Origin of the sequence: Shewanella sp. c952 (assembly GCF_019654975.1) — a bacterium.
GTDB lineage: Bacteria > Pseudomonadota > Gammaproteobacteria > Enterobacterales > Shewanellaceae > Shewanella.
Genome location: NZ_BPEW01000024.1, coordinates 1 through 57,671, shown reverse-complemented (window position 1 = coordinate 57,671; position 57,671 = coordinate 1). Strand labels below are relative to the sequence as shown.

53 protein-coding genes and 1 pseudogene (1 of these 54 running past the window's edge) are annotated in these 57,671 nt (G+C 43.3%); 27 read left to right on the top strand and 27 right to left on the bottom strand.

What is annotated here, in order from left to right; genetic code table 11:
- The 6 genes from K5R16_RS15525 to K5R16_RS15500 form a co-directional block, all read left to right on the top strand.
- On the top strand, positions 1–959 hold the 3' end of the coding sequence (locus K5R16_RS15525; RefSeq protein ID WP_220738463.1) for a valine--tRNA ligase. 1,957 nt of this gene lie to the left of the window's left edge; the window shows 959 of its 2,916 coding nt (coding positions 1,958–2,916); the start codon falls outside the window, past its left edge; it ends in the stop codon at positions 957–959.
- 222 nt (positions 960–1,181) lie between these two features.
- A complete protein-coding gene (locus tag K5R16_RS15520) occupies positions 1,182–4,148 on the top strand; it encodes an ImpA family metalloprotease (RefSeq protein ID WP_220738462.1) in 2,967 nt (988 codons plus the stop codon).
- Between the two features lie 172 nt (positions 4,149–4,320).
- A complete protein-coding gene (locus K5R16_RS15515; protein ID WP_012144718.1) occupies positions 4,321–4,485 on the top strand; it encodes a YqaE/Pmp3 family membrane protein in 165 nt (54 codons plus the stop codon).
- A gap of 197 nt (positions 4,486–4,682) precedes the next feature.
- On the top strand, positions 4,683–5,162 hold the full coding sequence (locus K5R16_RS15510; RefSeq protein WP_220738461.1) for a CidA/LrgA family protein: 480 nt from the start codon (positions 4,683–4,685) through the stop codon (positions 5,160–5,162).
- Positions 5,159–5,848 carry an LrgB family protein gene (locus K5R16_RS15505; protein ID WP_220738460.1) on the top strand — a complete coding sequence of 230 codons (690 nt, stop codon included), beginning with the start codon at positions 5,159–5,161 and terminating at the stop codon, positions 5,846–5,848. Before K5R16_RS15510 ends, K5R16_RS15505 begins: the two co-directional genes overlap by 4 nt.
- 313 nt (positions 5,849–6,161) lie before the next feature.
- Positions 6,162–7,694: an MFS transporter gene (locus K5R16_RS15500; RefSeq protein WP_220738459.1), complete on the top strand. Its 1,533-nt coding sequence runs from the start codon at positions 6,162–6,164 to the stop codon at positions 7,692–7,694.
- A gap of 97 nt (positions 7,695–7,791) precedes the next feature.
- Here K5R16_RS15500 and K5R16_RS15495 read toward each other — a convergent pair whose 3' ends face one another.
- The 5 genes from K5R16_RS15495 to K5R16_RS15475 form a co-directional block, all read right to left on the bottom strand.
- Complete coding sequence (locus tag K5R16_RS15495) at positions 7,792–8,418, bottom strand: acetate uptake transporter (protein ID WP_220738458.1); 627 nt, start codon at positions 8,416–8,418, stop codon at positions 7,792–7,794.
- A gap of 485 nt (positions 8,419–8,903) precedes the next feature.
- Entirely contained in the window at positions 8,904–11,186 is a 2,283-nt protein-coding gene (locus K5R16_RS15490) for an OmcA/MtrC family decaheme c-type cytochrome (RefSeq protein ID WP_220738457.1), read from the bottom strand.
- A 190-nt stretch (positions 11,187–11,376) separates the two neighbouring features.
- Complete coding sequence (locus K5R16_RS15485) at positions 11,377–12,342, bottom strand: LysR family transcriptional regulator (protein WP_220738456.1); 966 nt, start codon at positions 12,340–12,342, stop codon at positions 11,377–11,379.
- Positions 12,343–12,647: 305 nt separating this feature from the next.
- Positions 12,648–13,349 (bottom strand): pseudouridine synthase, encoded by a 702-nt coding sequence (locus K5R16_RS15480; RefSeq protein WP_220738455.1) that lies wholly within the window; start codon positions 13,347–13,349, stop codon positions 12,648–12,650.
- A 4-nt stretch (positions 13,350–13,353) separates the two neighbouring features.
- Entirely contained in the window at positions 13,354–13,977 is a 624-nt protein-coding gene (locus K5R16_RS15475; protein ID WP_220738454.1) for a metalloregulator ArsR/SmtB family transcription factor, read from the bottom strand.
- Positions 13,978–14,101: 124 nt separating this feature from the next.
- On the opposite strand from K5R16_RS15475, the gene K5R16_RS15470 reads away from it, so the two are divergent.
- Both K5R16_RS15470 and K5R16_RS15465 read left to right on the top strand, forming a co-directional pair.
- Entirely contained in the window at positions 14,102–14,710 is a 609-nt protein-coding gene (locus tag K5R16_RS15470; RefSeq protein WP_220738453.1) for an NAD(P)H-dependent oxidoreductase, read from the top strand.
- Positions 14,711–14,749: 39 nt separating this feature from the next.
- Positions 14,750–15,166, top strand: coding sequence for a VOC family protein (locus K5R16_RS15465; RefSeq protein ID WP_220738452.1), 417 nt, complete (start codon positions 14,750–14,752; stop codon positions 15,164–15,166).
- A gap of 37 nt (positions 15,167–15,203) precedes the next feature.
- Here the strand turns inward: K5R16_RS15465 and K5R16_RS15460 are convergent, their stop codons facing one another.
- From K5R16_RS15460 to K5R16_RS15450, 3 genes are all read right to left on the bottom strand, one after another.
- Positions 15,204–15,956 (bottom strand): SDR family oxidoreductase, encoded by a 753-nt coding sequence (locus tag K5R16_RS15460; protein ID WP_220738451.1) that lies wholly within the window; start codon positions 15,954–15,956, stop codon positions 15,204–15,206.
- A gap of 108 nt (positions 15,957–16,064) precedes the next feature.
- Positions 16,065–16,310: a hypothetical protein gene (locus K5R16_RS15455; RefSeq protein WP_220738450.1), complete on the bottom strand. Its 246-nt coding sequence runs from the start codon at positions 16,308–16,310 to the stop codon at positions 16,065–16,067.
- A gap of 82 nt (positions 16,311–16,392) precedes the next feature.
- Positions 16,393–16,596 carry a hypothetical protein gene (locus K5R16_RS15450; protein WP_220738449.1) on the bottom strand — a complete coding sequence of 68 codons (204 nt, stop codon included), beginning with the start codon at positions 16,594–16,596 and terminating at the stop codon, positions 16,393–16,395.
- Between the two features lie 271 nt (positions 16,597–16,867).
- On the opposite strand from K5R16_RS15450, the gene K5R16_RS15445 reads away from it, so the two are divergent.
- Positions 16,868–17,767 carry a universal stress protein gene (locus tag K5R16_RS15445; RefSeq protein WP_259649901.1) on the top strand — a complete coding sequence of 300 codons (900 nt, stop codon included), beginning with the start codon at positions 16,868–16,870 and terminating at the stop codon, positions 17,765–17,767.
- A gap of 53 nt (positions 17,768–17,820) precedes the next feature.
- On the opposite strand, the gene K5R16_RS15440 is transcribed toward K5R16_RS15445, so the two are convergent.
- A complete protein-coding gene (locus K5R16_RS15440; RefSeq protein ID WP_220738474.1) occupies positions 17,821–18,159 on the bottom strand; it encodes a DUF1971 domain-containing protein in 339 nt (112 codons plus the stop codon).
- A 136-nt stretch (positions 18,160–18,295) separates the two neighbouring features.
- On the opposite strand from K5R16_RS15440, the gene K5R16_RS15435 reads away from it, so the two are divergent.
- The 5 genes from K5R16_RS15435 (at position 18,296) to K5R16_RS15415 (ending at position 22,451) form a co-directional block, all read left to right on the top strand.
- Positions 18,296–18,778 carry a YcxB family protein gene (locus K5R16_RS15435; protein WP_220738448.1) on the top strand — a complete coding sequence of 161 codons (483 nt, stop codon included), beginning with the start codon at positions 18,296–18,298 and terminating at the stop codon, positions 18,776–18,778.
- 378 nt (positions 18,779–19,156) lie between these two features.
- Positions 19,157–20,035, top strand: a complete 879-nt coding sequence (locus K5R16_RS15430; RefSeq protein WP_220738447.1) for a MipA/OmpV family protein — start codon at positions 19,157–19,159, stop codon at positions 20,033–20,035.
- Between the two features lie 56 nt (positions 20,036–20,091).
- Positions 20,092–20,460, top strand: coding sequence for a DUF3019 domain-containing protein (locus tag K5R16_RS15425; protein ID WP_259649900.1), 369 nt, complete (start codon positions 20,092–20,094; stop codon positions 20,458–20,460).
- Positions 20,460–21,173: a response regulator gene (locus K5R16_RS15420; protein ID WP_020911068.1), complete on the top strand. Its 714-nt coding sequence runs from the start codon at positions 20,460–20,462 to the stop codon at positions 21,171–21,173. The genes K5R16_RS15425 and K5R16_RS15420 overlap by 1 nt, the downstream gene beginning before the upstream one ends.
- Before the next feature lie 18 nt (positions 21,174–21,191).
- Complete coding sequence (locus K5R16_RS15415) at positions 21,192–22,451, top strand: ATP-binding protein (protein WP_220738446.1); 1,260 nt, start codon at positions 21,192–21,194, stop codon at positions 22,449–22,451.
- Between the two features lie 28 nt (positions 22,452–22,479).
- On the opposite strand, the gene K5R16_RS15410 is transcribed toward K5R16_RS15415, so the two are convergent.
- Complete coding sequence (locus tag K5R16_RS15410; RefSeq protein ID WP_220738445.1) at positions 22,480–22,785, bottom strand: DUF1289 domain-containing protein; 306 nt, start codon at positions 22,783–22,785, stop codon at positions 22,480–22,482.
- 177 nt (positions 22,786–22,962) lie between these two features.
- On the opposite strand from K5R16_RS15410, the gene K5R16_RS15405 reads away from it, so the two are divergent.
- On the top strand, positions 22,963–23,517 hold the full coding sequence (locus tag K5R16_RS15405) for a DUF4136 domain-containing protein (protein WP_220738444.1): 555 nt from the start codon (positions 22,963–22,965) through the stop codon (positions 23,515–23,517).
- 331 nt (positions 23,518–23,848) lie between these two features.
- Here K5R16_RS15405 and fkpA read toward each other — a convergent pair whose 3' ends face one another.
- Positions 23,849–24,622, bottom strand: a complete 774-nt coding sequence (fkpA, locus tag K5R16_RS15400; RefSeq protein WP_220738443.1) for an FKBP-type peptidyl-prolyl cis-trans isomerase — start codon at positions 24,620–24,622, stop codon at positions 23,849–23,851.
- A gap of 452 nt (positions 24,623–25,074) precedes the next feature.
- Between fkpA and K5R16_RS15395 the strand changes: the two genes are divergently transcribed.
- The 4 genes from K5R16_RS15395 (at position 25,075) to pepN (ending at position 30,303) form a co-directional block, all read left to right on the top strand.
- Positions 25,075–25,287: a SlyX family protein gene (locus K5R16_RS15395; RefSeq protein ID WP_220738442.1), complete on the top strand. Its 213-nt coding sequence runs from the start codon at positions 25,075–25,077 to the stop codon at positions 25,285–25,287.
- Positions 25,288–25,549: 262 nt separating this feature from the next.
- Positions 25,550–26,917: a COG3014 family protein gene (locus K5R16_RS15390; RefSeq protein ID WP_220738441.1), complete on the top strand. Its 1,368-nt coding sequence runs from the start codon at positions 25,550–25,552 to the stop codon at positions 26,915–26,917.
- A gap of 23 nt (positions 26,918–26,940) precedes the next feature.
- Positions 26,941–27,534, top strand: a complete 594-nt coding sequence (gene lpoB / locus K5R16_RS15385) for a penicillin-binding protein activator LpoB (RefSeq protein WP_020911061.1) — start codon at positions 26,941–26,943, stop codon at positions 27,532–27,534.
- A gap of 132 nt (positions 27,535–27,666) precedes the next feature.
- Positions 27,667–30,303 carry an aminopeptidase N gene (gene pepN / locus K5R16_RS15380; RefSeq protein ID WP_374758400.1) on the top strand — a complete coding sequence of 879 codons (2,637 nt, stop codon included), beginning with the start codon at positions 27,667–27,669 and terminating at the stop codon, positions 30,301–30,303.
- Positions 30,304–30,382: 79 nt separating this feature from the next.
- On the opposite strand, the gene K5R16_RS15375 is transcribed toward pepN, so the two are convergent.
- The 4 genes from K5R16_RS15375 to K5R16_RS15360 form a co-directional block, all read right to left on the bottom strand.
- A complete protein-coding gene (locus K5R16_RS15375; RefSeq protein WP_220738440.1) occupies positions 30,383–30,943 on the bottom strand; it encodes a phosphoribosyltransferase in 561 nt (186 codons plus the stop codon).
- 702 nt (positions 30,944–31,645) lie between these two features.
- Positions 31,646–33,412: an alkaline phosphatase gene (locus tag K5R16_RS15370; protein WP_220738439.1), complete on the bottom strand. Its 1,767-nt coding sequence runs from the start codon at positions 33,410–33,412 to the stop codon at positions 31,646–31,648.
- 398 nt (positions 33,413–33,810) lie between these two features.
- Positions 33,811–34,899, bottom strand: coding sequence for an endonuclease/exonuclease/phosphatase family protein (locus K5R16_RS15365; protein ID WP_259649899.1), 1,089 nt, complete (start codon positions 34,897–34,899; stop codon positions 33,811–33,813).
- A 19-nt stretch (positions 34,900–34,918) separates the two neighbouring features.
- Positions 34,919–35,863 (bottom strand): DUF808 domain-containing protein, encoded by a 945-nt coding sequence (locus K5R16_RS15360; protein WP_220738438.1) that lies wholly within the window; start codon positions 35,861–35,863, stop codon positions 34,919–34,921.
- A gap of 252 nt (positions 35,864–36,115) precedes the next feature.
- On the opposite strand from K5R16_RS15360, the gene rpiA reads away from it, so the two are divergent.
- Positions 36,116–36,772, top strand: coding sequence for a ribose-5-phosphate isomerase RpiA (rpiA, locus tag K5R16_RS15355; RefSeq protein ID WP_220738437.1), 657 nt, complete (start codon positions 36,116–36,118; stop codon positions 36,770–36,772).
- 85 nt (positions 36,773–36,857) lie between these two features.
- Here the strand turns inward: rpiA and K5R16_RS15350 are convergent, their stop codons facing one another.
- The 6 genes from K5R16_RS15350 to K5R16_RS15325 all read right to left on the bottom strand — a co-directional run bounded on the left by K5R16_RS15350 (position 36,858) and on the right by K5R16_RS15325 (position 45,204).
- Positions 36,858–37,427: a redoxin domain-containing protein gene (locus K5R16_RS15350; RefSeq protein ID WP_220738436.1), complete on the bottom strand. Its 570-nt coding sequence runs from the start codon at positions 37,425–37,427 to the stop codon at positions 36,858–36,860.
- Positions 37,428–37,532: 105 nt separating this feature from the next.
- The gene (locus tag K5R16_RS15345) at positions 37,533–37,946 is read right to left on the bottom strand and encodes a DUF3010 family protein (protein WP_220738435.1); all 414 of its coding nucleotides are present in this window, start codon (positions 37,944–37,946) and stop codon (positions 37,533–37,535) included.
- An 88-nt stretch (positions 37,947–38,034) separates the two neighbouring features.
- On the bottom strand, positions 38,035–39,756 hold the full coding sequence (locus tag K5R16_RS15340; RefSeq protein ID WP_220738434.1) for a hypothetical protein: 1,722 nt from the start codon (positions 39,754–39,756) through the stop codon (positions 38,035–38,037).
- A 1,123-nt stretch (positions 39,757–40,879) separates the two neighbouring features.
- Positions 40,880–41,644, bottom strand: coding sequence for a phosphoadenylyl-sulfate reductase (locus K5R16_RS15335; protein ID WP_220738433.1), 765 nt, complete (start codon positions 41,642–41,644; stop codon positions 40,880–40,882).
- The gene (cysI, locus tag K5R16_RS15330; protein ID WP_220738432.1) at positions 41,637–43,334 is read right to left on the bottom strand and encodes an assimilatory sulfite reductase (NADPH) hemoprotein subunit; all 1,698 of its coding nucleotides are present in this window, start codon (positions 43,332–43,334) and stop codon (positions 41,637–41,639) included. The genes K5R16_RS15335 and cysI overlap by 8 nt, the downstream gene beginning before the upstream one ends.
- Before the next feature lie 91 nt (positions 43,335–43,425).
- Positions 43,426–45,204, bottom strand: a complete 1,779-nt coding sequence (locus tag K5R16_RS15325) for an assimilatory sulfite reductase (NADPH) flavoprotein subunit (RefSeq protein WP_220738431.1) — start codon at positions 45,202–45,204, stop codon at positions 43,426–43,428.
- Between the two features lie 348 nt (positions 45,205–45,552).
- Between K5R16_RS15325 and K5R16_RS15320 the strand changes: the two genes are divergently transcribed.
- The 4 genes from K5R16_RS15320 to K5R16_RS15305 all read left to right on the top strand — a co-directional run bounded on the left by K5R16_RS15320 (position 45,553) and on the right by K5R16_RS15305 (position 50,105).
- Positions 45,553–46,740: a Re/Si-specific NAD(P)(+) transhydrogenase subunit alpha gene (locus K5R16_RS15320; protein ID WP_259649898.1), complete on the top strand. Its 1,188-nt coding sequence runs from the start codon at positions 45,553–45,555 to the stop codon at positions 46,738–46,740.
- Positions 46,741–47,016, top strand: coding sequence for an NAD(P) transhydrogenase subunit alpha (locus K5R16_RS15315; RefSeq protein WP_020911038.1), 276 nt, complete (start codon positions 46,741–46,743; stop codon positions 47,014–47,016). It abuts the gene before it with no gap.
- Between the two features lie 6 nt (positions 47,017–47,022).
- Positions 47,023–48,405, top strand: a complete 1,383-nt coding sequence (locus tag K5R16_RS15310; RefSeq protein WP_220738429.1) for an NAD(P)(+) transhydrogenase (Re/Si-specific) subunit beta — start codon at positions 47,023–47,025, stop codon at positions 48,403–48,405.
- A gap of 329 nt (positions 48,406–48,734) precedes the next feature.
- Positions 48,735–50,105, top strand: a complete 1,371-nt coding sequence (locus K5R16_RS15305) for a MipA/OmpV family protein (protein ID WP_220738428.1) — start codon at positions 48,735–48,737, stop codon at positions 50,103–50,105.
- Positions 50,106–50,168: 63 nt separating this feature from the next.
- Here K5R16_RS15305 and K5R16_RS15300 read toward each other — a convergent pair whose 3' ends face one another.
- Both K5R16_RS15300 and K5R16_RS15295 read right to left on the bottom strand, forming a co-directional pair.
- On the bottom strand, positions 50,169–51,251 hold the full coding sequence (locus K5R16_RS15300; protein WP_220738427.1) for a rhomboid family intramembrane serine protease: 1,083 nt from the start codon (positions 51,249–51,251) through the stop codon (positions 50,169–50,171).
- A 9-nt stretch (positions 51,252–51,260) separates the two neighbouring features.
- On the bottom strand, positions 51,261–51,848 hold the full coding sequence (locus K5R16_RS15295; RefSeq protein ID WP_220738426.1) for a hypothetical protein: 588 nt from the start codon (positions 51,846–51,848) through the stop codon (positions 51,261–51,263).
- 261 nt (positions 51,849–52,109) lie between these two features.
- Between K5R16_RS15295 and K5R16_RS15290 the strand changes: the two genes are divergently transcribed.
- Complete coding sequence (locus K5R16_RS15290; RefSeq protein WP_259649897.1) at positions 52,110–52,382, top strand: hypothetical protein; 273 nt, start codon at positions 52,110–52,112, stop codon at positions 52,380–52,382.
- Positions 52,383–52,399: 17 nt separating this feature from the next.
- Here the strand turns inward: K5R16_RS15290 and K5R16_RS15285 are convergent, their stop codons facing one another.
- Positions 52,400–52,870, bottom strand: a complete 471-nt coding sequence (locus K5R16_RS15285; RefSeq protein ID WP_220738425.1) for a TetR family transcriptional regulator — start codon at positions 52,868–52,870, stop codon at positions 52,400–52,402.
- Positions 52,871–53,734: 864 nt separating this feature from the next.
- Here K5R16_RS15285 and K5R16_RS15280 point away from each other — a divergent pair.
- Both K5R16_RS15280 and K5R16_RS15275 read left to right on the top strand, forming a co-directional pair.
- On the top strand, positions 53,735–54,091 hold the full coding sequence (locus K5R16_RS15280) for a hypothetical protein (RefSeq protein WP_220738424.1): 357 nt from the start codon (positions 53,735–53,737) through the stop codon (positions 54,089–54,091).
- A 105-nt stretch (positions 54,092–54,196) separates the two neighbouring features.
- Complete coding sequence (locus K5R16_RS15275; protein ID WP_220738423.1) at positions 54,197–54,562, top strand: hypothetical protein; 366 nt, start codon at positions 54,197–54,199, stop codon at positions 54,560–54,562.
- A 699-nt stretch (positions 54,563–55,261) separates the two neighbouring features.
- Here the strand turns inward: K5R16_RS15275 and K5R16_RS15270 are convergent.
- From K5R16_RS15270 to K5R16_RS15260, 3 genes and pseudogenes are all read right to left on the bottom strand, one after another.
- A complete protein-coding gene (locus K5R16_RS15270; protein WP_220738422.1) occupies positions 55,262–56,239 on the bottom strand; it encodes a transposase in 978 nt (325 codons plus the stop codon).
- 202 nt (positions 56,240–56,441) lie between these two features.
- Positions 56,442–57,176, bottom strand: a complete 735-nt coding sequence (locus tag K5R16_RS15265; RefSeq protein WP_220738421.1) for a hypothetical protein — start codon at positions 57,174–57,176, stop codon at positions 56,442–56,444.
- Positions 57,177–57,264: 88 nt separating this feature from the next.
- Positions 57,265–57,525 (bottom strand): annotated as a pseudogene (locus K5R16_RS15260) (IS110 family transposase); the annotation flags it as partial.
- Positions 57,526–57,671 lie beyond the last annotated feature (146 nt).

The window sequence follows — 57,671 nt, the reverse complement described above, 5'->3', positions numbered from 1 at the left end:
TGATGAACACCGAAGTGCAAACAGAAGACGCGGCTGATGATGCTGTTGGCGAAGCATTAGATTGTGGCCAAATTCTTGTTGATGGCAAGCCGGGTGAAATGGAGCTGTCGATTGCTGATCGCTGGATCATCGGTCTATTTAACGAAACCGTTAAAACCTATGACGAGCACATGGCAAACTACCGTTTCGACCTTGCAGCGAATACTATCTATGAGTTCACTTGGAACCAGTTCTGTGACTGGTACCTAGAGTTAACTAAACCAGTAATGCAAAATGGCACTGACGCGCAGCTACGTGGTACACGCCATACATTGGTAAACGTACTTGAGCAAATGCAGCGCCTGATGCACCCAATGATGCCTTACCTGACTGAAACTATCTGGCAGCGCGTTAAACCGCTTGCAGGTGTTGAAGGTGACACTTTAATGCTTGCCGCTTTCCCTGAGTACCAAGCTGATAAAGTTGACACTCAAGCGATGGAAGATCTTGAGTGGGTTAAGCAGGTGATTACTGCGGTACGTAACATTCGCGCCGAGTTGAACATTGCGCCATCTAAGCCACTTAACGCGCTACTTCGCGGTGTGAGTGAGCAAGATAAGGCACGCATTGAAGCTAACCAAACCTTCTTCAAGACCCTAGCTAAACTTGAGTCTATGACAATTCTAGCAGACGGTGAAACAGCGCCAATGTCGACCACACAGTTAGTGGGCAACATGGAGCTACTAATCCCAATGGCAGGTCTTATCGATGTAGCTAAAGAAGTAGCGCGTATCGACAAGCTACTTGAAAAAGCCGCTGGTGAGTTTAAGCGTATTGAAGGTAAGTTATCGAACCAAGGTTTTGTGGCTAAAGCGCCTGCAGCCGTGATTGAAAAAGAGCGTGCTAAGCAAGCCGAATATCAACGTGATATTGAAAAGCTTACCGAGCAAAAAACTGAGCTTGCTAAACTGGAAGGCTAAGCCTTACCCGCTGATTTCAATCGGCTAATGCAATGCAAAAAAGGCAATCTTCGGGTTGCCTTTTTTATTGCCTATTTTCAACCGATTAGAACAAACACTCACCTTCGCCAATTTAATAGCAACAGCCAAAACTTTGACTTACCCTTTGTTTTAATTAAATATTTTGCTATATCACTTTTTATCAAGGACAATGTAATAAAATTGATATGGGTGTTAATAATAATGAAAAACTGGCTACTACCAAGCTGCTTACTTATAGGCTTATCCGCCTGTGGCGGCTCTGACGATTCAAGCTCACCAGACACTGGCGGTGGCACAACACCACCAACCGCGCAAGCTCCTGAGGTTGAGTTAGGTGATACTAAAAGCGCATGGAATGACAAATTAATTGCAGTTGCGGCAGAGGTTAATGTGCATGCCACTGGAGACTCCAGTTTTGAGTGGTCTCAAACAGCGGGTCCTGCAGTTTCACTGGTTAACGCTTCAATAGACGGCGTAGTTGTCGACGCTTCAGCGCTTGAGGTTGATAGTCAAATAACACTTTCTTTAACTGTCACTGACAGCAGCAATCAAAGCAGCAGCGACTCGATTAGCTTACAGCTCAATGACAAAATCAGTGCAGCAATGGCCAGCGGTGATGCAAGCCTAGTCACAGAACTGACACCACAAATGATAAAGCGTGGCCTAAACCATATCAGCCAGTACCGCGCAGATGGACAAGAATTAGTTAAGGCTATCTATCAAAATGATGCGATTGAGTATGATCAAGGTCGCCACTCACAGATGATCCAGCTTGCTGGCAGCGAGCACCTTTATCCTGACAATAAAGCCTTTGCGCTTGTGACTGGCAATAAAGGCCTTACTTTTGCCGCCACTAGCGAGCAATCTGGCCAACGAAATGCCGCATTTGGCATTGATATTATCTCTAGCCTACAACAGGGTAACAATGCCAGTTTTGAACCAAGCTTTAAGCGGTTGTTAGCTTGGATGTTAGACCAAGATCTAAGCCAGCTTAACCAAACAAAACAAGTACGCTTATTCTTAATCAATGGTAACAGTGTAAACCGAATTAAAAGCTGGCTCACAACCAACTATCCTGAGTGGCAAGTCGCCAGTTGTGATAATGAAACCGAACTTAGCGGCTGTTTAAGCGAAGCTCAACTGGTTATCACAGGATCAGCACAGCAGTTCTCAATCGAAACGGTCGCGCCACTGATTAGCCAAATTCAAACTGCAAAGCAGCCACTACTCTATATGCATCTACACAGCTGGAATAGTGTGCCACTGACTCAAACAGTGCTTAATCCAATGGGGTTTGCTATGCAAGGCCCCGGCGGTCCAGGAAACTATTTCTCTCAGGACAAAGCCTATTGGTCTTCCGCCACCAGCATGCTAGCAGCTCACAGCCCTCTTGAAGATGAGCATCTGTGGTTAAGCTTATTCGATAGCGGTAATATCGACTTTAATTTGGCCAACTGTGCAGATACCTGTGACACTAACTTTAGTAGCCAATACCAAGGCGCACTGCAAACAATCCGCAGTAATATACGTAACCTAGACAGTCAGCATATTGATATGTTTAATAAAGAAGGTTTCAACCTTTATAAACTGTTGGTGTTAACTGGCGATAGCTATCGCCATGCTATCCAATACCCGATGGACGTGAGTAGCACCGATAATCTGCAGTTCTTGCAAGCTTACTTTGCAGACCACAGCGTTTACCACTACCGTGATATCAATCTGCTGCCACAAGATCTAGGCAATTTTAGCCGCACAGACTTTAGTCATATCAGTGCAACCGACAAAGCCGTTTCGCTGTCGAGTAAGAAGGGCTTTCGTTCTACTGGTGTATATGCGCTGCCCGGACAAACTGTAACAGTTAGCCGTAGCGACAACAGCGCTGTGCGCACTTGGCTGTTTATTAATACCCAGCGTTCAGGCTCAACCCATGAGTTTGCTGCTAACGGGTATAACCGAGCTAAATATCTGCAATCAACTCAAATAGAGCTAAAAGCGGGCGAGAGTATTAAGTTCACCAGCCCATACGGTGGCCCGTTGCAAGTTAAATTTGATCAAACAGATCTGCCAGTGTCATTGAATTTCCAGCACGTGGGTCAACACCCATACTGGCGTGAAGGAGACGATGGTAACAAATTCATGCAAGATCTCGCCGCCAATCAATATGATTGGGCAGAACTGGCGACTAAGCATTTTGAAGTGCATTCTAGACTCGATAAAATGCAGCAAACAATGAGCCGTGAAGCCTTATGGAGCACACCAGAAAAGATGGCAGGCGCTATCATAACTCAGGTACATAACTACCCTCACCTGCTTGCAGGATTCAAGGGGCCTTTCATTGATGAGGTTAGTGAGATAACTGATTTTGCTAACAGTAAAGGCTGGCAAATCGATACGATTGATACCGTCAAGCACATGAATGCTGACCAGCCGACCTGTGGCTCAGGTTGTTCGGGTAACCCTTACGATGCCAGCTGGTCATTCAGCCCTACTGGACACGGCGATATTCACGAGCTTGGCCATGGACTTGAAAAAGCCCGCCTACGTTTTGATGGTCATGAAGGTCACGCATCGACTAACCCATACTCTTACTACACAAAGTCACGTGCATACACTGAGTTAGGTAAGCTGCCACAGTGCCAAGGATTGAATATTGATGATGAGTTTGCAGTGCTTCAGGCCAGCATGAATCAAGCTGATCCTTTTGCCTATATGCAAGCAGCAAATCTCACTAGCTGGTCAAACGGCATGGCCACCATGCTACAAATGATGGTGGCGGCACAAAAAAATGGTTCTCTTGAAAATGGATGGCATCTGTTAGCACGGCTGCACATTTTACTGCGGGAGTTTGAGCGAGCCAAAAGCTCTGATGAGCTATGGCAGCAGCAAAAAGCGAACTTGGGCTTTAATCAATTTAGTCTCGAAGCAGCTAAAACAATATCGAATAATGATTTTCTGCTGATTGCCATGAGCTACTCAAGCCAACTTGATTACCGTGATCTTTACCAAATGTGGGGGCTAGCCACAACGCCTGCAGCAAAAGAGCAGACCGCATCATTTGGTTTTAATATGATTGAAAAACAGGTGTTCGTTTATGCTCCAGGTGACTACTGCTTAAGCCTTGATCTGCAGTCTGTTGCTGTAGATGGCCAGCAAGCTTGGCCGCTATAACAAGCTTGTATACAGTAGCTTGTTACAAGGCTTAAAAACGTCTTAGCCAGTGACTGAGCCAATGTGCACTGGCATGACGTTTACATAATCAACAATTTGAATTAAGTTTATAGTAGTAATTATGAGAATTGAATATCGTCAAAAATGACCAATAATTTAAGGAAGATACTTTATGGATACCAATAAACTGTTACTGATCATCATCGCAATTCTACTACCGCCTGTGGCAGTATTTCTAAAAAGTGGCGTAGGTAAAGATCTGCTTATCAATATCATTTTGTGTCTACTTTTCTTTATCCCAGGTTTACTGCATGCACTTTGGGTCGTCACCAAGTAGCCCTTGCTTCATGTAGCAATAATTATTAACAGATTGAGCCCCATTAACCTGGGGCTTTTTGATGGTCTGTCAGCAATTTATTTAGCATCATAAATTCCATTTTGGAATGCATTCAATCAATAACATTCATTTTTTTAATTAACCATTCAGGAGTAAGCTTTAGTCAGTTCTAACCAGCATTCAAAATCAGGTTCGTTATGCCCCTTAGCTTCTGCGCTATCCAGTCTAAACTCAGTAAACTCTTCTTGCTGCTAACCCAAGTTAGCTTTTTTTGCTTATTTGCTTATAGCTGTCAGCAGCTTGCTAGCTGGTTACACTCTCCACTCCCTGGCAGCGTGATAGGACTCGCCATACTGCTATTACTACTCTGCGGTAAAGTCATTCCAGAAAAAGCGGTCAACAGCGGCGCAGCATGGTTAATTGGCGATCTACTGTTGTTTTTCATTCCACCGGTAGTCGCCGTACTCAAGTACGAAGATATACTGGAGCAATACGGCGTCACACTCTTAAGCTCAATGCTGGCGGCAAGCTGCTTAGTATTACTTGGCACAGCGTTTACCGTAGATAGACTATTTAATTTTGAACGCAAGCTTAAGCTACAGAAACAACGTAAGCATCAGCAAGCACAGCGCACATCATTACTCGTCAACGAGACACTTTCAGGAACTGCATCATGAACCTGACTCTGATTGCGCTACTTTGTTTGCTATTAACCTTAGTGAGCTACTATGGCAGTAAAGCCCTGTACCGCCGCAAGCAACGGGTATGGTTTGCCCCAATTTTATTAGCTCCGTTGGTTATTTTAGTCACTGTGGTGGTATTAAACATTCCGCTTGCGAGTTACTTTCAATATACCCACTGGCTCGCAGCATTGTTAGCACCTGCAACTATCGCCTTTGCAGTGCCTATTTACCGCGAGCGCCAACTGATAAAGCAATACCCTATTACTTTAAGCGTTGGTGTAATTGTTGGGCTTTTACTTGGGTTGGTCACCTCTTGGTTATTGATGCAGCTAACAAGCATGCCGACAGAGCTTTCAAATAGCTTAATGGTACGTTCAGTTTCTACTCCATTTGCGATAGAAGCTACTACGGCATTTGGCGGTATACCTGAGCTTACTGCCATGCTGGTTTTGCTCACTGGCATTATGGGGATGCTTATTTGCGAGCCCTTATTTAGAATCGCTAACATTCGCAGTGCTGTTGCAAAAGGAGTGGCTCTGGGCGCCTCAGCTCATGGTGCGGGCGCAGCAAAAGCCAGTGAAATCGGCAGACAAGAGGGGGTTATTGCCAGTCTCACAATGATATTTACAGGTATTGCTATGGTGATCATGGCGCCATTGTTCGCCTCAATTATCGGTTAATCGCAAACAGTATAAAGACCACTGAAATCTGCCCGGCCCCGCTGCATTAATGTTCAAGATATACCGCTATTCGCTTTAGCTATCCATCCTCTCTGTACCACTCCCTATTATTCAACAGCATGAGTTCCTCTCAAACTGCGACTAACGCATTGGTGTTTGCCATCAAATTAGGTAAAGTGTCGACTGCAATCACAAGCTTGCAGCGTTTTGGTAAAGATTCTTACGTTCAATCTACCCAAAACCAACATAAATATGCTTCTTAAAAACGAAAGCAATAATAAATATAAATAATTAAAACAATGAAAGGAAAGTTATGAGCGAGTCAAAAGATGCTTACGCAGATAACGACCTACGGGAAGTCAAACAGCTGGGAATGTGGGCCTCGATTGCCAGCTTAAGCTACATATTTTGGATTGTCGGCGGCATGGAGCTGGTCGAGCGTATCGCCTATTATGGTGTTAAAGCCAGTGCGGGCTTGTATGCAAAAGCGCCAGTATCTGAAGGCGGCCTTGGGATCACCTTAAGTGACTACGGTATCATTATCGGCCTTTGGGCGATGATGCAGACCTTTATTCCGGTATTCACTGGCGGTATTTCAGACCGGGTCGGTTATAAAGAAACTATTTTCGCATCAACGCTGATTAAGATCTCTGGCTACTTGGTGATGGCTTTTTTCCCAAGCTTCTATGGTTTTCTTTTCGGCGCAATGCTGCTCGCTGCGGGCACAGGGGTATTTAAGCCAGGTATTCAAGGCACATTGGTGCTTTCTACTGGGCGGCAAAACACCTCGATGGCCTGGGGTATATTTTACCAAGTAGTTAACATTGGTGGTTTCTTAGGACCACTGGTTGCTGTGCATATGCGTCAGCTTTCTTGGGACAACGTCTTCTATGCTTGTGCTGCGATTATCTCATTTAACTTCCTGTTTTTACTGGCCTATAAAGAGCCTGGTAAAGAGGAACGTTTGGAGCGTAACCGCAAAGTAAAATCCGGTGAAATTAAGCAAGTTGCATTATGGCGTGATGCGCTTAATGAACTGAAAAAGCCTGTGGTTATCTATTACATGTTGGTATTCGCCGGTTTCTGGTTTCTATTCAACTCACTGTTTGATGTTCTACCTATTCATATTGCTGAATGGGTCGATACAAGTGTCATTGTGACTTCACTATTTGGCCCTGAAGGCACCTCTAATGGTTTCTTCCAGTTCTGGTTAGGCTTAGATAATAGCGGTACTAAGGTGATGCCAGAAGGCATGCTTAACCTTAACGCCGGTATGATCATGACTACCTGTTTCTTAGTGGCAGCATTAACGGCCAAGTACCGCATTACAACTGCCATGCTAGGTGGTTGCTTGCTGAGTATTTTTGCCTTTGTACTGATTGGTGCAACGAACGCAGCTTGGATGATCGTACTGGCGATTGCGATGTTCTCATTCGGCGAAATGATGATTAGCCCGAAAAAGAACGAGTTTATGGGTAACATCGCCCCTGAGGGTAAAAAGGCCATGTATCTTGGTTTTGTTATGCTTCCTCAAGGTATTGGCTGGACACTTGAAGGCTTCTTTGGCCCTAAACTGTATGAAATGTATGCCTCAAAAGAGATATTCTCTTTAGAAGCATTAGCTGAGCGTGGTATGAGTGCCACTGAAATTAGTGCCATTCCTCAAGGTGAAGCCTTTACCACTTTGGTGGCTTTCACAGGTGAGCCTGCGCAAGAATTAACGACCTTACTGTATAACACCCATAACATTGGTATGGCGTGGTACATCATTGCGGCAATCGGTACGATTTCAGCTGTGGGTATCTATCTGTATGGTAAATGGTTGTACAAACTACAACAGAGTTAAGCTGAGCTCGCTTATGTGAACTTACTTATGTGAGCTCTGTTTAAAACTAAAAAAGCTGACATGAATGTCAGCTTTTTTGTTTTCTAGCCCGATAAACTTACGCCGCTTTTAACGATGGCGTCGCCTCAGTTACCGCAGTTGTGCTTGCAGCAAATCTTACTTTGCCAACAGGAAGAATAACTCGGCCATACTCAGCGTTAAGTACTTGCGCCATGGCAAAATAAATAGCACTTAAACCACAGAAAATACCTTCAAAGCCAGCAATAGTGCCAATCAGTTCGCTGCCAGTAAAGTCACGTGCAGCCAACAGGAAAAACAGTATGGTTAATGAGCCAAATACGATCTGCTTAGCCAGTGGGTAGCGCATTGAACCGATAAACATAAAGCCAGTGAACATGCCCCATAACGCTAAATACCAACCCATAAAGCTTGCAGGACTTGCGGCTAACCCCATTTTTGGCATAACAATAAGCGCAACGAGTGTTAACCAGAACAAACCGTAAGAGGTAAACGCTGTCGTACCAAAGGTATCGCCACGTTTGAAACACATCATGCCCACTAATACTTGTCCAATACCGCCATAAAATATGCCCATCGCTAAAATCATAGAGTCGATAGGGAAAAAGCCAGCGTTATGGATATTAAGCAAAACGGTAGTCATACCGAAACCCATTAAGCCAAGCGGCGCTGGATTTGCTAAAGAATTGGTGTGCTGTGTAGACATTGAGTTCCCCTACAGGAATTGGCCAATCAAATAGGTAGCGGTTATGGTTAACCGCACTAGATTAACAATGGTTAATCTTAGCGCCGCGGATTCTAGAGTAACCAATAACACCAATCAATCATTCTCAATGCCACTCAAATATGCACTCCTAAACATAATTATCCACATTTAATATTAATATTCATAAACTTAAGGCTAATCATTGCTAAAGCCTCAAACGAAGAAAGGCCGCCAAGAGCAACGTCACAATTCCCACAACAAAGTGACCACCGTCACACGCATGCAGAATTAGCACTTTAGCAAATGATGTTATTGGTTATGCATTGAGGTTAAATATTGCGCTGGCTCACAAAGTGGCACATCGGACTCTATTCGAGCTAAAAGATGATTTGTATCAAAAAAAGGGGAGCCCGAAGGCTCCCAAGAGGTTCAATGACTATGAGAAGCAGGGATCTCATAGTAGGTGATACTTTTATAATTTTAAGTTAGTGGGCGCCTCCCATATGCATTACGTCAACGCCGTAAGTCTTACCTTCAGCGTGACAAGTTGAGCAAGACTCAATCGGTAGGTTCTTAATTGAGCCAGGCTCATCTTGAACATACGCACCATTACTCTTAAAGTGAGCTAACGCTGATGCTTCTACGTGACAGCTACGACAAGCTTCTGCAATAGGAGATATAAAGCCTGTATCAGTTTCAACAGAACGTTTACCAGAAGTCAATCCACCGTCAGCAGCAAATAGCGTGCTGTCGTCTTTGTGACATGCTTGGCAGTTAGTTTCAACAGCTGGGTAACCATTTAGATTACCATCTGCATCACGATAAACCGCAGGTTCACCATCCCAGTGACCACTATGGAAACGGTGAGCGACTGTTACTAAGTCACGGTTAGCAAAGTTTAATCCTTCAACTTCCCCCCAAATCGCATTCCCATCAGCATCAACTTCATCTGTCTTATAAGTTACGATTGGATGGTAACTTGGCGACCCGCCTAAGTTCTCGCTATGACATGCTCTACATTGGGTAAACTCTGTCGTACCATGGCTGCCTTTTGGATAAGTAAGGTTTCCATGACAAGCATTACACTTAGCTTCATTTACAGTTGTACGGTCAGCATCTGCAATACGCATTTCAATCGGAGCTTCATCAGCTGTTAAATTGAAATACTTCGTCTCAGCTTGGTTGGCAACAGCAATTGTGTTGCTATTTGAACACTCAACGATTTCAGCATCAATACCACATAACTGTACTTCAGCTGTCGCATATATAGGACCTGCTAATAAGTCAGTAGCAAATTCAGCTTGATTAACTAAAATGCCACCAGCTCCCATTACGCCGCCAGTAAAGCCCATTTTGAAGCTACCATCAGCGCCATAACCATGAGCAACGGCACCAGTATCTGCATCCAATGCGCCAATAAGGAAACCACGCCCGCTATTAGTCATATAGTCAGTAATCGCTGCGTAGGTTGTTGCATCAAGCGCAACACCATTCATCATCACTTTTGAAGTAACGACCAATGTGCTCATACCATCAGTAACAGCGGCTGCGACTTCAGTCGATTGAATGTCGATAACAAACTTGTCAGCTAGTTCATCTCTGCCGCCCACTTTATGCGCCTCTACAGGGCTTAAGCTTCCAGCACCATGACAGCCAGAACATGCCGCATCGCTCTCAGGTACAATGCCTAAGTGGCCCTCACCCGTTTCAAAGTTAACTTCAGTGTGACAAGAGACACAGGCTTCAGCATAAACGTTGTCGTTCCACTGGGTGCCATTGTCATGACAAGTGGTACATTCATTTAGCTCTGATGGAAAACCTATTTCACCAAACTCTTCTTTTGCTTCTCCCTCAAGATCAAGATGATGACCGGCGTGCAATGTATGGATCATCGCGTTCCAGTTAGCGTTCCAACCTTTCTCAGGATCCGCTTCGCCGCCTGCATAAGCGGGGTTATGACACGCTACGCAGTTTTCAACTTTTTGGTAGTTATGGTGGGCACCAATGTTAGCAATGCGAATATCTGTGACTGCATAACCGTCGAGTTGACTGTGACACTTGATACAAGCCGCATTAGAAACAGAGTCCTTTTGCGAAATAGCTAACTCACCCGTCGCTGGAATAAAATCGACCGGGGTTGACAGTAATTTGTCAGAGATTCCGGTGCCCGTGCTATCGACAACATCATAGGTACGCACCATGACGCGGAATAAATCATTAGCGTCGCCGTCAGCTAGTACTACAGGAGCATTTCCATCATGCTCCCAAGTTCCCATATAAGTACCAGGATTAGCTTCATCTTCAACTAAGGTACATGCATCAACTTCTGCGCCGCCACGAGCGGTTGCCTTACCTGTTGGGGTACAGTACATGCTTGAGCCAAACTCATTAGCGAGTGCATTATTTTCCCATAATATAGGAGCGCCAGTATCGGTAGAGTTTGCAGCCTGATTCATCACGTACAGAGCGACTTTTTCTAGACCGGTAAATGGTTTATCTTCGCCTTTGCTATCTTTACCTGTCACCATAAACTTAATCGAAAAGTCATCACTTCCCACGACAACTATATCTGCAGGCGCTAGCGTTAATACAAAGTCAGCAGCACTGCCAACCGTATCGACTGTAATTCCAGCCGGATTTCCTGGAGTACCTGGAATACCTGGTTCACCCGGCGCACCATCTTTGCCATCGTCACCATCACTACAACCTGTTAAGCCAATGGCAGTGATTAATGCCATCGCCAATAAAGACTTCTTATGTGTTCTCATCATCTTATCCCTTTATAGGTATTATTTTTCTGCAAACGCAGTAAATTGAATATAGAAGAATGCGAGATATGTGAAACAATTTTGTTTACAGCTTGTGATTAGAATTTAAAGATTCAATTAATGAAATTTCAATTACTGAAATTGGCAATATCAATAATTGAAATTAACGAGGGGTGCGTGCCTGAAGTGGCTAATAAGAGTGGAGTAAATCTGCAACTATTTGAATAAGGATTTCTCTTTGACCTATCGTGTAACGGCGGTTTCTGGCCTCTTTCTCGACAATGAAATATTGGGGTGACAACATGTCACCGTGCAATAGACTCACTTGCTCTTTAGGCAGTGCTTCAGTTCTCAAAGTGGGGATACTATTACAAACACCGGCCTCTACCGCAGGTAAAAACGCGATACTTCCCATGGTCATCAGATGGCAAAACCATGCCTCTCGACCGGCAACTTTATCTACACTCTTAAGCTCAATTCTTGCATTACGGCAATACATTTCTAGTGGATCAATTTTATCATTAAACCCCTTACTTTCGAGGTATAAAAATGGTTGCTGCGCTATCTGTTCTAAGGTGATATTAGGCATGTACTGCCAAATAGGATGCTGCACTCTCGCTGCAACATGCACACTATCGAGCGTTCCCACTAACTCACACTCCAACTCTGAAGCATTTGAAGTGTCAAACCCGATACCAAAATCCAGCTCACCATTATGGATCTGCTCTGCAGTATGGCTATCCCAGCAGTGTAAGCGAATTTTCCCCATTGCCTCTTGATCTGCATGTTCACTAATTGCCACTGCTAAGCTACTCATGATGCTCTGAGTAACTGCGATATTGAGTGACGGTATTTGAGCTATTTCATCTTCGTCAAAGGCAACTTGCTCAAGATGGTTAACTGCTCGGTAGAAACTGCAGATAGGTTCATATAAAGCCTCGGCTAAGGGAGTGGGCTTTAACCCTTGTTGCCGGCGGTAAAAAAGCTCATCGTTAAACGTAATACGCAGTTGAGTTAAGCAGCGACTCACTTTAGGGGCTGATACTTGCAAGGCTGTTGCTGTCGAATTTGCATGACCATTCTCATACAAAGTCTTAAACACGATAAGGCAGAAAATATCTAACTCAGAAAGCTTTTTTAGAGAGTCATTTAACATGATGTATAACGTCTAATTGAATACTTAGTTATAGGTATAGCATAGCGACAGGCAGGAAAGCATGCTCGACACTGTTACCGCCAAGTTAAAGTTCAATACCTTGGCTTGGGTCACAGTGCGAAAAAGCAGCAGATATCAACACAAAAAAGCACGCAGCTAGAGAGTTTAACTAGTTAAACTGCCAATGACAGTGCGTAACTATAAAGCTGCAACCGACTTACGGCTTGATCTACTTAAGATTACATTTAGATAGCCAAGCAAGTTGCTCACCCCAGCATTCACAGATGCACAATAAAGACGCATGCTTAGCAGCAAACTTCTGCGGTTGAGAGCACTCTGCTTTGACCTGCTAATAGTTGAGGGTCGAGCACTATTTCACCTACAGAAATACGATGCAACCCGATAACAGGGTTGCGAAAGCGGCCAAACATCCGTTTTATTTGATGATAGCGTCCTTCCATCAAGCTTACCAAGGCGGTATGGCTATCAATAATTTCAAGCTTGGCAGGTAAGGTAGTGATATCTTCAAATTCAAAATACATCCCGTCGTTAAAAGCCTTGATATAACTTTCATCGATTGGGTTTTGTAGGCTAACCCGATACAGCTTAGCGACTTTATGTTGTGGTGACATCAGTCGTTTTGACCAACGGCCATCATTGGTTAGCAGCAGTAAGCCTGAGGTATTGAGATCTAACCGACCGACAATATGTAACTGCTGTTTGTCTGGATGAGTGAGCAGCTCGATTACCGTTTTGTGCTTGTCATCCACTGTTGCACTGACCACACCTACAGGCTTATGCAGCATCAGGTAGGTTGGTTCATTTGCTTGCAGGACTTCGCCCTCTAGCGTGATATGGGAAAATTCGTCAACAATCTGATCGATATCTCTGGCTATCTCACCATCAACTTTAACTAGGCCTTTAGCCAGTAGTATTCTGACATGCTTGCGATTTATCCCTTTGGTTGCGCTAATAAACCTATCTAATCGTGCTCGTTTAGATTCCATACTGTTATCCGTTTAACGGCACAATTTTATAAGCACAACGCCTGGCACCTTCGATAATATGCTCTTCTCGGCTAATGCTAGCATCGAGTTGTAATAGATTTTGGAACAGTTGTAGCTCAGAACGGCAAAAGTTAAGGCATGAAGACGCTGCGGCGCAAATGGGGCAATGATTTTCGAGTAGCCAATAGACACCGTCTGTGCTTTCGACACTGGCCATATAACCCTCCTCAGTGCGCAGTTTAGCAAGTGCTGCTAACTTGGCCGCTAGATCTTTAGCATCAACCAAGGCTGCTTGATAAAGTTTAAAAGAAGCATCCTCTCTATGGGCAATAAGTTGCTCTAAGCCTTGATCGCCAAAAATCGTTTTTACAGAATCGATCAGCTGCACCGTAAGCTCTTCATGACGATCAGAGAAATGGCTATTACTTTTTGCTGTTAATGACCAATAACGTGTCGGCCTACCGCGAGAGGCCTTTTTATCTTCAAATACCACATCGCTATTGTCTTCTAAGCTTTGCAGGTGCTGACGCACTCCCATGGTTGTTAAGCCGAGCTCGGTGGCGATGACTTTAGCGGTCAACTCCCCTTGGGTCTTTAACATCTGCAATATTTTGTCGCTGGTCTTCATAGTTTCCCCTTAACGCTTAGTGCACATTATTACTGAACCAGCTTTTAAGTAAACTTTTATCTTTACTTTATTATGTAAAGATATTACTTTACTTAAAACTTAATAAACAAAAAGGTTTACTTAAATGGAATTAGTTATTGTTAGCGGAAGCCAAAGAAAGGACTCCCAAAGCGCCAAAGTTGCTCAATACTTAATGCAACAGATTCCACCGAGTCATAAAGTGAAACACATTGAGCTTTGCCAATATCAACTGCCTTTTTGGGATGGCGATCCCGAGAGTAAAACGACCGATGGCAGTCGCTGGCCGTTTATCTCACAACAGGTAAAACGTGCAGATGCACTAATACTTATCACCCCAGAATGGGGCGGAATGGCATCGCCACTGATAAAGAATTTCTTGTTGATGTGTAATAACCAAGATACAGCGCACAAACCGGCGTTGTTGGTCTCAGTAGTAAGCGGGATTAGCGGTGCCTACCCCATTGCAGAATTGAGAATGAATGCGCTAAAAAACAATAAGCTGGTTGCAACACCTGATCACCTCATTATTCGTAATGTCGAGCAGGTATTAAATACTGAACAAGCCGTTGATGATCGTGATAAGCAATTACGTGAACGCATCGACTACTGCTTGTACATGTTGGCGCAATACAGCGAGGCTTTAACCGTTATACGCAGTAATCATCAAAATAAGCCCTACCCTAAACAACAAGAGTACAGTTACGGCATGTAACACCCAAGTTAACCCAAGAGCAACAGCAAGGAGCACATTATGATGCATCTAGAACATTTAAATTTGGTGGTAAAAGATATCCCAACAACACTGGCCTTTTATCAAGCTATTTTCCCTCACTGGAAAACCCGTGGCGGTGGTGTCAGTCAGTGGTATGGAGTGGACCGAAACTGGGTTCACTTTGGCGATGACTACCAGTACTTAACCTTTAACGATGATGGCGTTGGCAATAACCGCGACTTAAGTGGTCATCAAGTTGGGCTGGCTCATTTTGCTTTTGTGGTGGACGATCTTGACGGCGTCATTGCACGACTAGCCGCCATTGGCCATCCCGTCGATAAAGATGGCGCAGAAGATCCCTATCGCCGCAATGCCTATTATATTGACCCAGATGGTTATGAAGTAGAATTTGTACAATACCTTAGTGATGTGCCAAGCGAGCGAAATCGCTACTGATAACCGCAGCGATGTGACGTCACAACAGTGAGCCTGATCAACTCATTTTTTTGACCCACGAACTGGGCGCAACTCGCAGTATCCAGTGCAATACTGCCCATGGCCAGCTCGGTACAAAACTATTGGCTTTTTCGGCCTCTATCGCTTTAACCATGGCGCGACAGCCAACGTCGGTATCGACGATAAAAGGCACCTTCTCGACATGGTCGTTGATTTCGCTACGAATAAACCCAGGGTGAATACAGCTGACGCTAATTGGCGTGTACATCACATCAATGCGGATCCCTTCAGTCAATGAAGTCACCGCAGCTTTAGTCGCCGCATAGACAGTCATTGCCCGTCTAAAACCGCGCACAGCACTCACCGAAGAGATAGTCACTAAATGACCTGCGTTCTGCGCTCTAAAAATCTGCATCGCCGCTTCTGCTTGAGCAATTAATGCAACAAAATTGGTCTCAGCGGTTTGCTTGTTTGCCTCAAAGTGACCGGTACCGATAGACGCTCCTTTGCCCATACCAGCATTAATGATAATCCTGTCGATACTACCCAGCTCTTTGTTAAAGGCTTCGAACACTTCGAATACTTGTTGATGATTGATGACATCGAGAGTTTTTATTGAGACTTTGATAGACGGGTTAATCGTTTCAAGCTCGGTTTTTAAAGCTTCAAGCCTGTCTATTCGACGGGCACACAATGCCAAATTTCGGCCTTTATGGGCAAACTCGAGGGCCATACCACGGCCAAGGCCGGAACTGGCCCCAGTGATCAAAATTGTTTTTCTAATTGTCATTTGATTCTGCTAGTAACTGTTATTTAACGCTAAGCTACTGTTGAATGCACAGAATGTAAACAGATGTTTGAACTTCAACTTATGACTAAGCGGATCCTAAAAGCAGTTCTACGCAAGCCAAATCGCAGCAGCAAACAACAAAGCATAGAATAGAAAACCAACGATGAAAGCGCTATTAAACGGATCCCTTTTCTGCACTTTTCGACGCTGAAAAAAGCTGGTTGGTGCTAAGGGGTAGCAGGTTTTACCAAAGGTGAAAATACGGATCACTACGGCGCCAGTAAAATACAAGATAAACGAGAGTACTAAATCCCACACAACCCAAAACGCAAGTTCCATTGCAAATACAAACATCGCCTCTCCTTAGCCTCACAGATAGTGGTTGGGGTTAAATTAATTAACTGCTGCTGCAGTTCCGTTGAATAGCATGTGTCTACTAGCTCGGTGCCATGTGAAGCAGAAAAAGCCCAAAAGCACTAAAAAAGGTAATACCGATAAATAACATCGCTGCTAACGTCTTCGATTGCGACACTGATTTTATTAGCGCAAATTCAACCTGCATTTGCAGCAGATCATTTAGCTCAAAACAGGCAGGTTTAGCTGTCAGTGGCTCTATTTTTACTATGTCGGTTGCTGGCATATCACTACTCCTTGATGACCACAAAATGTTACCTAACCACCATGTTAATGCCAGGTTAAAGTTAATTAACATTACATTTACTCATTTATTTATTTTGAAATTATTTGAATGAGTGAAAAGGATGCATAGTTGATACGAAGGAATTCAGCGCGTTATCGTAATTAGATTGAAAAGCACTTACAAGGCAAGCTTTAAGCGTAATTCGATATTAGCTAAGCCGTGTTTTTACTGGGCTTTCGACTACAGTTGTTCGAAATAGAGTGAAAGGAAAATGGAGTATTTCACTATGATCTCCTACCACCATACATTAGCGTTAGTCGACAATAATTCCGTCGCCCAATTTGCCTTGAACAAAGCGCTGCAACTTGCCTGTAAAACCAAAGCTAAGGTCACCGCCTTAAAAGTGGAAAAACCTTATAACAACTTTCTCAACCGCTTAGGATTAATCCCCGATAATGCGCTCGACCCAATGTTATTTGTCAATAAGCTACTCAGTAAGTATCAACGCCTAGGTGTCGAAGTCGAGGTTAAGCAAATTAAAAACACCAAAGACCACATTGCGATTCTTAATGAGACCAATGCCTGTGACTATGATTTAGTGGTGATGAATAATCAGCACCACAACACTATAGTCAGTGAATTTGTGCCCAGCTGCGAGGACCACCTGCTGCGAGAAAGTAACCTACCTATTTTAATCGTCGGTAACAAGTCATGGCAAAAGCAGGGGCACATTTTAACCGCATTAGAAACGGCCGCTTCTAACATTGCTCATAGAGAATTGAATCAGGACTTGCTAGAAGATAGCCAGCAATTAGCTAGCCTGCTGGAAAATGACATCCATCTGCTAAATTGTTACCAGCTGGAAAACTGGAGCATGTCCATCAAACGTGAGGCAAACTTCATTAGCGATGAACAGCAAAGAAGTCAGCATTGGGGGCATTTGGTTGACTCAGCAAGAGCCTACCAGCTAGAAAGTGACCATCTACACCTTGAACAGGGGCTTCCCGATCACGTCATCCCTGTCATCGCTAACCGGTGTAATGCCAATTTGTTAGTGATTGGTGCGGGTGAACATCACGGCTTTATCAGTGATTTAAAAGGTCACACCTCATCGGTCATCATCGATCAATTAAAGTGTGACATTTTAGCGATAAAGCCCGTCAGCCACTAACAGAAGTAAACTTCTAGCTGAGCACAGCCATAACTTTGCAGTACTGCGATTGGCTAGGCGTCTCTTTCACTTTGATTTTCTGCAACAATAGCAGATCCAGCTTGTGCCCAAAAATCGACCCGAAACTGGGTGTCAGCCGTCATTAACTCAACTTTATGCCAATACTGTGGTGGCGAGATAGCGGTTTGCCCGACTTCAATAATGAGTTCATTTTCAACCTCTGCTCGCCTATCTTTAAAGCCGTAAAACTTAAGTGTGCCACGCAGTACATGGATCTTCCCATATACTCCCGCTTTAGTGTTATGCAGGTGCAGGAACATCTTCGGCACAGTGTCCTTATCAAATAGCGGCGTTGATTTATAATTAACAAAATCTTTCGGTATCGTTGCCATAGTCGGTTTTAATCCCTTTATCATTATCACGCTTTGCTTCAATATAGCGCGATTAAGCCTGAGTTAATCAACTATATGCAAACTTAAGCCAATTGCTAGTTGCACTGGCACCCAAGCATCAAACGAATGAGCCCTAATGAACTCTAAATACAGCTACACCACACAGTACACTTTAGATAAAAGTCACTTTAGCGAGTGCTTTGATGAATCCGTCACTACCGATACATCGATACGTGCATATCGAAAGGCAATCATCTTTACTCTTATTGGTGTGCTATTACTGCTGACTGGTATCAATGCCTATGCCTCTTGGTTTTTAATCGCCTTAGGGGTTTTAGAGGCACTCAACATTCGTTACAAAAAACCATGGTGGCTGCTGCGCCAGATGATGAGTAAGGCGGCCAATAATGAAGTGACTTTAACGATTGATACTAAGGGGATCTCTAATGATTCTTTCTATGTCAAAGGCACCATTCTTTGGCAAGATATCGTTGCAATCAAAGAGACTGAACAAGGCTTTTTACTCAATCAGGCTAAAAGCGTCAGCTACCTTTCCAAGCGTAGTCTAGATGAAGAAGCCATTGCATTTGTCGCGAGTAAAAGTAACAGCGAAGCGTGAGCGGGCTCAAATTAACGCAACTCAGCTTAAAAAATAATGTTCAGCTGAGTTGCATAGTGTGATGAGTATTAGCATGCTTAATAAAGGCAAACCCTTAGCTAAAGCGTTAGATTAAAGGCGGACATGTTTTTTAACCTAACCATTCAATAATGAGTAAACTTTAGCTTATTCAGCAGCCTAAGATTTTTATGTCCAACTGAATTTGGCTGGTCCGAAATAATCACACTTACAGTGGCGCAAACTTGAGTCTTCGATTGAGCACTTTGTGACCTGTATCACTTTGCAACAAATCCACTTTAACCCCATGCTGCCATTAGCAAATAGTGATACTCTATATTCTCTTTTGTTAATTTTGTAATCATAAGTCGATATCAATATATGCATTATTTATTGGCGCTAATCTTAAGCATTAGCTTCTTAACAACCACAGCCCATGCTAGCAACAGCAGTGAAGGCTGCGATAACAACAGCGACTGCATTGAAGTGGGTCGTTGGGATATTGGTATTGCACTTGGCTATGGTGAGAAATCTAATCCGCTTAAAGATTTTGATGATATTCCTCTTTATGCCATTCCTACCATTGCTTACTACGGTGACCAATGGTTTTTTGATAACGGTAATATTGGTTACACTCTCACTGAAGGTGAGAATTACACAATCAATTTAGTCGGCACCTTTAGTACTGATCGCGCTTTCTTCTATCGTTGGGATCCCTCTAATATTTTTCTGTTAAAAGGAAATAGTGTCGAACGTGCAACGACCAAAGGTCCGACTATAATGGCCGCTAGTAGCGAACCAGAAATCGACACCAGTGAATTAACAAATAGAAACTTTACCTATCTTGGCGGAGCAGAGGCTTTTCTTTACACAAGGTTTGGTATAGTTAAAGCCTCTGTTGCACATGATCTTTTTAATGTGCACAACGGAACAGAAGCTCAGCTAAAATGGTTGTACAATATTCCGCTAGAGAGTTGGAATTTTGAGTTTGCTGCAGTGTTAGACTGGAAGAGCGAACAAGTCGTTGACTATTACTATGGTATCAGACCGAGTGAAAGCCCTTATTGGAGCGAGAAGTATCAAGCGGAGTCAGCTTTGAATCAAAGTATCGAATTTACAGGACAATATGTGTTAACTGAGAATTGGAATTTACTGCTGGTTGCCCGCTATACCGACATTGCCGACGCAATTGTTGATAGTCCTCTAGTCGAGAAAGATTACACAACTACCTATTTTGTAGGCGCAGCATACAGGTTTTAATATCAGTGCTATCGCTAACTAAAAAATTATTTCTCTGTTTTATTTTCTGCTCAGTATTGAGCGGCTACGCTGTCGCTGATGAAGATGAAGATGAGCCATTGGCAGCAAGCCTAAGCCTATCTCCCGAGATTTGTATTACCAGTGCAGATGAAGAAACCTGCAATACTGAAGTTGTACTTGGGTGGGAATTGTTGCACGACCGCCCCATTTGTATCCTTTCTGATTACAAAGAACTAAAGAAATGGTGCAACAGTTCACCAGACGTTAACTCTTTAGCGGTAAATATCAGTGCAAACAAAGATATTCAGTTTGTCATGATAGACAAAGATACCCACGAGACGCTTGCGGGTGTAAAATTAAAAGTTACTCAAGCTTCGTCGCCTCAGGTTAGGCGTCGCTACCGCAACCCATGGAGTTTATTCTAATGACCAACTCTCAATCTACGCATAGAGTCCTACTCGTAGAAGATGACATTCGTCTGGCCAACTTGATCGTAGACTACTTAAAATCGCATGGAATGCACGTCGAAGTCGAGCGTCGCGGAGATACAGTCTTAACCCGCCTCATCAACTATAAACCTGACATTATTCTGTTAGATATAATGCTGCCAGGCATGGATGGCTTAACACTTTGTGAGAAGCTTCCAGACTACTTTGCTGGTCCTATCTTATTGATGAGCGCATTAGGTTCAAACGAAGACCAAATTAAAGGCCTAGAACTAGGTGCAGATGATTATGTGGTCAAACCGGTCGATCCAGCTCTGTTAGTTGCCAGAATTAATAACTTGCTGCGTCGTCAAGCTAAGCCACCTCAAGTTGAATCTCACTGTTTAAGCTTTGGTAAACTAAGTATCGACCCACACACTCAAGCCATTCGCTTAGGCGAGACGGAAGTTGATCTTACCAGCCATGAGTTTGAACTATTATGGTTACTCGCTTCTCAAGCTGGTCAAGTCATGAGCCGCCAGTATATCTATCAGTACTTGCTAAACATCGACTTTGACGGTAAAGATAGAAAGATAGATGTGCGTATTTCGCGCTTGAGAAAGAAACTGGGTGACAACATCGAAACACCTTTTAGGATTAAAACGGTTTGGGGACAGGGATATCTATTCGCACCGGAAGCATGGAATAACTAACTTTCAAGTTAGCCACAAATGAAGCGTCTATTTTTAAGCTTATATCTATTGTTAAGCCTAGGCTTTCTGGGTATAGGTTGGACGCTCGATAGTCTTTGGAAAAAGAATGTCGATCAAGAAGGTGCGCTAGACGCACCTTTAGTTGCTTTAGCGCAAGTGCTAAGCAAGCTGCCACACACTGAGCGGCATGAGATGCTCAAAAGCATCAATAACAATCCCAAATTCCCGCTAGCATTACTCGATGCCGATCAAGTTGCATTCTCAGAAGATCAAATGGTGCAAAATGATGCCGTGATCGCCACCCCCTATGATATCAACCATGAGCTACAATTTATTGCGGTCGGCGAGCATATCCTAATGGCGGGGCCAATAGAGCTCGACCCTGATGCCAGCTTAAGGGGTCTTTATAATATATTCTTTTATTTGTCCTTAGCTTTTGTCGCCCTTATCTGGGTCTGGCCACTATCTAAAGATTTGAAAACACTGCGTAATGCAACCAAGGAATTTGGCCAAGCCAAATGGAATACCCGCATTAAGCTGACTAAGCGCTCACAAGTATTACCGCTAGCAACCACGTTTAATGATATGGCTGCGCATATAAGTGCATTGATTGAAAATCAAAAACACCTGTCGAATGCAGTGTCCCATGAAATCCGAACGCCGCTTGCCCGCCTTAAATTCGCCCTAGCATTGATCCCACAATATTGCCTGCCGGAATCAGATCCCCAGCGCCGACAAGATTTTCTCGATGAGATGCAGCTCGATATCAAGGAGATGGAAAACTTACTGCAAGAGCTGCTTACCTACGCGAGTTTAGAAACCCAAAGAGAGGGACTGCAGTTTGAGCGTTGTGAATTAAACAGCCTTGCTAAACAAACTATTAGCCGTTTACAGACACACCATTCAACGCCTATAGAGTTAATTGAAACAGAAACTGCGGCGCAAATCATGGCCGAACCGTCTTTGATTGAGCGAGCATTACAGAACCTAATTACCAACGCCCAGCGCTTTTGCGTTGATAAAATAACAGTGGAAATAAGTGTTGAAGGAGAACAGATTTTATTATCTGTGACTGATGATGGCGAAGGGATATTAGCGCAGGATCAGCTGAAAATTTTTGAACCCTTTTACCGCAGTGAAACCAGTACAAATGGCAATAAAGGTCATGGATTGGGTTTAGCAATTATTAAGCGGATCATGGATCGACATCAGGGGAAAGTTACGCTAAAAAGTCAGCCAGGTTTCACCCAATTCACACTTATTTGGCACAAAAAATAGCACTACAATAGACGTAACTGACAACCCATTAATCTAATTTGAAATCCTTTGAGTCGAGTGATTCTTCTGGCAGTTCCTGAAAATCTAAACTCGGGTTTGCCTTCGCTCTTTCTTCAACCAATTGTGCCTTTCTCGCTTTTAACATTGCAAGTTGGCGGCGACGCTTACGCTGCTTACATAACCTAATAACATCAAATTTTTGCGCATCAGAAAACTCGAGCCACTTAAACCGTTCGTCTCGATTACGTAAACATCCTTTACAGTATCCCCTCGCATCACTTTGGCAAACACCAATACAGGGACTGGGGATTTCAAAAAACTCTAACTGTTCCATACCCTAAACATATACTATGTAAGGATTAATACCAATTGCATCAGCAAAATTGCCACTGCCAATCTAACTAAAATGACTATACTTAACTTTTAACCTAATACAGTCATCGCGCGAAGTGATTCAAAGTTGTAGGCTAGTAAGACAAAGGCGTTGCCACCTAAAATAAGAGGTTCGAGCATGAACAAACTAAAACGTATTCTATTCACCTGCGCAATATCAATACCGCTATTAGCCCAGCTTGGATGCAGCTCACCCCCCAAAAATGATTATGATCTTAACTATAACTTTGCTCCGCTAAAGAGTTTTAGCCAGATTAACCCAGCACAAACGACGGATCCTCTAAGCGCCGCCAGAATACAACAATCGATTGCAACAGCCCTTACAACTCAGGGCTTTGTTCAACAAGATGATAAGGCAGACTTTCTAGTCACTTATGGATTTAGAATTGATGATAAACCGAAGGATTCCGGTTTTTCTATTGGCCTAGGCGCCGGCTCATGGGGCAGCTCAAGTGGCGGCAGTATCGGTACCAGCGTTGATGTACCTGTAGGCAGTGATACGGCTAAAATTCAAACCATCCAAATTGATATTCTCGACCCACAGACAAAGCAGCTTATTTGGCGAGGTAGCGACAAATTCAGCTTCGATGATGGCGGTGAAAAAAAAGCCCAAGAGACCAATGCCACAGTTAGTAAAATTTTGGCGCAATTTCCCCCCAAGAAAGAGCAGTAATACCAATCAGTATAAAGATTTGATCGCTCAGCGAGAGTTTAACGGCTTTGAGGTAAGGCAATGAATGAAGAGCATAGTTATTCTACGTTCAAGTTCATTAACGCAGCATCAGAGCCGCTAAAACTCGCCTGTAGGAGTGTTTTTGGCTTACTACTTCTGCGTTGAACAAACTTATTAGGGAACAACCATTATGTCATTACTCACTTTGGATTAGCCTGCCTTGAATTAGTTCGCCAAAAACGCTCTGAGTAGATCAACTTCTTATATTGATTGGTATAATCAGCCATTAAAAAAGGACGCCTAAGCGTCCTTTTTTCTATCTCAATAGAGATTAATGCGCGTGTGCAGCACTTGCTTCTGCAGCAGCATCGGCTTTTTCAATATCTAATAGCTCAACTTCAAATACCAACGTTGAGTTAGCAGGGATCGTTGCAGTGTCACGATCGCCATATGCTAAGTTAGCAGGGATCACGAACTTAAACTTAGAACCCACAGACATTAGCTGTACACCTTCAGTCCAACCAGGAATAACACGGTTAAGTGGGAACGTCGCAGGCTCGCCACGCGCCACTGAGCTATCGAACTCAGTACCATCTGTTAGTGTACCAACATAATGGACTTTAACAGTGTCAGCAGCAACAGGCTTCTCACCAGTGCCTTCAGTCAATACTTCGTACTGTAAACCAGACTCAGTCGTCGTCACACCTTCTTTGGCTTTGTTTGTTTCCAAATAAGCAGTGCTTTCCGCTAAGCTCTTTTCTGCAAGAATTGCAGCTTGTGCTTGGCGTTTCTCATTTAGCTTTTCATCAAGGGTCTGCAATACAGTCTGCATCTCTTCTTGAGTCAGCTTAAGCTCGCTGTTTAGACCTTCGCTGAAACCGGTCACGATAAGGTCTCTATCAACTGCTAGACCTAACTCTTCTTGCTCCTTGATATGGCCAGCCATATAAGTACCAATTGATGCGCCAACGCTGTAGGCTTCTTTTTGCGCTTCGGTTTTCAATTCTACAGAAGCTGGAGCAGCTACGGCTGCTTGCTCTTGATTACAAGCAGTAAGACCAACAACGGCCAAAGCCACTAGTGAATATTTATAAAGAGATTTCATTTAAAGCTTCCTCAGCATCTACACGTGGTTACTATAACCTTTACTTTTATTAGGCGAACCACTTTATACTAGTTAAATAGGTTATTCCAATCTGATTGGACAAAAGCGGCACGGCTGTGATTTAAGCCACTTTTTCAATACAGATTAATATATTACATACTCTAGCTGTCTTTAGCCTGAATGACTGACACACTAGTATGAACAAAGATTCATTAAGAAGACAACGAAGGGCGAAGCAAGTTCATCGTATATTTATTACAATCGTTGCTTAAACTGCTTTTGTTTACTTTTAGCCTACTGTTAGCTGCCAACCTTCGCTTATTGCGCAATATTGTTCAACAAGTTGCAAGCGCTGCTATCCCCAAACATTGCTAGGCGTTGTATACTCCAGCGCTAATTAAGATCATCATAAGCAAGTACACTGAGTGCTTGCCAATCCATCAGAGGTTAACGTGGATAACATAGAACACCGAGTTGAAGAGCTAGAGATGAAGTTGGCATTCCAAGATGGCACTATCGAAGAGCTCAACCAGCAAGTCATAAAACTAAACGATGTCGTAGCACTGCAACAAGAGCAACTGCGTTTATTATTAAGCAAACTTCAATCTGTAGAACCCAGCAATATGGCGACCCAAGCTGACGAAACACCACCGCCACATTATTAAATGCACTAAGTTAATCAGCGAAGTTTTCTGTTCAGCAGTAACCCTTGCTATATTTAAGTGATAAGGGGTTTATTTGCATTCATCTTCGGTTCAGATTCGATATGGTATATATAGCTGTATATGGATGAAATTTGTAAGTTTATATAAATTTGCATGTCTGAATTCTTTTATCATTTATAATGCATTTTAGCGCTCACATCTATTTCCCAAGTAAGCACACAAGGAAGCCAATGCTAGTAGCAGACATTACCGAGGCGTTAGCATGAAAAGTATCTTGCTGCTAACGACTATGATGCTAAGCCTCAGTGGGTGTGCATTTAACAGCGTATTCATCAATTACCCGTCCCAGATTGCACCGGTAAAAGCGCAGCTTAATTCAGCAACGCCGCTACAAGCGGCAAAAATTGTTGAGTCTGAAGTCACCAGCGCAGACGGCCTGTTGTATGCGCAAGAGGCTGGACGTTCGGCTCAGATAGCAGGCGACTTTGAGGGCAGTAAAACATTCTATCAGCAGGCTGCAAATGCCTACCGAGTGTTTGATGATAAAGCAAAGCTCAGCCTGAGCGATGCAGGAGCAACGGCTAGCAGTATCTTCATCAATGATAATGTTATCCCCTACCGCGGCCCCGGTTATGAGAGGGTCATGCTGCATCAATACCAAGCACTTAACTATCTCTTTAGTGGTGATGCAGAAGGTGCATTAGTCGAGGTGCGTCGCAGTAATGAGCTGCAGAGTTCTGAACAGGCTCGTTATCAAAAATCCAATAAATCTGTGCAAGCAATGGCAAATGGCACCATCGATGCTGAAGTCAATAAACTTGGCAAGGCCGCTGGCAGCACCACCAGTTCATTTTTAAATGCCTATAGTTATTATACAACTGGCATGCTGCATGAGATCTTAGGCGAACCCAATGACGCCTATATTGATTATCGTAAAGCTGCACAGATCTCACCCAATAATCCATACTTACAAAGAGACTTAGTCAGATTAGCTAAGCAACTCTCAATGCCACAGTATGACGAATTTAAAAAGCGTTGGGGTGACGCCGTCGTTCCGAAAAAAGATGAAGGACAAGTTATCGTCATGATCGAGCGGGGGTTTGTACCAGAGAAACAAAGCCTCACAGTGCCCTTTACCATTCACGGTAATTGGCAAACCGCTTCGCTGGCGACTTACTTCCCAACCAAGCAATCAGTCAAGCCCGGTCGCATACAAGGACTTGGGACAGTGCTTGTAGCAGCGCCCATTGCCAATATAGACTCATTGGCCATTACCGCGCTCAAAGAGGATCTTCCGGCTGCGCTTGTGAGACAAGCAGCCCGAGTTTATGCCAAGTCGGAAATGGCTCGAAGTGTTGAAAGTGATAGCAAACGTCGTAATAATCAAACTGATTACGCCTCAATTGCTATGCAGATCTTTAACGTTATATCAGAGCAAGCCGATAGACGCAGTTGGTTGACCTTGCCTGAGCAAGCACAAATTGCCCGAAGTTATGTTAAAGCTGGCAGCTATTCGGTTAAGCTCGACAATGCTGCAGCAAATACAATTAAAGTTGAAACTGGCCGCACCACACTTATTTGGGTCATTGATACTGGCAATTACACCCGTTTTTATTCAATAATCATTTAGCAATCACTTGTATGGAACTTACTATGAAACATTTAAAAGTTATTTTTATTCTCGCGGCAGTTATCGGCTTGTCAGCGTGTCAGTCAAAAGTTGAGTACGGTGATGCCACTGAAGTGGAAACCGTCAATGAAAACTTCGGCTCTACCGACCTGCAAGCTATTTCAGCTAAAATGGTTGATAGCATGCTGACCTTTCCACCAGTTGTAGCGATTACCGCTAATGATCGCCCAATTATCTTTGTTGATAAGATTAAAAACAAAACCTCTGAGCATATCGATACTGAATCAGTCACTGACTCAATCAGCAACAAGCTGCTTCGTTCTGGCAAATTCCGCTTTATTGATATGACCAAAGTTGACTCTGTACGTAAGCAGCTAGATTACCAAAACAATTCAGGCATGGTTGACCCATCAACGGCAATAAGCTTTGGTCGTCAAATCGGTGCACAGTACATGTTATACGGCAACCTATCTAGCATCGTAAAACAAGATGGCAGCACTAAAGATGTTTACTACAAAATGACTATGCGTTTAATGGATCTAGAAACAGGCCTGATTGAATGGTCAGACGAAAAAGAGATCCGTAAAGTTAAGTCTAAATCATTCTTAGGAATGTAATTTAAGTCAGCACTCGCTAACTAAGTAATAAAAGCCAGCATCTCGCTGGCTTTTTTATTTAACCTTCTGCGCACAGCAGAAATAGGGTACCGTATGCAGCTTATCCAAATCGCTTATTAAAAGGATGCTGTTTTGAAGCTGTTTTATACTGTACTGGTTGCTCTACTCTCTATCATGCTAAGTGCATGCAACTCGACACCTCGAGAGCCAATATCAGCGCGAGACGGCACACCATACATTAGCCAACAGTCTGCCATGCAGCGCTCTGCTAGAATCACAGATGTAAAATATGACTTGGCCTTTAGCTTAACTGGCGAAAGTCGATTTTCAGCAACTACGATTGTTAACTTCAACCTAAGTGACACCAGCAAAGCGCTCACACTCGATCTTAACCAAGCTACCATTAGCCATTTTAGTATTAATGGTAAAAAGGTGTACCCAAACTATAACGGCAGTTATATCACTTTAAATCCAGGCTTATTGAGTACTGGTAACAACACCGTTGAAGTGCAATTTAGTCGCGAACACAGCACCAACGGCGAAGGTTTGCATCGCTTTGTCGATCCAGTCGATGGCAAGGTTTATCTATATTCTCATTTTGAACCTGCTGCAGCGCAGCAAATGTTTGCCGTTTTTGACCAACCAGATCTAAAAGCTAACTTTACCTTATCGGTCATCGCGCCCAAAGAGTGGACAGTCATTAGTGCCATGCGTGAGTCTTCAATTACAGAGCTTGGTGATACTCGCCAATGGCAATTCCCACAATCTCCTAAGTTGAGTCCTTATAACTTCTCGATGCATGCAGGCCCTTACCATCAGTGGACCGATGACAGCGGCCCCTATCCACTACGCTTATTTGCGCGTCAATCTGTCGCAGAGCAAGTCACACCCCAAGACTGGTTTACTTATACTCAACAAGGGCTTGAGTTTTTCGACGACTATTTCGGCATTGCCTACCCGTTTAAAAAATACGATCAAGTGTTGGTACCAGACTTCCTCTATGGCGCCATGGAAAATGCTGCAGCAATTACCTTCAGCGAAAGTCGTTTTCTGTTTAATAGCGAAATGACTGCCGCGCAGAAACAGCGTTTAGCCAGTGTCATTATGCATGAAATGGCTCATCAATGGTTTGGCAACTTAGTCACTATGAAGTGGTGGAACGGCCTATGGCTCAATGAAAGCTTCGCATCATTTATGGGGACTTTAGCTACTGCAGAAGCCACTGAATTTAGCCATGCATGGCGTACCTTTTACGCCAATAACAAGCAAAGTGCTTATCACTTAGATAGCCAAGCTAGCACCCACCCTATCGAGGTTCCCGTCGCTAGTTCGCAAAACGCTTTTGATAATATAGATGCGATCACCTACTCAAAAGGTGCCTCAACACTAAACCAACTAAACCATCTGTTAGGCGAGAAAGCTTTTCAGAAAGGTGTACAAGATTACCTGTTGCAATACAGCTACCAAAATGCCGAACTCAATGATTTTATTAAAAGTCTAGGCAATGCAGCCAAGAAAAATCTCACCACTTGGAGTCAACAATGGCTTTATGAATCTGGGGGGAATAGCATTAAAGCCGATTTCAGCTGTGAAAATGGCCGCATTACACAGTTTAACCTGACGCAGTCAGCCCCTAGCAGTACTCTATCGACCTTGCGTGAACAACGGGTCCAAATAGGCTTGTTTACTCAAGGGCGTAATCGTCTACATCATAATATTAGTATGCCAGTGACCTATAAAGGTGCCACAACTAAGGTCACTCGTTTAATTGGCTTACACTGCCCTGACCTTGTCTACCCTAACTATCAAGATTGGGGTTTCGTAAAGGTCAATCTTGATCCCGTATCTTTCAAGACCGCAAAACAAAATTTGCGTCTTGTAAAAGATCCATTGCTACGTTCGATGCTTTGGCAAAGCTTGTGGGATAGCGTTGAAGACGGCAACCTCTCACTGAACGATTATATCGGTGCCGTGCTGATCAATTTACCGGGAGAAGCAGACCAAACCATTGTAGGACAAGTGCTGAAGAGTTTATCTAAAACTCGGGTTTATCTCGACAAGATGGATCCGAGCAATCAACGTTTTGCCAAACAAGCCGTTAGAGCCATTGAACAGATGAGCCTGCGAAAAGTGATGATAAAAAGCGATAGCAGAGACTTTCAGCGTCGCTGGTTTGAAAACTATGTCAGTTTTGCACGCAGTAAAGATGCACTCAATCATATCGATGCGCTACTCAGCGATAAAGCCAGCATTAAGGGCTTAGTGCTGGATCAAGATCTTCGTTGGTTGATGATAGCGCATTTAAATCGCTACGATCATCCAAGTGCCATGTATTGGTTGCGAAAAGAGCGCGATGTAGACAGCAGTGATGCAGGACAAAAATCAGCTCTTGCAGCCGAAGTGTCTCGACCTGATGCGCTGAAAAAGCGTCAGTGGTTGACCCGCATCCAACAGCAAACCAACCTGCCTTTTTCTAAGCAGCGTAGCATCATTGAAAACCTTTACCCTAGTGAACAAAAAGCACTAAGCGCGGTTACGACAGAGCAACGTTTAGCAACACTAGCTAAGCTCGACAGTGAGAAAGGACCGATATTTATGCGCAGTTATGCCAAATACCTCATCCCAACAAACTGTAGCTACGCTAATGAGAGTGCATTGCAAAATCTGCAAAGCAACACTCAGCTCACTGATGGAACCGATAGAGCGCTAAAAGAGGCTATTGGGCAGGAGCAGAAATGTTTACTGATAAAATCAAAGATGAGTCACTGATAAGCTATAGCCTCGCTATAAAGCATCCCTAGATAACAAAAAGCCACCTTAACGGTGGCTTTCTTATTCAGTTTATCAATTAAACGAATAAGTCTTTAATATTTTTCAAATCGCCTTTCCCTTCAGCAAGTTCTTCTGCTGAAAGTCCTGCTACTTCATGGGGGAACACCAACCACTCTTCAGACTCGTGAATAAAGTAATCAGGTGTTAGCGGTACAGCAGTGTTTTTAGGCTTGTAGTATGGGCAAGCGATACGTACATCTTTTGGCATGTTCAAACGCATTAAGTCACTTAACTTATCTTTAAGCGCGTGAACACTGCGACCTGAATCAAACACGTCATCAACAATCAATAAGCCATCGTCTGCGTTAGCATTCTCAACGATATAATGTAAGCCATGTACTTTAATCTGCTTGCTCTGCTGGTTAATACCATAGTAAGAAGAAGTACGAACGGCAATGTGGTCAGTTTCTACTTTTTTAAAGTCAAAAAACTCTTGCACAGCGATCCCAATAGGCGCACCACCACGCCATATACCCACAATAAATTGTGGACGAAATCCACTTTCATAAACCTGTGCTGCTAAGCGAAAAGAATCTTCTAGTAATTCTTGCGCCGTGATAAAGCGTTTATCTGACATCTGACCGTCCCCATCTTGGTATAGTTATCTTATTTTGGGTCTCAAAAATGCAGTTATTAGCCACTATTCCAAGCTCTGAAATAGGCTCTCGCTAGCGTAGTCCTAGCGCAACTGTTTAAAGTGTAGGCACCCACCCGATTTTGGAGGCGAATTTTATACTAAAAACCGTACTAATGCTGCAAAAATGGCGCAAAGTTGTGGCTTATGCCAATCAAATTGAATAAGTACTCTAAACATTGCCACGATAAAATAGATTTATATTAAGGGCAGTTGATCTTTGATGGTTATTTTTGCCGCAGTTTATTGGCTATTTTAACAAGGCAGAGATTATGCGGTTTAGTCATTCTCCACAAATAAGCTGTAACACAGTAAAAGTAGCCAAGAAGCGCGGCCCTTCGGGTTCGTTTCAATGCTTTTATTCTTTTATGACTAGAATCCGTACGCGCTTTTCACTTAGCTCGCTAAACATCATCGCTTAAGCCTTACGGTAAAAAATTGAACAAAAATCAAGCTCAAAAGATAAACAGCCCCTAGTTATAGCGGTGAGTCACATGCTCTTCTGGTGATAGCGTTCATTGCAGCATAACGAGGTCACTTCACCCTTTACGCTAGAGCCGTTACCGTGAACATTTACCCAAAAAAACGGCCACCAGATGGCAGCCGTTTATTAAATATCTATACTGTTTTTTAAGACACTTTTACCTAACTCAACTCTTCTAAGCTAGGTGTGCCCGCTTTAGTGACGAGTGAATGATTACGCGCTATATCTTCCACAAATCCACGAGTCATAATGGTATCAACATAGCGCCAATCACTGCGAACCTCATCGTGTGTGAAGGTTAACGTCAACATACCGCGGTTCATCAAATTAGCGTATTTAAGGCTATCTACAAGCCCTAGAATAGCCTCTTCTGTCGCGGGTATATCTTTAGCATCGATTCCTAAGTAATACTCAAGCCCTGGTGATGATACTGAACTTGTTGCAAACTCTACCCCAACTGCATCGCCAACCGCATCTTTGAGTTCATTGGCCCAAGCGTTATGAGTATCACCCGCTATCACGACAAGGTTTTTAGCCAATGACTTTGCGGTTGCCAAAATAACTTCACGCTCATAGGCATATCCATCCCAAGCATCTAAGTTGTAAGGAATAGAAGGCAGTTGCAACAGAGCCATTGCTTCAGGGGTTAGCTTATCGCCATAAAACTGCAGATATTTAAGCTCATCAGCGGTCAACGTCGGATCGCCCGCTTGCGCTCTGGCAGCAAAACCTGCCAGCGCGGCTAATTGACCAAACTCAGGAATAGACAATTGCTGTGTTGCTATCGCAGCAGGAAGCATCATCTGCCCCATAAGAACTTGTTGCCCAAGCACTTGCCATTTAGCGGTTGAGGTCAATAGCGTCGACTGTAACCACGTTTGCTGTTCTTGCCCAAGCATAGTTCTATTGGTGTCGGTAACATCAGCCATAAAGCGCGCACTATCTAGTCCCCCCGTAGCAGGATCCATATAGTCTGGGTATTCAAGCGGTTTATCTCTACCTAGTAGTCTTGTATCTAACATGTGCAGGTCGACAAGATCACCAAATTGGAAGCTGCGGTAGATCTCTTCGTGATTCCCTTCTCGCCACGGACGAATAGGTAACCACTCGAAATAAGCCTGCAACGCGCCCTCTTTACGCGTATCAAAATCACCTTCATTGTCGTTGTGATTCTCAGCCCCTTCACGCCAGCTATCATTAGCTACTTCATGATCATCCCAAACGGTAATAAAGGCGGTTTTGGCATGTAGTTTCTGTAAACTCAAATCACTGCGGTATTGCCCGTAGCGAGTTCGGTAATCAGCTAAGCTAAATAGCTCGCCTTCAGGTAATACTTCACGCCCAAGCTCCGCCGCACGCTCACTGGCATATTCGCCACGAGCATATTCGTAGATATAGTCACCGAGATGAATAACTGCATCCAAATCATCCATTCTCGATGCCATCTCATAGACATTAAAGTAGCCAGCGGGGAAGTTAGCACATGACAGAACGGCGAATTTTGCTTGCGCGAGCGCGCCCTGAGGTAAGGTTTTAGCCATACCAGGGGGAGACATATTGCTACCAGCCTTAAAACGATAGAAATATTGAGTTCCAGCTTCTAGCCCAGTCGCATCAATTTTTACCGTGTAATCTCGATCACTATTGGTGACCATCTCACCATTAGTAATCACCTGACTAAAAGTACTATCGGTGGCAACTTCCCAGGATACTTTGACATCACCAGCGGACATCGGTGACACACGACTCCACAAAATAATCGCATCATGGCTTGGGTCACCACTGGCTACACCGTGTAAAAATTCCGCTGCTATAACGTCTTCGTCATCATCGCTGCTGCAGCCCATCAGGCCGTATGATACTACTGCTGCGCCTACGCCTTTGGCAGACATAGCAAGAAAATCTCTTCGAGAGAAAGGTCGTTTCATTATTATTATTCCCTTAATTTTATTTTGTTTTGCTTTAGTGGTACGAGGTCTAATGAGTCTGGATGGTAATCAGCAACTATTACACATTCGTGACAATTAGGTAAAGCATTTGTTAACTCAGGCTAAGAAAGGAATGTTAAACTCAATAAAACGATTTTTAGATTAGCAAATCCCCCTAAGAAAAATAAACTCTATAGAGTGCAGAAATACCATACAAACCAGTGCAGTATTTCTTGTGATTCCATTAAAAGGAATTAGAACAATCAATAGCATCATTGAGTAAAGGAATTCCGTACTGAAACGGATAACACTTGATAACACTTGATAACACTTGATAACACTTGATAACACTAGATAACACTAGATAGCACTAGATAGCACTTGATAACACTATAAGGTTATCGCCGAGAACGGATTGTGCACAGCACAGGCGCATGATCGGTACTATGACTATCCCGTTCATACTGAGGGTTAATCAGATGGCGATCTTCAGTCTGGTAATCGGTAACTTCTGCGGTGCTGGTATGAAAATGGGGGTTAAAATCTTGAGACAATAAAATATAATCGAGTACGTTTCCTTGAGCGCCATAATAATGGGTAGCTTGCCTTTGAGAAGCTATCGAATTTTCATTTAAAATATTTTCAGCATTCACTTCTGCCTCTCGCTGGCGATACAGCTGATAAGCATCAGATAGAGGATAGCTTGCTAATTCCCCACTGCCCTCTCTTTCGAATCGTAACTCTTGCGTCAATAACAAAGACAGCGGTTGATGATTCAAAGAGTCATTAAAGTCCCCCAATAATATCATCGCATTCTGGGTTTCAATTCGCCGCTGCATCATAGTATGAAATAACAACGTCGCTTCAGTGCCCCTTTGAATACCTGATGCCCATTGGCCAAGAACATTACGTCCAAGTAACTCACCAAAGTTCGCTTTTCCACTATTTTTTGCAGTCAGGCTTTGCGCTGGCGGCAATTCATCTAATGATGCTCTTTTAGATTTAAGGTGAACGACATAGATATCGCAGTGGCCAATGTCTGGCAACACAACGGTGACCCTAAGAGGCATACGACTGTATTTAAATGACTCTTCTAACCCCAATGCTTTGGCGTAATCGCTATCAACATCAATTGCCTGCACCTCTTCAAAGGCAAATTTAGAAGCGATAGCAACCACAGGATCACGGCAGATAAAATCATCAACAATACTCGGTTCATCAACGACAGCAAAATGCTCAAGCCCGGCTTGGCGAGCCTGTATCGCTAAAGCCTCTGCAGAGAAAACTTCTTGAAAGCCAATAATATCAGGCTGATTCTCAGCAAGGAAGTTGGCTAACCAAAGCTGTTTCTTAGCCCACTGTTCACCACTATAGATATTCTCAAAATCATAGTAAGCAAGCGGCGGTTCGATATAATTGAACAAGTTGAAACTCGCCACTTTAGCTTTAAAAGTTGTTGTTTCATTTTGCTGTGCATTATTGTCCAACGAATGCTCCCGACTGGGTTTAATGGCTGGCAGGCTTATCACCTTTTAGCTTGAGAAATAGTTGCATCATTATCACTGCCAATGCCCCAGCAATAACGCCAAAAACAGAGTTTAAAATACTCGGTGTAACAAATGATAATACAGGGCCAACAACTGATACGCTTTCAATATAAACAGCAGCTTGGCCTATGCGTTCGCTAACCCAGTGCAGACCATGAGTTAAGATCCCACCGCCAACCATAAACATGGCGATGGTGCCGACTACAGATAAGGTTTTCATTAAGTAGGGCGCAGAGTTGAGTAACATGAAACCAAATCGACGCTTGAAACGGGCAGCTATGCTTTCGCCCTGACGCTGACTTAAATACAAGCCTGCATCGTCAATTTTCACAATCCCCGCCACCAGACCATATACACCAATGGTCATGACGATAGCAATCACGCTTAAGGTGAAAAACTGCGTGGTTAAGCTTTTATCGGCCACAATACCGAGCGTGATGGCTATGATCTCAGCAGAGAGTACAAAGTCAGTTCTAATGGCACCTTTTACTTTTCTCTGCTCATACTCTTTAAGATCGCCAATCACCTCTTCGGGTAAGGCTTCTGCGGCTGCTTGGCCTTGCTGTTTTATTTGGTAACTATGGTAAATCTTCTCGAAGCCTTCATAGCAAAGGAATAAGCCGCCAAACATCAGCAAGGGCGTTACCGCCCAAGGAATAAATGCGCTAATCAACATAGCTGCCGGAACTAATATGCACTTGTTTTTAAATGAACCCACTGCCACAGCCCAGACAACGGGCAGTTCTCTATCTGCTGAAACACCAGTAACTTGCTGGGCATTCAGTGCTAAATCATCCCCTAACACACCAGCGGTTTTACGCGCAGCAATTTTACTCATCGCCGCCACATCATCCAAAATGGTGGCTATATCATCTAACAAGGTTAATAGGCTTGCCCCTGCCATAGTGACTCCTTTAATTCACTAGCACTGTCAGCACATTTTAAAGTCTGTAACAGTGCAAAAATTCCATCTAAAAAATTACTTGAGCGTGCTAACACTGAACTAAAGTAATCAACCCTAGTTATCGCTTTAAGCCAAGCTAATCATGATATGCCAAGCTTGTCACTTTAAACACAAATTTCAGACACGCTTTAGCCGTTTAAAGCGTATACTAACGCCATATTTTTAATTTTCGCCTTTAAAAAGGATTTCGTTATGACTCAAGATGAAATGAAAAAAGCCGCAGGATGGGCTGCACTACAATATGTTGAAAAAGATAGCATTGTTGGTGTGGGAACAGGCTCAACGGTCAATCACTTTATTGATGCCCTTGCGACCATGAAAGCAGATATTGACGGCGCCGTATCAAGCTCTGAAGCTTCTACCGAGAAAATGAAAGCTCTTGGTATTCCAGTATATGATCTTAACAGTGTTGATGACCTGTCAGTTTATGTTGATGGCGCTGACGAAATTAACGGCCACATGGATATGATCAAAGGCGGCGGTGCTGCGCTAACTCGCGAAAAAATTGTCGCTGCTGTTGCTGATAAGTTTATCTGTATCGTTGATAACACTAAGCAGGTCGACATTCTCGGTGAGTTCCCACTGCCTGTTGAAGTTATTCCAATGGCGCGTTCATACGTAGCGCGTCAGCTAGTTAAACTTGGCGGCGATCCTGTATACCGTGAAGGCGTAGTGACAGACAACGGTAATATCATCTTAGATGTCTACAACATGAAAATCATGAACCCAAAAGAGCTTGAAGAGCAGATCAACGCTATTGTCGGTGTGGTCACTAATGGTTTATTTGCCATGCGCGGCGCTGATGTGCTGCTAGTGGGTACGCCAGAAGGCGTTAAAACAGTAAAATAATTAGCGCTAGCTCAATATGAGCTACCGTAAAAAAGCCACAGACTTTCAGGCCTGTGGCTTTTTTGTTTTTAGCTAATCAAAAAGATTATTCGACTTGCGCTGTCTCGCTATTATTTTCAAGCTCATCTTCAGCCTTGTCGATATTCAATGCCTTTAAGGTTGCAGCGATATCTTCAGCTGCGCTTTCAGCATTAATGTCGTCATCTATCTTTAATATTTTCCCGTCTTCGCCAATGTAAAAAGTAACCCGACTCGCTACCCGTACAAAATTAAGCACATCATAAGCTTTAGCTGTTTCTTTAGTTGGATCGCTTAACATGGGGAAGTCCGCTTTTTGCTCTTTAGCAAATGCTTGGTTATCTTCTAGCTCATCAACACTGGCCATCATATAGACCGCATTGTACTCACGAATGAGATGACCTTTTTGAACCAGAGATTTACATTCAAGCGTACAGCCATGGGTGTTAGCCATTGGGTACCAAGCCAGTACCAAAGTTTGCTTGCCTTTGTAATCGCTTAGCTGATAAAAGTGCCCGTCAGTTGCTTGTAACTTGAAATTTGGTGCGGTATCACCAACCTTTAAATCGGTTGCTGCTGCCGACAGCGGCAGTACTAGCGCTGCGGCTAAAAGTATCTTTGATAATTGTTTGATCATAGTTTTCACCTAATATTCCCTGTGTCGCCTTTAATTGTTATAGCACTTATACCCATAAAGATACGCATTACAAACTAAAAAGATCACCTACAGTCGAGAGCTATTTTAAGATAAGCACTCAAATGCTAAATCGTAAGCCTTGCCTAAATCTACAGTCTTTGGTCGACATGATTTCAATTCGCTGTGCTTTTTGTCGGATGCGCGTAATGTCGCAGGGTGAATGAACTCAATCTGTGCATTACAACTTGCAAGCATCGCACCTTCCATTAAAAATGTGCCAGCTCCACCTGCACCCTGTCCTGTTGTTGCGCGCCGGTTCAGTACAACTTTATCAATACCATTGCTGGTGATATGTGTATTTACTTGTTCGATAAAGACGACAACATCAGCTTGGGTTGGGTTTTTAAGCAAACTAAATTTTGTTACTTTGGGGGCGATTAAGCTATGACTAGCACGCTCCCCTGTTAGGGTCACGATTCTAGCTTCGTTCGCTTTTAAGAAAAGCCCTGCAATAATCACTTTTTCTCTCCTAAGCTCGCTCTAAAAATAAAAATGCCAGCTATCAAGAACTGGCATTTGTCGACATACTTTCTCGGGATATTAAATTTTACTTAGTCGCTCTTGAGTTCACCGATGAATCGATAATGATGCCTTTGTCATCCACATCAAGCGCAACTTTGACGCGCATATCATAATCTTTCATCGACTTAAACTCTTCAGGAACAGGCTCGCCGGTTAGCTCAATAAAGGTCAACAATGGCGCAAACATCTTCATATAATCCACAGACATTGCCAGTAAGCCATTATTTGCTACGGTTTCACTTGTCAGTTTATCGGCAACAGCTTCGCCTTTATCACCAAAGTACAACACCAAATGATTGCCTTTAACGGCCATTTTAGCGGTAATATTCATCTCTGGTGGCATAGGTAGTACATCGTTTAGTACCACAGCACTGCCGTCTGTTGGCAATTGAATATCAGCCAATTCAGGGGCAAATGGTTTAACCATATTAAATAACATCGCTGGGTTATCAGCCGACAGTGTCACAACCGCATCTAAGCTTTCAATCTCTGGAGCATCAACATCTTCACTAATTTTATAATCAATAATCGACAGACCTACGCCTTTAACGCCATTAGCCATCCCCGTCATCATGCCAAGCATTGCAGGGCTTTGTTGACTCATCTGTACTTGCATCTCTTGCAGTGGCGCACATTGGTATTGTGGGGTTAGCATCTCATCCCAAATACCCTGTAATGAAGGCACCATTTGGTTAACGTCAATCCCCAACCCAAAGCTAAATACACTGTTATCGATATCTTGCACATAGGCAGGAATATAACCGCGCATCTTTTGATAGGCATCAAGCATTACTTGGTTGTTGCTTTCGAAAACCATTCTGTAGCTTAGCGAGCTTTCGCTATCAGTGATTGCGAGTTCGTCATAACCCGCTACAGTGCGTGGCCAATTAGTTGCAATGGATGATAACTCTTGGCTACAGGTGGCAGATCGAAGTTCTGCAAACGGATCTTCATCTGCCATCGCAAATAACTTTGTCAGTTGGCGAGCCAGTTGATTACCATCGGTACTGGTGAGCGCTGTGATAATTTCTTGATGATTGATATAGCTAATACCCTCATCGGTGAATCCATGCTTTGCTATGATATCTTCAATAATCTTTGCATCAACAATAGAGCGCTCAACTGGCGTGACTCCAAGTGCCGTTTCAAGCAAAGCCGCTTCACTAAACGAGGTATCTATGGTCATGGTTAACATAGAGTTGTTAACTGCAACCACCAAGTTAATCTGTTCCTCATCTGCCGCTTCTGTCAGCGGATAACTGCGATAGTTAACCCCTTTCAGTTGCCCTGCTACATGAGCTAAACCGCTTTCGCCTTCTGCTTTATCCAGTAGCGCCCATATCGCATCAGCATTGGCCACTTCTATTTTAAGTACTGGTAATGCACCTAAGGTGTAAAAGTAGCTACGAATATTTTCAGCTAAGCCAAAAGTACTAATAAACGTTTCGCCATCTTGCATTGCGGCTAAATAGGACTTGGTTAAACTAAGGAAAAACTTCGCTCTAGGATCTTCTTCTGCTTCCCACTCGCCCAAGGAGTTAGCGCCAGATTGCTTATAAGCATCAGATAAGGAGTTGATATAAGACTTAATCGGGAAAGGCTGTAACTGCGCCGAAAATAGCGGCGTGTCAGCTGGAATATATGCCATAACTGCGTTATCACTCGCGGAGACATCAGCAGCTTGTTGACTGTACCAATATCCACCCGCACCCACAGCTACTAACGCAGCAACTAACATCTTATTCATTTAAAAACTCCATTTAATAATTCCATCAATCCACATCTTTTATGCGATTGTTCTATCTTGTCACCATCGCGCAAAAATCATCAAGCAACGACAGTCGAATAAAATTCTTGGTTTATAGTACAGCATTACACGGCGAATTCTATCTACTAGCCGTTTGATTCAATACTAATTTACAGCTGACTTCGACCAAACTCACTCCGCGTTTACATACCAATTGTATTAAAAGTTTGACCATTCAGCGGGAATTCAAAACGCTGCAGGCAAGCAGTGGGATTTGAGCTAATAGTTATTCTCGGCTCTGGCATCCTGCTTCGCTCAACCTCCTAAATCCATTTAGTCGTACATCCAAATCCCATAACGAAGCATACAGCATTTTGCCATTTTTTTACCTCAGCCGCACTACGTGACCCCCTCAGTCTTTCCACTTCTGCTTTGCATTGACTTAAAAGGGAATAACCATTTCCTTACCAATGCGCTTTGAATTGAAAAGACTGAAGGGCTATGAACGGGTCAAATACTTAATGCAATTGGTATTAATCGTTAGCGCAATGAGTCGTGTTATCGCTACACACTATGATTTCGACGAGGGTCTTTGATTAAAGGATTTGTTGAAAAAGGTGACTAGGGAAAGGATAAGCCCCAGATAGCCACATCAGACTATCTGGGGGATAACTCGCTTCGGATAAGCAGGCGCTAGCAAGCCAATCTAAGCACTCAATTAAAGCGCTGAATTTGCGCTAACTGAGCTTGGTTTGTTGGGTTACTGACGGCTCCGTCTGCGACATTTAGATGAATGTTCAAATAGGAGAATATACAATTATCTCGACTATAAAAATCATTCAGTGGAAGACTAAATGCCACTAAACCTAATTAGGTTTGATACGGAACAGCTCCTAAAACCATCTACGGGAACGATGAACTATAGACTAAAAAAAACTGCTGTGCATAACCTTGTGAGTAAAAATGTACAAATATTAAAACAAAAGAACCCAAACCAACTAAAGTCCTTTTATTTCATAACGTTAAAGTATTACCTAGTGTTCAACACACACAGAGCAAAGATACTAAAGTGTACTGCTGTACCACTTAAGTCGACCATAAAAGGCCCTCTTCAACTAGATGACTAAATATCGTAGTGCAGGCCACATTCACGTTTTATACCGTTAAACCTTGTCTCCTCTTCGGTCATACCCAACTCTAGCGGTTTGCTCGAATGAGTATCACCGACAGAGACATAACCTTGATCCCATAACGGATGGTACGGTAGGTCAAACTCGGTAAGGTATTCATGTACCTGCTTGTTACCCCATTCAATAATAGGCAGCACCTTATACCGCTTACCATGAATAGCGAGCACTTGTAGTGCTTCGCGAGTGCTCGACTGCGAGCGTCTAAGCCCTGCAAACCAAGTCCCCACTTCTAACTCTTTCAGCGCACGCTGCATAGGTTCAACTTTGTTGATCTGGTTATAGCGATCCAGTCCATCAATACCTTGCAACCATAAAAAACCAAACTTAGCTTCTTGCCAGGCAGCACTCAACGGCGATGCATAAACTTTAAGATTAAGCGTTAACCGCTCAGTCAGCTCATCGATGAACTTATACGTTTGGCTAAACAGGTAACCGGTATCAGTTAAAATCACTGGTACGTCGGACTGTTTACTACTGACCATATGCAACATGACGGCGGCTTGAATACCAAAGCTAGACGACAGTGCTGCCTTACCAGGTAAATATTCAAGCGCCCAACTAACTCGCTGCTGCGGCGTTAGCTCATCTAGAAATGCGTTTACCCTTTTTAGCTCAATACGCTGCTCTACTACTGGCGCTGAAAGCAAAGCTTTCAGCGCCTCTTTAGAGATAACAGAATCAATCTGTAGCTCAGCCATGGAAATCCTTAGCAGCATCTATCACTGCGGTTACAACACCGCTACGAACGGTGTAGTTACCAAATGTCTCACCGACTTCACGCTCTGAAACATAAAGCGCAAACAGGCTATCTAACTCAGCAAGGATTTCAGCTTCCTGAATATTCTCGCGATACAGTTTATTTAATCGTGTCCCTTCAAAGCTGGCACCTAGATAAAGATTGTAACGACCTGGTGCCTTACCGACTAAACCTATTTCAGCGGCGAATGGACGCGCACAACCGTTAGGGCAACCTGTCATGCGGATCACAATACCTTGATCCAAGAAACCATGCTTATCCTGTAGTGCTTCCACTTTGGTTAAGAAATCAGGGAAGTAACGCTCGGCCTCTGCCATTGCAAGGGCACATGTTGGCAGTGCAACACAGGCAATTGAGTGACCGCGAGTTTCAGTAATAAGCTTACCCATCAACCCGTGTTGTCTTGCTAGCGCTTCAATTTTGTCTTTATCTGCTGCAGGTACGCCAGCAACGATAATATTTTGATTAGAGGTCATGCGGAAATCACCTTGGTGAATTTTTGCAATCTCTCTTAGCCCTGTTTGTAGCGGTTGGCCAGGCAAGTCTTTAACACGCCCACCTTCAATAAATAGAGTTAAGTGCCAGTTATCATCAACGCCCTGCTTCCAACCATAACGGTCTCCGCGGTCACCGATAACGACGTCTCGCTTTGGCTGAAACTTAATACCAGTGCGCTTTTCGACTTCCGCTTTAAACGCGTCATAGCCGTGCTTAACAATCGTGTACTTAAGGCGAGACAGCTTACGATTCTCTCGGTTACCCCAGTCACGTTGTACGGTCATCACAGCTTCGGCAAACTTAAGGGTATCTTCGGCTTTGATGTAACCAAAGTCATCAGCTAAACGTGGGAAAGTGGCAATTTCGCCATGAGTCGATCCCATACCGCCACCAGCAACCATATTAAAACCAACTAACTCGCCCGCTTCGGCAACAGCCACAAAGCCTAAATCATTGGTGTAAACATCAACATCGTTATCTGGCGGTACTGCGACAGCCATCTTAAATTTTCGAGGTAGATAAGTCTTACCGTAAACAGGCTCAACCTCTTCACCTTCTGTGGTGACTAACTTCTCATCATCTAACCAGATCTCAGCGTAAGCTTTTGTGTGCGGCAGCATGTTGTCAGACAACTGCTTGGCGTAAGCATAAGCTTGCTGATGTAACTTTGACTCAACCGGATTTGGGTTACACATCACGTTGCGGTTTACATCACCACAAGCTGCAATCGAATCCAATGCTTCACGGTCAAGATCTTGAATAATGGTCTTCAAGTTACGCTTTGGAATACCATGATATTGAAAGGTTTGACGCGTCGTTAAACGAATGCTGTTTGAACTGGTTAGGTTTGAAGCAATATCGTCGACCGCTAACCATTGCTGTGGCGAACACACGCCACCAGCAACGCGAGCGCGCAACATAAAGCTATATAATGGCTCTAGCTTTTGCTCTTTACGTTCATTACGCAGATCACGGTCATCTTGTTGATAGAACCCATGAAACTTAATTAACTGTTGATCACCTTCGCTAAACGCACCCGTTACCGCAGTGTCTAAACCTTCTTGAATGGTGCCACGTAGATAGTCACTGTCGGTCTTTAAATATTCGTTTACTGCTAACTTCTTCTCACTCATAGCAAGATACTCTCTATTATTCTTTTATATTTGCTGCTGGTAAATCAGTTACCAGCGCCTCATCAATGCGTTCTGTTTGCTCAAATAGAGATCAATAAACGTCTTTTTGGTAACGCTTTGCTGCTCGCAAGGTCTCAAGGTACTCTTCAGCTTGCTCAATGGTTTTTCCACCAAACTTCACCGCTACATCTAACAGTGCTTGGTGTACATCTTTCGCCATGCGCTCTGCGTCACCACAAATATAGAAATGCGCACCATTTTCTAACCACTGCCACAAAGCTTCACCCTGCTCAGCAATCTTATGTTGTACATACACTTTATGTTCTTGATCACGAGAGAAAGCTAAATCGATGCGCGAAAGCTCACCGCTTTGCAGATACTGCTGCCACTCTGTTTGATACAAGAAATCTTGCTCAAAGTGAGGGTTACCAAATATCAGCCATGCGTTGCCTGCTATCCCGTCAGCTGAGCGCTGCTGCATAAATGCTCTAAACGGTGCCACGCCGGTTCCTGGGCCAACCATGATGACTGGTGTTTCTGGGTTTTCAGGTAAACGGAAGTGATTGTTCGGTTCAACATAAACTTGTAGCTGTTGTCCCTCTTCTGCACTTGCGAGGAACTGAGAAGCGCCGCCAAAACGGGCAACACCATCACGCTCATCTTCAACAAGTGCGACCGTCAGGTGCACTTCAGATTCCACTTCAGCTTGGCTAGAGGCAATGGAGTAGAGTCTTGGCGTGATACCACGAAGCAAGCCTACTAGCTGCTCAGCATTCACGGTTGCGGGATGTTGACGCACTAAATCAGCCACTTGGTTATTATTGATATATTCACGAACCAGCGCTTTGTCGCTACTGAGGTCAAGCAATGCCTGACTTTGACTGAGCTCTGCCCAGCCTGTTACCAGTCCTGGGTAAAGTTGCGTTAGCTCTTTCTTATTCAGCAGTGCTTCACGCAAACTTAAACTGTCGCTGCCTAAGGTCACTTGCTCATCACCGTTAAGGCTCAAGCTTTCAAGTAATTCATTAACCAGCTGCTCGCTGTTGGTAAACCACACACCAAGTGCATCACCCGCTTGATAACTAATACCCGATTCACCCAGTTCAATTTCAACGTGGCGTACATCGCGGTCGGAGTCACGGCCGGTTAGCTTTTGGCTTGCTAACAATTCAGCGGTGTAAGGCTTTTGCTTAGTAAAGCTTGCTGTTGCAGATGATGTGCCGCCGATTGAAACCACGCTAGCGCCCGCACTGCTGATTAATGGCTTAACGGCCTCCAGTACGCTCTCTTGCCAAGTTGCTGCAGACTCTTCGTAATCAACATCACACTCAATAAGCGGTGAAATAGCAGTCGCACCGAGCGCTGCTAAGCGAGCATCAAAGTCTTTACCTGTCTGGCAGAAAAACTCATAGCTTGAATCGCCTAATGCCAATATAGAGTAATTAAGGTTATCTAACTTAGGTGCACGCTTCGATGACAAGAATTTATGCAGTTCAATAGCATCGTCTGGTGCATCACCTTCACCGTGTGTGCTAACAACCAACAGCAGCAGTGTTTCTTGCTTTAACTGACGTGCTTTGTAATCGCCCATTGAAACCAAGTTAACGGCATAACCTTGCGCTTGTGCTTTCTCAGCAAGCTCAGTGGCAACACCACGACCGTTTCCAGTCTGGCTACCATATAAAATGGTAATCGTTTGCTCTGCACTCGCTTGTGGTACAGCGGATGTTCCTTGCTCTGATGTAGCAGCGAGATAACCACTTACCCACGCAAGTTGAACGGCACTCAGTTCAGCAGTTAGCTGTTTTAACTTATCGACCTGCCCAGAAGACAAAGGTGATGCGAGTGATGAAAGCTCTTTTAACAACATTAGGACGGCCCAGTATCAGTATAATGTTGGCAAGCTTAGCCTCTCACTTGAAAAGTAAAAAAGAATAAAAGATGATTTTTAATTCCATTTTGGAATATACAAAGCTCGAAAATTAAGCTACAAAAGTAACTGACATTTGAATGAATTCACTTTTGGTGGGCTTGATGACAGCAAACTTCTATCTAAAAGTGTGGCCTAGCGCAAAATTTTCAGTCTGACCAGTACCAGAAACACGATATTGAAAAATATGCACTTGTGTCTAAATTCAGAGTCGCCACAATATGCAGCCTTACAAATAAAAAATGACATCTGTCCCTACGAATGTCCTCAACTGAGAGGTTAACCTTTGTGAAGTTAGGTATCCCCAAAGAAAGTCACGCAGGAGAAAGTCGAGTTGCACTTATTCCAGCCAATGTGGCCCGACTCCTAAAAAAGAATGTGCAAGTGCTGGTTGAAACCAATGCAGGAAGTAAAGCCGGGTTTACCGATGAAGATTATATCGCAGCAGGCGCAACAGTCGCCTCCCGCGAACAAGTCTTAGGTGATGCCGATGTAATTACTGTTGTTAACGCCAAAGGCGAGCAGCTTGCAGAGCTCAAAACCAGCATTAAACCAGAGCAGATTGTCATCGGTATGATGGATCCTCTGGCGCAACCAGAGAATGCTCAAGCCATTGCAGAGACAGGTGCTACAGCGATTGCACTTGAGCTTGTACCGCGTATTACGCGTGCGCAAAGCATGGACATCCTCTCGTCAATGGCCACGATTGCAGGTTATAAAGCTGTGCTACTGGCTGCCCATAAAGCACCACGTTTATTCCCAATGATGATGACAGCAGCAGGTACCCTCAAACCTGCACGCGCTTTCATTATGGGTGTCGGCGTTGCAGGCCTTCAAGCTTGTGCAACCGCCAAGCGTTTAGGCGCGGTAGTTGAAGCTTATGATATTCGCCCTGCAGCCCGTGAGCAGATCATCTCAGTCGGTGCCAAACCGGTAGAGCTCGATTTAGAAACTGAGAATACCGAAACCAAAGGTGGTTATGCCGCCGAGCAAAGTGATGACTTCTTAAAACGTCAACAGCAAGCAATGGCCAACGTTTTAGCCCAGCAAGATATCGTTATCACCACGGCTGCTATTCCAGGCCGAAAAGCACCTATCTTGATCACTAAAGAGATGGTTGATGGCATGAAAAGTGGCACTATCATCGTTGATCTTGCCGCTGAAACTGGCGGTAACTGTGAACTAACAGAAGTTGATAAAGAGGTGGTTTACAAAGGTGTGACCATTCTAGGTCCATCAAATGTGCCTGGCAGCGCGGCTAATCATGCTAGCCAAATGTACGGCACTAACATTGAAAACCTACTTAAACTGATTGTCGACAACGATGGTGTATTACATCTCGACTTCGACGATGAGATTGTTAATGACACTGTTGTGGCGCACAAAGGCGAAGTGGCAAGTGCGCGTCTACGCGATCTTTTAGGACTACCAGCGCAGGAACCAACACCTGAAGCTGCTACACCGGAGGCTAAATAAATGGAAATTTTACTTTTACTGACCCTATTTATGGTCGCGGTTTTCCTCGGCGTCGAGATGATCACCAAAGTACCGCCAACACTGCATACACCATTGATGTCGGGCTCAAATGCGATCTCAGGGATCTCGTTAGTGGGCGCACTGTTGTCAGCAGGTTCTGGCGCTGGAATTTGGGTCAATGTGTTTGGTTTTATCGCCGTGGTACTTGCCACAATTAATGTTGTTGGTGGCTACATGGTTACTAACCGCATGCTAGCTATGTTCAAAAGGAAATAAGCCACTATGAGTACGACGATTATTTATCTCGCCTATTTGGTGGCTGCGAGCTTATTTATCTTAGGGATAAAAGGCCTAACCAAGCCCCGTACGGCAGTACGAGGTAACCAACTTTCAGCACTGGGTATGTTCATCGCTGTAGTAGTCACCTTGTTAGATCAAAGCATTTTAAGCTATGAGTGGATCATTGCCGGTGTGTTACTCGGTGGTACCATTGGTGCCGTTATGGCGACCAAGATCCAAGTGACTTCAATGCCACAAATGGTTGCGATGCTAAACGGTTTTGGTGGCGGCGCGTCACTTTTTATTGCACTCGCTAACTTCCTTGACCCAGAGTCAGCCACTCACACCGTTGCACTCGTATCCATTAGCGCAACAGTGATTATTGGTGCAGTGACGCTTTCAGGTTCATTTATCGCCTTTGCTAAGCTGCAGGAGCTTATCTCAGGTAACCCGATAAAGGTGCCAGGCAATAAAATCTTCAATGCTTTGCTACTGATAAGCGCTGTTGGTTTAGCCATTGCTATTGTGATGGATCCAAGCAACATCAACCTTATCTACGCACTGGTTGCTGTATCTCTGGTACTCGGTTTATTGTTAGTCATCCCTATTGGCGGCGCAGACATGCCAGTTGTTATTGCACTGCTTAACTCATACTCAGGTATTGCAGCGGCGACCACTGGTTTTATTACCGGCAATACAGTATTGATTATATCGGGTTCACTGGTTGGCGCATCAGGTATTATTCTGACGCAGATCATGTGTAAAGCGATGAACCGCTCACTATTTAACGTGCTATTTGGCGTGATGGCAGAAGGCGGCGAAACGGTCGATGCAGATGAAGTCTATGCCGGTAAAGTCACCTCTTCATCACCTGAAGAAGTTGCCATGCTACTAGAAACCGCTGAGCGCGTTGTGATTGTGCCAGGTTACGGTTTAGCCATGGCGCAAGCACAACATGCAGTGCGCGAACTAGCGTCAGTATTGGAAGCGCGTGGCACCAATGTGCTTTACGCTATCCACCCAGTCGCAGGTCGTATGCCTGGGCACATGAACGTGTTACTAGCAGAAGCTGAAGTGCCTTACGAGCAGTTAATCGAGATGGACGAGATTAACCCGCAGTTTGAGCAGACTGACGTAGCGATTGTGATTGGTGCCAATGATGTTACCAACCCAATGGCACGCGAAGATAAAGGTAGCCCAATTTATGGTATGCCAATTCTTAACGTCGACAAAGCTAGAACGGTCGTAGTCGTCAAGCGTTCACTTAGCCCTGGTTTTGCTGGCTTGCCTAACCCGCTTTTTGCAATGGATAACTCAGTCATGTTGTTTGGCGATGGTAAAAAAGCCATTGTTGAGTTAACTCAAAGCTTGAAAGAAGCTGACTAAGGCAATATACAAATCTAAAAAGACCGCATTCGCGGTCTTTTTTTTAATCATAAATTTATCTTGATTTGTTAAACTTATGTATAAAATCAGACTTGAAAGTCAATTTTACTTATACTGCATAAAACAGATACTGCGCTTATACCCGTGCTACCTGAAGCTGCAGGATTCAGTGGGAATTTAATAGGCTTTAATCGCAGGTTAATTGCGCCATGCTGAACCTAAGCACCTACATCCATGTAGGCGAGGCATTGATTGCCATTAATGGTCGTTCCCTGAGTAAAATCAATAACACAGAGTAAAGTCCATGCTTTTTAAATAAGAAGAATAATATGAAACCAAATTTCATTTCCACGCTCTCTGTCAGCTTGATGCTGCTCACCCCTTTAAGTGCTGTTCAGGCCAATGATGAGCCAGTTAAAACCGCTCCAGTGACTAATGAAGCTGCCCAGCAACCAGCAACATATCAATGGAGTGATAACTGGGGCATAGGTATTGGTATGCGCCGCGGTGATATTCCTTATGCCACCGAAAAAGATGAGGTGTATGACACACTGCCACTTATCTATTTTCAAAATGACTATTTCTACATAAACGGTATGGAAGCCGCAGGGCATATTTGGAAAAACGATAACCATCAAGTAAACCTTTATACCCGCTTCCGTTTTGTTGATATCCCGCAAGAGTTGCAAAATGACACCCAATCTCAAGCTTTCGATTTCGGACTACAGTACCGCTTTGTTAAAGATCAGTGGGATGTCGACTTGGCCTTTTTATCTGATTCGCACAAGCGCAGCTATGGTTATAGCCGAACCCAATACCTTTGGGAGTCTGAAGACTGGCGCTTAATACCCTACGCCGAGTTCCAATGGAAAAGTGCTGACTTTAATCAGTTCTATTACGGCTTAGATCAATATGATGTTGGCGGTGGCGTGAGCTTTAATGCCGGTGTTAAAGCACGTTACCATGTGATTAGTAATCTATATCTACTCGGCCAATTCGGTGTTGGCCGCTTAGAAGATGATGTTTATAACCTGCCCACTATTAACAACCGTTTTCAGTATGAGTCCTTCTTTGGTTTCGGCTTTTTCCCCGAGTCAAAGAAAAAGAGTTACTCAGCTAAACCTGTCATAACTAAACAGGAAAAGCCGACTGAATACCTGCGTATAGCCCACGGTTGGGCAACGCCATCAAATCTGAATGCCATACTCAAGTGGCAGACCAAAACCGATCCTTACAACAACCAGATGACCTCGGCATTTTATGGCACACAGTTAACCGATACCTTGTTTACTCTGCCCATCGAAATGTATTTAACCCCTGGGATAGTCTGGCATCATGACTCAGAAGTTCAGAATGATATTGCCGAAGCCATTATCGCAATTAAGGCCTATTACACCTTCCAAATTGGGCCGCGTTTCAGGCTTGGTGTCGCCGAAGGTTTATCTTATGCCAGTAGCGTGACCTATATAGAATCGAGCGAGCTTGCAGAGAAAGATTACAAACCATCGAAGCTACTTAACTACTTAGATTTCTCTTTAGATGTCAATGTCGGTGATATTTTCAATTCACGCGATATGGAAAACCTCTGGTTTGGTTACAGTATCCATCACCGCTCCGGCATTTTTGAATCAAGCTCAGCTTTTGGCCGCATTAGTGGTGGCAGTAACTATCAATCACTCTACCTGCAATGGCATTTCTAAACGTTTTTTATAATTAAAAAAGGCCGCATAATGCGGCCTTTTTCTCTTTATAAGCTTTGCCTTTTACCGAGAAACCTTCACTTCAGGCGAGTTAAGCAGTGCCAAAATAGGATTAGCAGACATAACCCGTGCTTTAAGCGATAAACCGATTATGAGGCCTGCGATAAAGCCACCAATGTGCGCCCAATAAGCAACTCCGCCCTCGGCCGCCCATGCGCCAAAAAGGTTTATCAATAACCAAATAGCAAAAAATACCATTGGCGATAACTTCTTTTGGTAGATAACAAACATAAAGGTGAGGCTGGCATGCCTAAACCACAACAGGTACATGCCAAATAACCCTGCTATAGCACCACTTGCACCAACCATAAAGATAGCTGAAGTTGGGTCTGACGCTATTTGCGCGAATGCAGCGGCAAAACCACATAGAAGATACACAGCCAAAAAGCGTGAATGACCAATTGCATCCTCTAAATTGTCACCCACCACATAGAGAAAATACATATTACCTAGCAGATGGATAATATCGCCATGCAAGAACATATGGCTTAGCAACGGCATCACCTGCTGACCTTGCATCACTAACGAAGGCTGCATCGCAAAATGATCGAACACCCACACTGTTGCCGGTTCGCTATAACCATAAGCAAAGAAGATGATGATATTTAACGCCAGCAAAGCATAAGTAACCCACGGCTTAGTCTTGGTTTTGAGGTTATACTCAATAGGCATCTGCAATAGAAATTGAAACAGCCAAGTTTTAACGCTGGTTTTCTGATTAAGTAGCTCTAATGCCGCTCTTACTCTAGGAGATTGCACTACCTTTTCACGTTCATGCTCATCAATCCAAACACCAGTGCAAGAGTGGCAGACATCGACCTCTATCTGAAAGTCGTCCATCAAATAATAGTGCTGCATATTACATTGGCAGTGGCTGCATTTTCGAGATGATACACCTAGATTCTCACCTAAAGCGTTTTCGATGCCAACATTGCTATTGCCATTATCAGCGACAGACAGCGCGCCATTGAGCTCACCACTATCAAACCAAATTCCGCCGCATTGAGTACAGCTATCCACTTCTTGACCATGAAAGTCAAACACTCGCATCGCTTGGCTGTTACAGCCTGGGCAGATGATTGTCATTTTATATCCTTATTCGACAGTAATATCAGCAGCTTTTAGCTCAATAGCTAATGCTTGGTAGTTATCTTTTAACATTGGCAGGGTTGATTCAGATACCCCTTTGGTTAACTCTTTAAGTTTTTTTGCGCCAAATTTGGCACCGTAAAATCGCGTTTCCATTTTGGAAATAATATCGGCAGATGCCATATAAAAACGCCGCGTCTCGGTTAAGATCTGTGTTGGCGTTTCTAGCGTATTGGCGGAGTAACGCATATTCTCCCAAACAAAGGTGGCCATATTGGGGTGAATACTCTTTAAATCATAAGGAGAGCTTTTTGCTACTGTATCTGCGTATTCATTGATAATGGTCACGTTGTCATTCACTTCATCATAAAGCGCATGTCGCAGATAATAATTATTCTGTTTGTTAGATAATTCATCAAAAACGATAGCTTGTGATAAGCCTTCTTGAGCCGCGAGGTAGACACCGACAATGGTGGCAATGATCATAAATACTTGGCTAATCCAGAAACTAGTCTTTACTAACTCTTGATTATCTAATTTGGGGAAGCGCTTTATAGGTTCTGCAGCAGCGCTGACCTGAGGTTTGACATCCATTTCTTGCATTACTCCTTGATGCTGAATATTTAATTCATAACTCTTAAAATCTAGAACGCCGCAAGCATATACAAAAACAACTTTGCTCGCTATAACCTGTAAGTGTTTTTTAGAGCTGTATTCAATAGTATTTGGTACTCAATATACAAGAATATAGCGACCATTCTCATCATCAACTAAAACGATAAATTCCACTTGCTTATCGTTCATTTATGCATCAAGATTGGCAATCGAAACTTTAGTCAATATAAGTGAATTTAAATGCTACACACAGCAGCTATGGAGCTAACGTCACCTTTTATCGAAAACAGAAAAGAGACGCTAATTGATACTAATAGCCACTGGATAAAACTCACTAATGCGCAGCGATTTGCCTTTTATACCTTAGCGAAATTGGGCTACCAACTTTTGTTTGTTCGTAATGCGAATAATTGCAGCACTGCCGTTGCCAGCCAAGACAATAAACTCGCAACAATAGATGATGAAGGTGAGATTAATTTTAATCCAAGTATCGTACTAAGAGAGCAGAAATAGCCTTATTCAGTAACCCCCTACACAAGCTGCTTCTGACTAAACAACAACACTGCACTTCGCCCCAGTAACATATCAATCATTGATGGCCCATGCTCACCAAGCTCCGCAGATGCCTTAGCGTTAAGCGAACCTAATGTTTTATATTGCGCAGAATCCAACTGGCTAGAACCGCAGATAGAGAAAAACAGCTTAACGATACCGCTAAATGTTGGCGACTCTAGCGCTCTAAGCCAAGAGGTTCGCAATGCATCACGGCAACTAAAATCTAAGTGTTCCATAAGTAAACTTGCAAATTTGGGTTCGAGTTGGATTAAGAAGTCCGACTTATGAGGGAAATGATGGCTAATACCGGTACGGCTGATGCCAGTTGCTTCAGACAAGCTTGAGTAGGACATAACGTCATAACCCATTTCTAGGATCTGCTTCTGCGCTTCAATTAAGATCTGCTCGATAGTGTGCTTAGTTTCAGCTTTTGAACGCTTTGGCATAATACTTCCCGTTGGCTTTGTGCAATTGATCTCACTCTATCAAAAGCATGCTGCTGAAACTCGCATCTTGTGTAGCAATCTGACTGGTGTTCAGCTTAGGTTCAGCTAAAAATGGTTGCTATGCTCACTATGGTTGGGCTTTATCAGCAGATTTGCAGGTATTAGAACGTTGGGATCAAGTTAGCTTAATGCAGCCTCACTTTTGCGCCAAGATTGGTTGGCCTTTGAATGAAGACTAATTGCATTTTTAACTGGTGTTACCAAGCAACCTGTTTGAATTTGTAGGCTCATGGCTATTAATCGCCTCCAGCGGGGTATGTGCAGACACTGCTGAAGCACGCTTCAAGTACGTCCATGTAAGCTCAGCGAAAACATCAGACCTCCATGGACGGGGGGAATGCCAAATTATGTATGGAACAGAATTGGCCATGTTTTCGACGGCTTCAGCCGTATCTACACTGGTTAACTGGTGTTTAAATTTATACCCTTGCGGTTTGAAGCTTAACGCGGAAATGCGTCAAAATCATTTTCACTGATAAAACTGGTCAGTAGCACAATTAAAGCTTTGGGCTTATAAAAGCTAATGTAGGATGCAAGATCCAAGACCTGCCCCCGAATTATCATATAGGCTGGAGCCTAGTGACTTTTCTTCCAGCGTGAACATTGCACTTTATGCAATGATGGCAGTTCTTTGTTTCACTCAGGCAGTGAAACTAGGAATCAGTTCTTTCTATGTTACAACTCATTGTTGATACAAGGTTTTACTGTTAGTCTTGAGTGATTAAAATACTGGCGACCTGTTCTTATTAAGACCGTTCTTATTCGGAATTCAGCCTAATATACTGTTATATGCCTAAGGGAACTATGCGTAGAATTCAACTTTTAGCACTTATTTCAATATGTTTATTTTGTAATTTCGCAAAAGCTATTGAACTATGCGTTAACGAAATAGAATTGGATATTGATAAACCTCTTTTAGATAAATCCCTTGGTAAAGTAGCTGTATACGCTGACGAAATTTACGGTAAAAGTTGTTTGGTTTGCGCTGAGGTTTTAGAACTCGATAAAGACAGAATTGAGTTTCATATAACAAGCCCAACCAATAAAGATGTAATTCTAAATACCTCTGCAACTATTGCCATAGCATTGCCAAGTGGTAAGGTTCTAGATAAAAAGTTGTATCATAGTTGCAAAGTACGGGCGGTGGCATCCGGCATATAACAAGTCATTAAAGCAGGACAAAAAACAGTTGGTTTTTGCTCCTGCGTCGCTTATTTTAACCAACTATTTTTTGCCTCTTAATGGGGCGTTATACAGCAAGGAACTATGAGCGAAATATTCAAACAAAATAGTATTAATTTAGCCATTTCAACTATAGCTATTTTATCTGGTTACTACTTCGAGCTAGGTGGTGCCTTGTTTTGGTTTGGCGGGCTTTTAGTAATCCCTGCAATTGCTATTTGGTTTCAGTTTAAGTTCGCACTTGGCAGTTTTCTGTTACGACTCAGTATTGCTGTTTTACCTTGGTTGGCTCTGTGTCTTACTGGTTTATTATGGGCATCAAAAACAGAACATGATGGTCAACGAACCATGAATATGTTCTTTTTTGAAATGCCTTTATATTCTGTTGTTGCTGGGGTTGTTGTAGTCACGGCATGCTTTTTCTTTCAAAAAACTAAAGCTCAGAGTTAGTTGCTGTATAACAAGTTACTCAAAAGGACGCAAACGCTTGGCTTGCGCTCCTTCGTCGCTAATTTTAGCCAAGCATTTATGCGCCCATTAGTAAGGCGTTACCGCATATCCTTTTGCCATACTTTCCCTAATGAAACTCAACCCCCAAGCGCTTTAACTCTAACAAGGTTTTGTCCCAAAACAAGTTAGTCATAATGACTCAATGCATATTATGCTTGCGTGTAGCCATATTAATGATGGTCTTTGCATATCAACGTAAGGGTCTATTATATAGAGCTTTATAGCAGCACTAGTCTCAATGATTCTAATTTTGGATTAATGCTATTTGCATCTATAGTCTTTATACATAACCATAGCGCAATATTTGGCTAGCTCATCTTCTTTATTTTTCTCTAATTTAACCCTTTGCTGCTCAGCTACTATTGCTTGAGTGTTTTGAAGTACTAAATCCATTTTTCTTTTATTTTCAACTTGAAAAATACATTAGCCAGCCATTATTAATCAAAAACATAGCAGACTCTCACCAAGTATATCTATGACGGCTTGGTTCCTCGCCTCTAATCTTCGCCCAACACACTAATAGGCTATGCGAAGTAGGCCCTAAGAACGTAAAACAGACACGTATAGTTAGTTTTTCGGTAAGGAAGGTTAACTCTGTCAATTTGACTGAGGAACGATGTGGTAAGTGACGATTTGAATTTAGCTGGTGGGAATATACCGACAACTACTTGAGAAGTGTCGCCTTCGTTTATTCAAATGCTCACAGTAGTGACTAAACTCTTGCAATGTGCCTACAGGACCATGAAACAGTTGGCCAAATTCAGTGACGATTTTTATCCAGTTTGCTGTCGGGATATTTAGCCGGTCAAGTATGCCACTAGCCTTTGAATCGATGGCCCCATGTTTGTCATCTCGAATGGCTCGGCCTGTCTCATCTACCAATACAAGGTAGTCTTGCAGTGAGAAAACTATACCTTTGGGTTGATTAGCGCGTTCATTACCAACAAACGATAAAAGACTTTTGGGTTGTTCACCTGATAGTGCAGCTTTCACTCTGAGCTTGATACTAGTGAAATCTGATTGCTCGGGTGTACTAGCCATTTGAGCTCGAATCGGGTTGAGCTCCACATAGGCCATGCAAGCCAATACTGCAGCCTCATCCAGTAAAGCTTGAGACTTAAACCGCCCTTCCCAGAAATGGCCTGTGCAATTGTCTTCTAGGTTGGCTTGTCTCGCAATAGGCTCATTGAGGCACCGCATAAACCAACTAATATCACTTAGCCTTGAGCGATAGGTCGCTATTAGATGTTTAAGCTGGGTAACAGCATACTCTTCAATCACTTCGCCCTTGGCAAATTTCTGTGTTAGCACTGTGCCATTAAATAGCTTATGCCATTGCAACACCACATCTCTATCTGACCAGGCATTAACCTGTCCTACGTCAACGTGCAGCACAAGATGAAGGTGATTACTCATCACAGCATAGGCCGCAACATCTATCGAAAATACCTCTGTTAGCTTCAATATTTGCTTTTCAACCCAATCACGGCGGTGATCATAGTTCTTACCTGTATATTTGTCATTACCACACAGAAAGGCCCGCCGCACTACACGACTGCAACAATGATAATAAGCGGTATCTTCCAAACTAATGTGGGTTCGTCTTGGCCTTGGCATGCAACCTCCTTGTTAAATGCTCAAATCAAGCATAGTAGCAGGTCATCATTTAGGCCATTAACCATGGCTGTCTCGATGTTTTAGGTTCCGTTTCGCTACACATTTAAGCCAACTATTACTAATCCTCATTAGTCCTGAAGACACTGCTTATTGTCATTGCTCTAGTCGCATTGATACACAATGGCTGGCTTATGTTTTATATCTAAAAACTATAATTGAACGTTACCTCTAGCCCTGTTGTTGAACTGCCTTTTTTCTGTGCAATTTTTTTAACGTTAGAGTATAACCATCGTTGTAGGTTTTCTATGCTACCTGCTAAGAATAGCTCCTTGTTGGGGCATGATTTAACTTGGATATTAGTTGGTTTAGCACCAGATTCAGTATCCTTTAGGTCAAATGTAAGTGTGCACTTACTCGTAATGTTTTCCTTTATTGCAAATGATGGGTACTTGGGTTTTATCATTATTAGTGGGTTAAAGTCATGGTTTAGCTTAATACTTGGGACTATTGAGCTTTGAATTTCGCTAAAATTATCCTCTACACTCCAAATGATCTTTCCTGAAGACGTAACTATAGGTTTTATAATGTAAAGACGACCTTTCTGGGCATAGAAAGATAAAGAGGTGTAACCCTCTTTATCATTGTTTTCTAATAAATATTGATCTTTTGTGGCTATGAGGTAAGTAAAGTTTACGCTGTAAAAACCAGGCCTTAAGTTATTATATTTTTTCTTGTAATCCTCCATATTCTTATCTCTTATATTATTTATAATAGCTATAAATGCTGGTTTTTTCCCTTCAGCTTTATCTTCTGAAATAATTTTTATGCTAGCAGAGTTTATATGGAAGGAACTTTTTTCATCGCTGGGGTTAGAGGTTGATGTGCAGGCTGACAAAAACGTAAGGCAAGCAATTGATAGTATATAGATGTATTTCATATAAATCCCTTTATGTATGTTTCGAGTGCTTTACAGAGGCGAATATATACAATATTAATCGATAGGTATAGGTACAAGACAATTGGGCCGCCATACGCTCAATAATGGTTTGTAAGTATTCTTGCAAGACAATCTGTTGACTAGGATGTGGCAAGATAAGCTCAGTGAGCCAACGTAAATGTTTAAGTGACCAGTTAGCAGTGCCTCTGTAGCTGATGTTGCTTCTGAGTTGCAGTGCTTTTAGTTGGTATTTGGCATATTTTAAGTCCTTCATCGCCGTTTCTTGTGCCCGAGATAAATCCCTGATGGCTTCACCTTCAGGCTCTGGGACATAGATAGCGGTGAGGTCTTAATAAGTGGGGTCAGTGTCTGACGAATCCCCACAAAAAGACAAATAGAAATAATGAGATAGGAAAAATAATAAGGAACATTCATGGCATTTGGTGATCAAATTTATCGCCAAACAAAAATTACCACGAGTAAATGCCATGAATG

Coding starts and splice junctions, on each gene's coding strand:
- K5R16_RS15270 (WP_220738422.1), bottom strand. CDS start 56,239: ATGCCAAGGCCAAGACGAACCCACATTAGTTTGGAAGATACCGCTTAT.
- K5R16_RS15460 (WP_220738451.1), bottom strand. CDS start 15,956: ATGACAATTAGAAAAACAATTTTGATCACTGGGGCCAGTTCCGGCCTT.
- K5R16_RS15490 (WP_220738457.1), bottom strand. CDS start 11,186: ATGAGAACACATAAGAAGTCTTTATTGGCGATGGCATTAATCACTGCC.
- rpiA (WP_220738437.1), top strand. CDS start 36,116: ATGACTCAAGATGAAATGAAAAAAGCCGCAGGATGGGCTGCACTACAA.
- K5R16_RS15300 (WP_220738427.1), bottom strand. CDS start 51,251: ATGACAATCATCTGCCCAGGCTGTAACAGCCAAGCGATGCGAGTGTTT.
- K5R16_RS15465 (WP_220738452.1), top strand. CDS start 14,750: ATGATGCATCTAGAACATTTAAATTTGGTGGTAAAAGATATCCCAACA.
- K5R16_RS15390 (WP_220738441.1), top strand. CDS start 25,550: ATGAAAAGTATCTTGCTGCTAACGACTATGATGCTAAGCCTCAGTGGG.
- K5R16_RS15520 (WP_220738462.1), top strand. CDS start 1,182: ATGAAAAACTGGCTACTACCAAGCTGCTTACTTATAGGCTTATCCGCC.
- K5R16_RS15450 (WP_220738449.1), bottom strand. CDS start 16,596: ATGCCAGCAACCGACATAGTAAAAATAGAGCCACTGACAGCTAAACCT.
- K5R16_RS15280 (WP_220738424.1), top strand. CDS start 53,735: ATGCGTAGAATTCAACTTTTAGCACTTATTTCAATATGTTTATTTTGT.
- cysI (WP_220738432.1), bottom strand. CDS start 43,334: ATGAGTGAGAAGAAGTTAGCAGTAAACGAATATTTAAAGACCGACAGT.
- K5R16_RS15420 (WP_020911068.1), top strand. CDS start 20,460: ATGACCAACTCTCAATCTACGCATAGAGTCCTACTCGTAGAAGATGAC.
- K5R16_RS15405 (WP_220738444.1), top strand. CDS start 22,963: ATGAACAAACTAAAACGTATTCTATTCACCTGCGCAATATCAATACCG.
- lpoB (WP_020911061.1), top strand. CDS start 26,941: ATGAAACATTTAAAAGTTATTTTTATTCTCGCGGCAGTTATCGGCTTG.
- fkpA (WP_220738443.1), bottom strand. CDS start 24,622: ATGAAATCTCTTTATAAATATTCACTAGTGGCTTTGGCCGTTGTTGGT.
- K5R16_RS15445 (WP_259649901.1), top strand. CDS start 16,868: ATGGAGTATTTCACTATGATCTCCTACCACCATACATTAGCGTTAGTC.
- K5R16_RS15515 (WP_012144718.1), top strand. CDS start 4,321: ATGGATACCAATAAACTGTTACTGATCATCATCGCAATTCTACTACCG.
- K5R16_RS15435 (WP_220738448.1), top strand. CDS start 18,296: ATGAACTCTAAATACAGCTACACCACACAGTACACTTTAGATAAAAGT.
- K5R16_RS15440 (WP_220738474.1), bottom strand. CDS start 18,159: ATGGCAACGATACCGAAAGATTTTGTTAATTATAAATCAACGCCGCTA.
- K5R16_RS15275 (WP_220738423.1), top strand. CDS start 54,197: ATGAGCGAAATATTCAAACAAAATAGTATTAATTTAGCCATTTCAACT.
- K5R16_RS15505 (WP_220738460.1), top strand. CDS start 5,159: ATGAACCTGACTCTGATTGCGCTACTTTGTTTGCTATTAACCTTAGTG.
- K5R16_RS15410 (WP_220738445.1), bottom strand. CDS start 22,785: ATGGAACAGTTAGAGTTTTTTGAAATCCCCAGTCCCTGTATTGGTGTT.
- K5R16_RS15375 (WP_220738440.1), bottom strand. CDS start 30,943: ATGTCAGATAAACGCTTTATCACGGCGCAAGAATTACTAGAAGATTCT.
- K5R16_RS15315 (WP_020911038.1), top strand. CDS start 46,741: ATGGAAATTTTACTTTTACTGACCCTATTTATGGTCGCGGTTTTCCTC.
- K5R16_RS15475 (WP_220738454.1), bottom strand. CDS start 13,977: ATGAAGACCAGCGACAAAATATTGCAGATGTTAAAGACCCAAGGGGAG.
- K5R16_RS15370 (WP_220738439.1), bottom strand. CDS start 33,412: ATGAAACGACCTTTCTCTCGAAGAGATTTTCTTGCTATGTCTGCCAAA.
- K5R16_RS15415 (WP_220738446.1), top strand. CDS start 21,192: ATGAAGCGTCTATTTTTAAGCTTATATCTATTGTTAAGCCTAGGCTTT.
- K5R16_RS15305 (WP_220738428.1), top strand. CDS start 48,735: ATGAAACCAAATTTCATTTCCACGCTCTCTGTCAGCTTGATGCTGCTC.
- K5R16_RS15500 (WP_220738459.1), top strand. CDS start 6,162: ATGAGCGAGTCAAAAGATGCTTACGCAGATAACGACCTACGGGAAGTC.
- K5R16_RS15325 (WP_220738431.1), bottom strand. CDS start 45,204: ATGTTGTTAAAAGAGCTTTCATCACTCGCATCACCTTTGTCTTCTGGG.
- K5R16_RS15485 (WP_220738456.1), bottom strand. CDS start 12,342: ATGTTAAATGACTCTCTAAAAAAGCTTTCTGAGTTAGATATTTTCTGC.
- K5R16_RS15350 (WP_220738436.1), bottom strand. CDS start 37,427: ATGATCAAACAATTATCAAAGATACTTTTAGCCGCAGCGCTAGTACTG.
- K5R16_RS15265 (WP_220738421.1), bottom strand. CDS start 57,176: ATGAAATACATCTATATACTATCAATTGCTTGCCTTACGTTTTTGTCA.
- K5R16_RS15290 (WP_259649897.1), top strand. CDS start 52,110: ATGCTACACACAGCAGCTATGGAGCTAACGTCACCTTTTATCGAAAAC.
- K5R16_RS15430 (WP_220738447.1), top strand. CDS start 19,157: ATGCATTATTTATTGGCGCTAATCTTAAGCATTAGCTTCTTAACAACC.
- K5R16_RS15285 (WP_220738425.1), bottom strand. CDS start 52,870: ATGCCAAAGCGTTCAAAAGCTGAAACTAAGCACACTATCGAGCAGATC.
- K5R16_RS15335 (WP_220738433.1), bottom strand. CDS start 41,644: ATGGCTGAGCTACAGATTGATTCTGTTATCTCTAAAGAGGCGCTGAAA.
- K5R16_RS15470 (WP_220738453.1), top strand. CDS start 14,102: ATGGAATTAGTTATTGTTAGCGGAAGCCAAAGAAAGGACTCCCAAAGC.
- K5R16_RS15495 (WP_220738458.1), bottom strand. CDS start 8,418: ATGTCTACACAGCACACCAATTCTTTAGCAAATCCAGCGCCGCTTGGC.
- K5R16_RS15310 (WP_220738429.1), top strand. CDS start 47,023: ATGAGTACGACGATTATTTATCTCGCCTATTTGGTGGCTGCGAGCTTA.
- K5R16_RS15480 (WP_220738455.1), bottom strand. CDS start 13,349: ATGGAATCTAAACGAGCACGATTAGATAGGTTTATTAGCGCAACCAAA.
- K5R16_RS15360 (WP_220738438.1), bottom strand. CDS start 35,863: ATGGCAGGGGCAAGCCTATTAACCTTGTTAGATGATATAGCCACCATT.
- K5R16_RS15340 (WP_220738434.1), bottom strand. CDS start 39,756: ATGAATAAGATGTTAGTTGCTGCGTTAGTAGCTGTGGGTGCGGGTGGA.
- K5R16_RS15455 (WP_220738450.1), bottom strand. CDS start 16,310: ATGTTTGTATTTGCAATGGAACTTGCGTTTTGGGTTGTGTGGGATTTA.
- K5R16_RS15510 (WP_220738461.1), top strand. CDS start 4,683: ATGCCCCTTAGCTTCTGCGCTATCCAGTCTAAACTCAGTAAACTCTTC.
- K5R16_RS15295 (WP_220738426.1), bottom strand. CDS start 51,848: ATGGATGTCAAACCTCAGGTCAGCGCTGCTGCAGAACCTATAAAGCGC.